Raw genomic sequence first — 55320 nt, forward strand, 5'->3', positions numbered from 1 at the left:
TGCCGTGGCTGCTGGCGACGGCGCGGCGGCACCGGCTCAAGCAGCGCGACGCCGGGCGGCGGCACGAGTCGATCGCCTCGCGGCTCGCCGAGTTGGGCGACGAGGGCGCGGCGCGGGTCCGCGACACCGGTGACGTGGTGGCGGAACGGGACGCGGGACTCGCCGCGTTCGCCACGCTGTCCGAACGCGACGCCGAACTACTGGTGCTGAGCGCCTGGTACGGGCTCACGGCGAACCAGGCCGCGACCGTTCTCGGCTGTTCGAGCGCCACCTATTTCGTACGGCTGCACCGGGCGCGCAAGCGCCTCGAACGTGCCCTGCGGGGCGGCGGTTCGGGCGGCTCGGCTCCCGCGTTCCACGCGGCCACTCTGGAAGGACAGCACGGATGAGCACCACCACCGACCGCGCGATGGCGGCGCTCAAGCCCGCCGCGCTGGACGACCTCGACCAGGCCCCGCCGGACGAGGCGATGGACGCGCAGATCAGCCGGATCGTCGCCACCCCGCGTACCGGCGGCCGATCCCGGCGGCGCGGCGTCCCGCGGATGCCGCTGCTGCTCACGGCAGGTCTGGCCACCGCCGCGGCCGCCGCCGTGGTGATCCCGCAGGTCGTCAACGGCAGCGGCGGCGCGACGCACCCCCGGCCGTCGAACCCCCCGGCCGCCGCGCCCATGGAGGCGCGCAAGGTCCTGCTCGCGGGCGCGCAGTCGGCCGAACGGGCTCAGGGCCCGGCCGACGGGAAGTACTGGCACCTGAAGACGCGCAGGTGCGCCCCCGGTGGTTACGGGCAGGTCCCGTACCACTACACGGTCTGCACCACGCAGGACTCCTGGACGTCCAAGACCGGCTTCGACCGCAACCTGCTCGGCATCGACCAGAAGATCGTCTTCGCGACGCCGGGCGACAAGGCGAAGTGGCAGTCCGCGGGCTCGCCCAAGCTCACCGAGTCCCGCGCCTACACCGAGCACCGGTTCCCGGTGTTCCACTACTGGGGCCTGGACGGCAACCGCAAGTCCCTCGACGAGCTGCGGCGCCTGCCGTCCGACCCGAGCGCGCTGCGGAAGATGGTCGCCAAGACCTACCGGGGCACCCCGAAGACCTCGGCCGACCTCGACGACCACATCTGGCTCATGGCGCCCGAGCTGTTCAACCAGCCGATCACGCCGGCGACGCGCGCCGGGCTGTACCGGATGCTCGCCCAGATCAAGGGCGTCCGGAACACCGGGATCACCAAGGACGTCGAAGGGCGGGACGCGATCGTGCTGCAGTACGGGGACACCCGGCTGGCGTTCCGGGCGGACACGCACGAGTTCCTGAGCGACGACTTCCAGGGTGGCGGCACGTTCAGCAACGCGCAGCTGCAGGCGGAGTGGACCAACGTCATGGGCGCCAGGCAAGGCGAGCGCGGCTACAGCTGATCGCGTGCACGAACGGCCCGCTTCCCGGTGACGGGACGCGGGCCGTTGGGCGTTGATGCTCGCCCGGCTAGGCGGCCAGCAGGACGCCGGTGAGGATGACGAACGCCACGGACGAGGCGACCGTGCGGACGTGGTTCCACGCCACCCACTTCGCCTCGTTGAAGTCCGCGCGCGCCTTGGCGACGTCGATCTGCGCGGGGTCGCCCGCCGCCTTGAGGGCATCGTTCATCGGAACGTTGACCGCGATCGTGAGGATGACGGTGAGCAGGTAGAGCACGAAGGCCGCGATCAGCCACCCGAGCCGGGCGCGCTCGTCGGATCCGAGGTGCATCACCCCGGCGACGCCGATCAGGAAGACGGGTCCGAGGAAGGTGACCATGAACCAGGGGTTGATGATGGCCCGGTCGAGCGCCTGGAACGCGCCGACGAACGTGCGGTCGTCGGTCTTCTTCAGGCCGGGCATGATCGTGTGCGCGTAGAGCGCGAAGACCCCCGAGACCAGCCCGGTCAGAACGGTGGCGGCGATCAGCACGATGTCGCTGAACACTGTGGTTTCCTCCCCTGCGCCAGGTATATATTCAATGCAGTACACCTGACTTCATGTCATGAGGATTCCACCGAATGTCTGAGAAGGTCAACCCCCCACGGCGGTACGACTCCAGCCGGCGGCGCGCCCAGGCGGCGCGGACCAGGCAGGACATCCTGGACGCGGCACGCGACTCCTTCGTCGAGCGAGGCTTCGGCGGCACCACACTGTCCGGCGTCGCCAAGGCGGCCGGGGTGGCGGTCGAGACGATCTACCGGTCCTTCGACGGGAAGGCGGGGCTGTTCTGCGAGGTGGTCGAGGACGCGTCGCTGACCCGGCTGCGGCCGGAGTACGAGGCGATCCTCGACGAGCCCGACCCGCGCCGCCGGCTGGCGATCTACGCGGCAGCCCAGCCCGCGGTCCAGGCCCGGATCGGCCCGCTGATCCGGGTCCTGAACGAGGCGTCGGCGGCCGACACGGAGATCCAGAAGATCTCCGACGACCTCCAGCAGCAGCGGCTGGCGGGCATGGAACGCCTCGCCCGGCTCCTCGACGAGGCGGGCGTGCTGCGTGCGGGCCTGACCGTCGAGGACGCCCGCGACGTCCTCTGGACGATCACCTCCAACGCCACCCACGACCTGCTGGTGACCCGCCGCGGCTGGACCGGCGAGCACTACGGCGCATGGCTCGGCGACACCCTCGCCCGCCTCCTCCTGACCGACTGACCGGCCCCGCGCCCCAAGGCCGGTCCGGGCTCGCGCGCTTAGAGGGGCGTGCCGTTCACGACGAGGGCGACGTCGATGTTGCCGCGCGTGGCGTTGGAGTACGGGCACACCTGGTGGGCGGCGCGGACCAGCTCGGCGGCACGGTCGCCGGCCTCGATCGAGGGCAGCGTGACGTCGAGCTCGGCGCTCAGCCGGAACGTCCCGTCGCCGTTCGGCACGAGGCCGACCCGCGCGTCGATCTCCGCGTCGTCGCTCTCCAGCCCCTTCGCCTTGCCGATCATCGACAGCACCGTTCCGAAACAGGCCGCGTAGCCGACGGCGAACAGCTGCTCGGGGTTGGTGCCGTCGCCGTTGCCGCCCATCTCTTTCGGCATGCGCAGCTTCAGGTCCAGGTGGCCGTCGGCGGTCGTGCCCCGCCCCTGCGCGCGCCCGCCCGTCACGCGCGCCTCGGCCGTGTACAGCGCCTTGGTGATGTCCGTCGCCATGTCCGTCTCCTCGGTCCAGTTTCTTGATTTGGAAGCTAGTACTTCAAAAACAGGAAGTAAAGATCTACGCTGACGGCATGACGGAACAACTTCAGGTCGGCTTCCTGCTGCCGACCCGGGACCGGATCGTCCTCGGCGACCACGACGTGGGCCCCCTGATCCGGCTGGCGCGGCGCGCCGAGGAGCTCGGGTTCGACTCGGTGTGGGCGGGCGACAGCCCGGTGACCAGGCAGCGCGCGGACGTGCTGACGCTCCTGCCCGCCATCGCCGCGGTCACCGAACGGGTCACGCTCGGCACGGCGGTGCTGCTGCCCGCGCTCCGCCACCCGATCCCCCTCGCGCACCAGCTCGCCACGATCGACCGGATCGCGGACGGGCGACTGATCGCGGGCATGGGCGGCGGCTTCCCCAACCCGGCCACCGCGGCCCAGTTCGAGGCGATCGGCGTCGACTTCAGGACGCGGGTGAGCCGCCTGGAGGAGTCGATCGAGGCGATGCGGCGGCTGTGGACCGAGGACGCGGTCACGTTCGAGGGCCGCCACTTCCGCTTCGAGGACATCACCGTCGCGCCCAAGCCCGTTCAGCAGGGCGGCCCGCCGGTCTGGCTCGCGGGCGGCGGCGAACGGGCGATGCGGAGGGTCGGCCGGATCGCCGACGGCTGGCTCCCCTACCCGCCGCGGTGGGAGACCTATGTCGAGGAGCGGGCCGTCCTGCCGCCGAACGTCACGCCCGCGTTGTACGCGACGGTCTGTCTCGACGACGATCCCGAACGCGGGCGGAAGCGGCTCCGGACCAGCATCGAGCGCTACTACAACAACCCGCTGGAGGTCATCGAGTCGATCCAGGCGATGTACGCGGGGCCGCCCGAGGGCGTGCGGGAGTGGCTTGGTCGCTATGTCGACTCGGGTGCGCGGCACGTGGTCATCCGGCTTGCGGTCGACGACCACGAGGCGGCCCTCGGCGAGTTCGCCGAACGGGTCCTGCCTCTCGTCCGGGAAGGTGTGCGCTCATGACGTTCGTACTGGTGCACGGCGCCTGGCATGGGGCGTGGACGTGGGACCGCGTCGTTCCGCTGCTCGGGTCCGAGGCGGTCACCCCGGAGCTGAGGCTGAGCGGCGGCCTGGAGGACGACGTCAAGGACGTCCTGGCCGCCCTGGACGAGGTGGACGGCGAGGTGATCCTGGTCGGCCACAGCTACGGCGGCATGGTCGTACGGCAGGCCGCCGATCAGCGCCCCGAGAAGGTCGGGCACATCGTCCTGGTCGAGGGCTGGGCCGGACCCGACGGCTCGGCGCTCTTCGACCTGGCTCCCGAGTGGTTCGTGGACGGACTGCGATCGCTGGCCGGGGAGGACGGGGTGATCCCGGCGCTGCCCCCGCAGATGGTCGGCGTCGAGGACCCCGGCGACGTCAGGTGGCTGGAGGGGCTCCTCTGCCCGCAGCCGCTCAGGTCGTTCACCGAACCGACGCGGCTCACCGGCGCCGTCGACCGCATCCCCGGAACGGCCATCTTCGGCCGGGCCCAGACCCTGCCGTTCGCCGACCTCGGCCGGGCACTCGGCTACGAGGCGATCGCGATGGACGGACCGCACGACATGATGATCACTCACCCCGAGGCCCTCGCCGCGCACCTGCGCGGGATCGGGGACCGGCGGGCCGCGACCCTAGAATGACGACGTGGAACAGCGGTCGTACAACCAGTTCTGCGCCACCGCGCGCACCCTCGACATCGTCGGGGAACGCTGGACGCTGCTCCTCATCCGCGAGCTGCTGACCGGCCCGAAGCGCTTCGGCGACCTGCAGAAGAGCCTGCGCGGCCTCGGCACCGGCCTGCTTTCCGCGCGGCTCAAGCAGCTCGAACGCGACGGCCTCGCCCGCAAGATCACGCTGCCGGCCCCGGCCCGTACCCCTGCCTACGCCCTCACCGAGGCGGGCGAGGAGCTCGGGCCGGCGGTCATGGCGCTCGCCGGCTGGGGCATGAAGTGGGCGATGGGGGAGCGCCGCGAGAGCGAGACGTTCAACCCCGGATGGTCGGTGCTCGGGCTGCGGGCCTGCTTCGTCCCCGAGGCGTCCGCCGGGCTGCGCGCGACGTACGAGTTCCGGGTCGGCGACGAGATCTTCCACGCCGACATCGACGACGGCACGGTCGAGACCCTGCACGGACCGGCCCAGCATCCCGACGTCGTCATCGAGACCACCGAGGACGTTCTGGTCGACATGGCGGCGGGCACGGCGGGCCTGGGAGAGGCGCTGAAGAACGGCGCCGCCACCGCCGAGGGCGATACCGAACTCATCAAGCAGCTGGGCAATCTGTTCGTCTGGCCCGCCACGAAAGAACGGCATTGAAAAAGTCCCAGAAAAGGGGTTGACGGATCCGGGGCGTCGGTAGGTATTATCTCCGGCATGGAGTCCTGATTCCTTCGGTTGAGCACAGTCGCCGCTCCGCGCGACCCGCTCCCATCTCGCAGCCCTAGGGCACACCCGTATCGCTTCGTGAGCACACCCATGCGCTGAGCTTGGGCTCGTGCCGCGTTTCGGGCCGCCTCGGGCCCTGTCACCCTTTTCTTCGGTTCGCCGCGAGCTCTACACGTTCTTCACTTGAGCTCTATTCGGCGACCATTCCTGCCTGACCGGAGGTGGTTTCTTCATGCGTGCCAATGACCACAACGACGCCCTCGCCAAACTGGTGCAGAAGAAGGGCAAGAAGCGCAATTTCGAGCAGAAGTCCGCGGCGTTCAACCGCGGGGCGGGCCGCCGCAACGCACGGCAGATGCCCACCCGCCAGCTGAACCGAGGCCGCTGACCGCAGGCCTCCCGCGGCGACCGAACGGGGCCCGGCTCACTCCCCGAGCCGGGCCCCGTCCCCATGCCGTCCTGACGCGGAGGTCAGGGCGACTCGGACGCGTGGGTGGTCTTGGTGCCCGTCAGGTTCGACAGCGGGCTTTCGGGCGCCGGGATCGCGGCCCCCGCCGCGACCATGCCGAGCAGGAGCGTCACCAGGACGAGCCGCCGCCGCGTTCGCCCCCGGCCGGCCTCACCTGCGCCGTGGGTGTGTGCGTCGTGCCCGTTCATCGCCGGCCTCCTGCCCGATCGTTCTTTCCGTGTAGGCCTTCAAACTACGGAACGGCGGGCCTCCCTCACTACCGGTTCAGCACCCCAAGTGAGGGTGGGGTTACCCCCACCCCGATTGAGCTGCGATGCTCTTGCGCGTGCCGATTCCCAGAGCCGTCGCCGTGGTCGTCGACGGCCCCCGAGTCTTGATCATGAAGCGCTTTCGCGTCCGGGAGTCCCCGGCGGACTGCGCCTTCTGCACCAGCACGGATGCGGTCTGTCCCGGCCACCACTACGCGATCCTGCCCGGCGGTCACGTCGAGGAGGGCGAGACCGCCGAGGAGGCGGCCGTACGCGAGCTGACCGAGGAGACCACCCTCGAAGGGCGGATCGACCGCCTCTGGTGGACGGGCCGCCACAACGAACGGCCCGCCTCGTACTTCCTCATGACCGAGGTGACCGGCACCCCGTCGCTGTCGGGTCCGGAAGCCGTCGCGAACGGCCCGGGGAACACCTTCGAGCTGATGTGGGCGGAGGCGGGCGACTTCGAGGCGGTCAACCTCTTCCCCGTCGACATCCGCGAACCGCTCGCCCGCCTGCTGGAGGTGTAGCGGGCTACACCATCGTTTGGGGAGCACGCCCCGATGAGGGCGAAGGCCTTGGTCGACCAGGCTGGAGCCATCGCTTCAACCCCGCTTCAACCCCCAACGATGGAGACAGCCATGAAGAACCTGCTCTGGGTCGTGCTCGCCGGATGCCTCGCCGTGAACGCGTTCGTCAGCACCACGTCCGGCGGGGCCACGCAGCTCGTCATCAGCATCATCACCGGCGTGGGCGTGATCCTGTCCGGCGTGGGCCTGTGGATGCTCCGCACCCGCCGCTCCTAACACCTGCCGCTCTTAACGTTCAACGCTCTTAAGAAGCTCTTACGGGGCCGCCCCAGAGTGCGGGGATGGTTCGTACGAGATTCCTCAAGAGCACGGCGGGGGCGGCGGCGCTCGCCGGCCTGGCGTCGGCGTGCAACGCCTCGACGATCGCGAACGCCGCCAACGAGAGCAAGGTCAAGGTGGCGGGCCGCCAGGTCGTGGTCCCGCTGGCGAACGGCGAGGCCCGGGTCGACGTCGGAACGCTCGGCGTGACCGCGCGCACCAAGGACGGCCGCGGCACGGTTCTGTCGGATCCGGCGAACGGCCTAGGCGCCCCGGGCACGGTGTCGGAGAAGGACGGGACCGCCAGCTGGTCGTACCCGCAGAAGGGCCTCACGGTCACCGCCCGGTCGGAGCGAGGACGGCTGCTGATGGACGTGCGGTCGTCCCAGAACGGCGATCTCACCTGGCCGACCACCGGGACGGACAAGGCCACCTCGCGCCTGGCCGTGCCGACCTCCGAGGGGCTCGGAATCCCGGTGAACGATCCGTTCTGGAACTCTTCCAAGGGCAAGCTCGCGGGCGAGGACATCGCCATGGCGGGCGGGCTGACGATGCCGTTCTGGGGCTACAACCTCGGCTCGTACGGGGTGAGCTACATCGTCCCGACCGACATCGGAACGAACCTGAAGTTCCTCTCCCAGGGCGGGCGGCTGCACGGCCAGACCACCCACACGTTCGCCAAGGGAAACTCCACGCAGGCCTACACCGTCGCCTTCTCCCTCACCGACGCCTCGCCCGTCGCGTCCGCCACCGACTACCGCCGCTGGATGTCCGAGCACGGCCAACTCGGGTCGTTGCAGCGCAAGATGAAGCAGAACCCCGAGGTGGGCAAGCTGGCAGGGGCGTTCCACGCCTACCTGTGGGGAGACGCGCTCACGGCCAAGGGCGTGCAGGAAATGAAGCGCCTGGGCCTGAATCGCATGTGGCTCGGCTACGACGCCAACGACAACCCCATGAAGGCCGACGCCGTCGCAGCGGCCAAGAAGGCGGGCTACCTGGTCGGTCCTTACGACTCGTTCGCCAATGCCCAGGATCCGAAGACCGCCGACAACCCGTCCTCCAAGTGGCCCGACAAGGTCTACCCGGACGGCTGCGTCATCGACTACACGGGCAAGCCCAAGCCCGGCTTCGGAGGGCGAGGCTGCTACCTCAGCTCCGAATACCTTGCTCAGCAGGAGTCCGAGCATCACTACATGGCCGACCGTACGAAGGCCTTCACCGGCAACGGCGCCAACAGCTACTTCCTGGACGTGGACGCCGCCGGGGAGCTGTGGCGGGACTTCAGCAAGACGCACCCCATGACCGAGGCGAAGGACCGCGCCAACCGCGTCGCGCGCATGAAGAAGCTGTCCGATCGCTTCGTTCTGGGTTCGGAGAACGCGGGTGCCTGGGCCAACCAGGACATCGCCTTCGACCACGGTGCCCTCACCGAGTCGACCAACTACCTCTGGCCGCTGCAGAAGGACAAGGAGTACTGGGGCGCCTACTACCCCGACAACGCACCCAAGTTCTTCTTCAAGCCGATCACTCTGCCTGCGGACGCGACCAAGGGCATGTACGACCCCGCCTACCGCCTGCCGCTGTACGAGACGGTCCTGCACGACTCGGTGGTCAACCTGGACCGCTGGGAGCTGTCGTACTACAAGCTCGCCAACGTGCAGAAGACGAGGGCCCTGCTCGGGATGCTCTACAACACCCCGCTCAACTTCAACCTGGACGGCCCGACGTTGAAGCAGCACGGCGCTGAGATCGCCAAGCTGCAGCACTTCTTCGAGCCCCTGCACAAGGCCGCCGCCACCAAGCCGATGACCGGCTTCCAGTGGCTGACTCCCGACCGCCTCGTGCAACGCACGACGTTCGGCGGCGACGCGCTCACCGTGACCGCCAACTTCGGCAAGACCGCCTACCAGGGCCTGCCCGGCGGCTGCGTACAAGCGAACCTGCCCGGCAAGGCCCCGCAGCGCCTCTGCCCCTAGGCGGTCTTGATGACCCCGCCGTCGATGATGTGATCGGAGCCGTTCGTGCTCGCCGCGAGCGGGGAGGCCAGGTAGGCGATGAGCGTGGCGACCTCGTCGGGCTCGATGAGCCGCCCCGTGGTCATCCCCATCGTGGCGGGCAGGGCGGCCACCAGCTGCTCCCGTTCCATGCCCATGGACGCGGCGAGCCCGGCGCCGTAACCGTCGGACGACTCCCACATCGCGGTCCGCACGGGGCCGGGCGACACGGTGTTGACCCGGACCCCCTGCGGCCCGAACTCCTCCGCCAGGGCCTTGCCCAGCGCCGTCAGCGCGGCCTTGGCGGTGGTGTAGGGAACGGGACCCGCCTTCGGGAGCCGCGCCCCGATCGACGACACGTTCACGACGGCGCCGCCGCTCTCCAGCAGGCTCGGCATCGCGGCACGCGTCATCCGGACGGCGGCGAAGAGGTTGAGCCCGTAGATCTCCTCCCACTGCTCATCCTCGAAGGCGAGGAAGCCGCCGGCCGCGGCCCCGTCACCGCCGCCCACGTTGTTGACCAGCACGTCGAGGCCGCCGAGCTCGGCCAGGGCCGTCTCGGTCAGCGTGCGGACTCCGTCCGGGGAGCCGAGATCGGCCGACACCGTGATCGCGCCGGTCTCCTTCAGCTCGGGCGGGGTGCTGCGCGCCGCGGCGACCACCCGTACGCCCTCCGCCGTGAGCGTCCGCACGGTGGCCAGGCCGATGCCCTTGCTCGCGCCGGTCACCACGGCGCGCTTGCCGTTCAGCTGCAGATCCATGCTTCCTCCTGCGTCACTCAAGATGCGGCAACGCTATTACTTGCAACACTAATGACGCAAGTACGACTGAACAGGTGACTCTGCTGTACTGTTTTGGGGTGACGAACCAGCAGGTGCGCAAGCCTCTCCGCGCGGACGCCGAACGGACGGTCCGCACGATCCTGGACGCCGCCGAACGGGTCCTCTCCCGCGATCCCGCCGCCACCATGGAGCAGATCGCCGAGGCCGCGGGGGTCGCCCGCACCACCGTTCACCGGCGGTTCGCCACCCGCGAGGCCCTCATGGAGGCGCTGAACGCCTGGGCGACCGAGCAGTTCGGCGCGGCCATCGACGACGCGTTCTCCGAGACCGCTCCGCCGCTGGTCGTCCTGCACCGGGCGACCGCCAACGTCCTGCGCGTCAAGCTCGACTGGGGCTTCGCCATGAACCGGGCCGCTGCCTCGTCCGACCCGGAGATCGCCCGCGTGCACGCCGACGTCCAGGACAAGTGCGGCCGGGTATTCATCCGTGCTCGCGAGGAGGGCCTGCTACGGCCGGACGTCGACGTGGAGTGGGCGCGCCGCTGCTATTACGCCCTCATCCACGAGGTCACCCAGACCGGCTCGCCGGGAGACGACGTCGACGCCCTCACCACGCTGATCGTCGACACCCTGCTGAACGGCCTGGGCAAGGCCGCCTAGCTCTCACGCCGCTCGCGCCGCTCAGCTCTCACACCGCTGGGCGCTGGACTTGGCGGACCATGGTCACGATCGCCGCGACGAAGCTGCTCGCCATGAGCGTTCCGACGCAGACCATGGTGGCGCCGACCGCCCACAGGCCGGTGTCGTCGTCCGACCAGTCGTACGAGACGGCGAGGGTCAGGCCCGCGGTCACGCCGATGACCACCATCGCCGGATACCAGCGCCAGGCGGCGTAGGCCCCGCCCACGAGCAACACGATGACGAGCCCGATGACCTGCCACGCCTCGTAGGGGCCGGTTTCGCTTCCGTCGGGATGGACGGTGCGCTTCTGGTCCCAGCCGAGCCAGGCGGCGTAGTTCGCGACGGCGGCGGCAAAGGTCAGCAGGAGCGTCACGAGTCGTTTCATGCTTCCGAGTCTCGGCCCCGCTCCTGGCAGCGAGCATGAGCGCGCGTACTCAACTCGAGCTGAGTAGGAAGATTCTGATTGAAGCTGCAACCACATCGTCGTGGCCGGGGTTCCTGTCGTCGAGAGCCCACCGAACGGGTGGGCGCTACTGGATGAGAGACACATGGACCTGCAGCTTTCCGGCCGCGTCGCCATCGTCACCGGTGCGTCCAAGGGGATGGGACTGGCCATCACCCGCACTCTCCTCGAGGAGGGCGCGCGCGTCGTGGCCGTCTCGCGCCGGGGCACCCCGGAGCTGGACGCGCTCGCCGGCCCGGCGCTGGTGCACGCGACCGAGGACCTGATGGACCCCGAGGCCCCGGCCCGGGTCGTGCGGCGCGCCGTGGAGGCGTTCGGCGGCCTGGACATCCTGGTGAACAACGCCGGCGGCCCGCCGCCCGGCGTGACACTGCCGCGCTTCGGGTTCCTGACGCCGAACGACGACGACTGGCGCACGATGTTCGAGTTCAACCTGTTCGCGGTCGTGCGCGCGGTCCGCGCGGCGATCCCGGCGATGCTGGAGCGGGGCGGCGGCTCGATCGTCAACATCTCCTCCGGCAACGCCCGTCACCCCGGCCCGATGAACTTCGACTACAACGCCGCCAAGGCGGGGCTGAACAACCTCACCAAGGGGCTGTCGGAGGAGTTCGGGCCGCAGGGGATCCGCTTCAACACCGTCTCGCCCGGCCCGGTCCGTACGGCCTGGTGGACCGAGGAGGGCGGCGCGGCCGACGTGCTCGCGCAGGCGACCGGCGCCGACCGCCAGGCCGTCATGGACAAGGTCGCGCCGGAGATGATGAACCTGACGACCGGCCGGCTCGTCGAGCCGCAGGAGGTCGCGGACGCGGTCGTGCTGCTCGCGTCGCCGCGTTCGGCCAGCACCACCGGCTCGGAGTACGCGGTCGACGGGGGCTTCCTCAAGCAGGTCTGACCCTAAGCACGCGGGGCCTTGATCGAGGCGAAGCCCTCGGTCAAGGCATCCAGCGCGAGGTCGAACCGGGCCTGATGGTCGGCCGGGGTCCCGAGGCCGTCCGCGATCGCGGCCGCGACGTTGGGAAACTCCTCGGAGTCCAGCTCGGGCGCGGCCCCCGGCTCGACTCCGGGCGGGTCGACTTCGGCGAGGCAGTGCCCGGTGGTGAACATGGCGACCGTGTTGAGGACGTGGAACGACTCGCGCAGCCCGAACCCCGCCTCCCTCAGGACCGCCACGGCCGCTTCCAGGGTCCTCAGCGCGCCGGGCGTCGCCACCGGCCTGGTCGCGACGAGCTGCAGAACGCCGGGATGGCGGCGCAGCTCGTTCCGGAACGAGGTGGCGAAGTCGCGCAGCAGCGCCCGCCAGCCCGCCTGCGGGTCGACCGTGAACGTGCCCGTCATGACCCGTTCGACCAGTCCGTCCAGCACGGCGTCCTTGTTGGGCACGTAGTAGTAGATCGTCATCGCCTCGACGCCGAGCGCGGCGCCCAGTTTGCGCATCGACAGGCCCGCGACGCCCACTTCGTCGGCCAGCACCAGCGCGGCGTCCAGCACCCGCTCTCGCGACATCTTCCCGCGCGCCAAGAATCTCCCCTCACGGCTTGACTTTCTTACGCCGTAAGATACACCATGAGATCGTTCTTACAGCGTAAGAGGAGAGGTCATGAAGCCCATCGTGCAGGAGTTCTTCACCGCGATCAACGAGCGCCGCCCGGACGACCTCGGCGCCTCCATGGCCGCCGGCGTGATCGACCACAACAAGATCATTCACGGCGAGCCGGACGAGCCCGGCGCGGCCTTCGAAGGCATAAGAGCCCAGCTCGCGGCGTTCGACCCGTTCCACATCGAGGCCGAGGAGCTGATCGCCGAGGGCGACCGCGTGGTGGCCCGCGTGACGATGTCGGGCACCCATTCCGGCACCCATGTCCGCATGCCCGAGCCCACGGGCCGCAGCTTCCAGAACGAAGCGATCTTCATCTTCACGCTGCGGGACGGCAAGATCTCCGAAATCCGCGGCGTCAGCGACCGTCTCGGGCTCTTCTTCCAGCTCCGCTGGGACTGGCCCACCGTGGACTGACCCATGGAGCGACCTTTGCCCGCTCCCACGATTGCCCGTCCCCTGACTCCGGGCACAATCTTGCCCGTGCCCCTCTCGAGGGGGCCGGAAGCGTCGGCTGCTGACCCGGCGGGCCGGCGGGGGTCCCGAAGACCGCCGCACGCCCCCGGGTCGGGGCCGACCAAAAGCTAACCTTCCAGCGCCCGCCGGACCGCGGCGCCGATCCGATCGACGTCCCCGCGTTCGGCCTCGGGAAGCGGAGCACCGACCGACTCCCTCAGAGCCGTTGCCTCATCGAGCAGCCGCGCCGCCTCCGCCGCCTCGCCCGCCACGACCCTCGCCCCCGCCATGCCCTCGTACGCGAGCGCCACGGCAGCGGATCGCCGATCTTGCGAGCCGACGCGAGTCCCGCCTCGTGCAGCGCGAGCGCCCGCACCGCGTCGCCCTGGTCGGTGCGATCAGCGGCTACAACGACACCGAGCCCGCGCCCGGCCCGCGCAACCTCTTCCGCGCCGCCGCCCAGCGCCTCACCATCCGGGGCACGCTCGTCAACGATCACCTGCACTTCTTCCCGGAGTACATCGGCAAGGCCTCCGCATGGCTCGCGGACGGAACCCTGCGCACCACCGAGACCGTGACCGAAGGCCTGGAGAACGCCCCCACCGCGTTCCTCGGCATGATGCGCGGCGCCAACACCGGCAAGATGCTCGTCCGCCTCTAAAAGAACAGCCGCCCCGTCGGCTCCCCATCGCCCTCGTGCCAGTAGTCGCGTACCTCCGCCACCAGCCCGTCAGTGCCGAACCGCACGAACGCGCACCCCGCCAGCGTCGAGCCCTCACCCACCACCCGGAACTCCACCACGGCCCGATCCCCGTCCACGATCGGCGTCCCGAACCGCACATCGACAGCGCGATCCTCGGCGAAGCTCTCCCGCAGATACTCGATCAGTGCGGCCCGCCCCACATGCAGCGGCCGGAAAGGCATCGACCGATGAACGCAGTCCTCCGCATAAAGCGCGGCGATCGACTCCACATCCCCCCGCACCCAACCCGCTTCCCAAACCCGAGCAAACCGTTCAGCAGCCTCACGCCCATCCACACCCCCGATGCTGCCACGAGGATCAACTCCCCGACCCACCACCGGCATGAGCGAGCAGGGCGAGCACGCCCACAGCGAGGACGCTGACGGCCGACCAGATCGCCCAGTTCTTGGCCCTGCGCGAGTAGTCGTAGGCGCCCTGCTGATCGCCTGCCTGCCATTTCGACTCGACCTGCGCGGCGTAGACGATCGAGACGACGCCGAACGGGAGGCAGCAGAAGAGGGTGGTGAGGATTCCCCAGACGAGATGAGTCGGCGGAGGACCGCCGTAGGAATAGGAACTCATGACGCGTGCACACCTCCGAGGTGCGGGGAGAACGTCGGGTGTATTGACGCACCCCCGCGCCGCACGGTTCACGCGTGACTGTCATCGGCGCTCGACAGGTCACGGGTGAGGGCGACCAGGGCGGCGTCGAGGTCGTGGGCCGGTGCGATCGTCTGGCCGTCATCTGCCCGGCAGAGCCACCACTCGCAGTCGATGAAGTCGCATCCGATGTGCGCCGACCGGCGTTCCTTCCCGAGGTCGACCCGCACGACGAACAGCAGCCTGGCCCCGCGCGACTCGACGAAGCCGCCCTCAAGGTGCCGGCACGCGCACACGGCCGCGAGGAGTGCGGCGAGGTGCTCGTTCCTGCGGTTGGGCAATTCCAACATTGCTGTGTGCCTGGCCCTGTCGAGGCTCACGCGCTCACCTCTCATCGTGCGCGTGACGTTCAAGCGCTGCGTGCAACTCGGCAGGGCTGTTGGCGTCGAGCGCGTCGACCTCGTGTATTTGGTCGGGCGGCAATGGGCCTCGCAGCGCCCACCAAACGAAGATCACGCCGATCGGCTTGATCGGCACTTCAATCTCAATGGGCATTTCGGCCGTCTTGTTTGATATGCCCGAACAGCGCACGATCCTGATTGGTTCGCCGAGTACGCCAAGCACGAGGCGAAGGCGCTAGAGATCCGGTTCTTCCGGCTCTCGCTGATTCCAGGTCTCATTCAGACCCCCGAGTACGCGCGTGCGCTCTTCACGGGGGCGCGAATGGTCGAAAGCCTCCTCTACCGGCCGGTCGGCGGGCCCGAGGTCATGCGAGGACAGCTCGAAATGCTCCTGAAGGCCGCCGACCTGCGGTCCGTGACGATGCAGGTCATCCCACAGTCCGCCGGCTTCTACCGTGGGCTCTACGGTTCTTTCAACGGGCTGACCATGGAGAGGGGAGACCTCGCGTTCGTCGAGGCACCCGGCGGCAGGCTGATCCAGGGCAGCACGGAGGTTCGCGACTTCGGAGTACTTTGGGCCCATATCGGAGCTAGCGCCCTACCCCGGAACTCCTCCCGGGATCTCCCAGAGAAAGCACTGCAGCGGTACGCATGATCAACTGGCGGAAGTCCAGCCACAGCGGCTGGACGACGGGCTGTCGGTGACGAAGATCGTCGGCCTGTCGGTCATGGAGCCGACCGTAGCGACGGGGTCTGACAGCCGTCGCGAGCGATGAGTTTGGGGCGGGGGCCTGGTCGTTCTCTCTGACTGCCGATGAGACGGAGGCTCAGGGATGCGGGATCTGGTCGTCACCGAGAACATCACGCTGGACGGGGTCATCGACGCTTCGGAGGGGTGGTTCGACGTTGCCGGGGAGGGCGTCGACCAGTCCGATGTGGTCGAGGCTCTTCGGGAGCAGAGCGCGGCCGCTGATGCGGTTGTCTTCGGGCGGCAGACGTTCGAGGACATGCGGAGCTACTGGCCCAAGCAGACCGATGACACCTCGGGCGTGACGGACTATCTCAACTCGGTGGCGAAGTACGTGGTGTCCAGCACCATGGACGATCCCGAGTGGGAGAACAGCACCGTGCTCAGGACGTTGGAGGACGTGGGGGCGCTCAAGGAGACGACGGGGACGGACATCGTCGTCACGGGCAGCGTGACGCTGGTGCGCGGGCTCGTGGCCTCGGGGATGGTCGATGAGTACCGGCTGTTCGTCTACCCGGTCGTGCTGGGGCAGGGTGCGCGGTTGTTCGAGGACGCGAGTATGCCTGTGTTGCGGTTGGTGGAGACTCGGCCGTTCAGGGCGGGGATCGTGCTGCTGCGGTATCGGGTCACCTGAGCCGGTAGGTGACGTAGGCGCCGATCAGGGCGCCTGTGACGTAGAGGAGCCAGACGAGGCCTAGGACGCTCTTTTGGGGTTCGTTGTTGGTCACACGGCTGAAGAGGGAGGCGAGGGTGCCGGTGACCACGGTGGTGGTCACGCCTGGGACGCCCAGCCTGACCGCGTGAACGCTCTGGATTCCCATGGCGATCGCGGCGAGGGCGATCTGTGCCATGCGGGGGCCGGGGAGGAGCAGGGCCGCTAGGAGGAGTGCCGCTTCAGTTATGAGGCGGGACTTCTCGTTGTTGAGCGGGCCTGCCGCCAGCGCTCCTAGGCAGAACGCCAGGAGTGAGACGAGAGGGCCTGTCACGGCGCCGGATGGGTCACCGGTGTCCAGCCAGTGGGCCAGGCCCACTGCGAGCAGCACGCAGTTGCCGGTTTGGTTGGCGACGAAGACCCCTCCCAGGCCGACGAAGACGGCTGCGTCGACCAGGCCCGCCAAGAGGGTGAGGGCCAGCGGCTGCTTCATGCGACAAGCCTCGGGGGTGGCGCGCTGAGGTGCGGGTTCGCCACACCGGTCAGTCGGCCATGCGCTCCATGAGAGCGGCGGCGAGCTTGAGGACTTCGCGTTCGGTGGGGGTGAACGCGGCCATGGCCTCGGCCAGCCAGGCGTCGCGGACCGCCATGTCCTCGGCGAGGGCGCGGAACCCCTCTTGGGTGATGGCCAGGAGGGACCTTCGGCGGTCGGTCTCGTCGGACGTGCGGGTGATCAGGCCGTCGCGTTCCAGCTCGGCGAAGACGCGGGTGAGGGTCTGAGGGCGGTGATGCTCGGTCTCGGCGATCTCGCCGGCCGGGCTGGGGCCGCGGCGGTGGAGATGGCCCAGTACGGCGATCTTGGTGGGGCTGAGGGCGTCGTCGGGGCGTTCGGCGCGGAGGCGGCGGGCAAGCCGAACCACGCCCCGGCGGACGCTCGCCACGTCCTCGTCCGGCCAATAATCGCTGGGCATATTACTACGCTATCACTTACTATTCTGGAGGGCGGACGGTAGCGATTGGGCTGATATGAACGCTGGATCGTACGCAATGAGGATTAAATCTCTGGATCCCAGGCTGGTCGAGCTGCGGGGGGCCGTGGTCGCCGCCGTGGCGATGCTGAGCAGCTTCGGCACGGCCGTGTGGCTCAGGGAGACCGCCCAGCTGAGCGTGAACGTGGTGGTGCTGTCGGTCGTGCTGTCGGTGAGCCTGGCGCGGACACAGCAGGGCGCGGACAGGCGGGCCCGGTGGACGGGACTGGTCGTGCTGCCCGTCGTGGCGGTCGGGGCCGGAGTCGTCGGCGCACTCCTGCACGACCGGCCGGGCGTGGGGGACGCGCTGTTCGTGGTGGGCGTCTCGGCGACCATCTGGGTTCGCCGGTTCGGGGCCCGCGCAGGCAAGGCCGGGACTGTGGCGGCCATGCCGTTCCTGGCGGTTCTGATGACGCCGCTCCCCAAGGTGCCGGGCCCCTCGATGCTCTGGTGGGGCGCGCTGGTGGCGGTCATAGCGTTCGGCTGGGCGTGGGCCTGGGAGGCGCTGGCGATCCGGGTCGGGTTCCTGCCCAGCAAGGAGTCGGCGCACGAAAAGCCCGATCCGCCTAAGCCAGGCGTGAGCACGCGCATGGCCCTGCAGATGGGGGTCGCCCTGGCAGGGGCCTTCGTGGTGGGGCGGCTGGTCTTCGCGCCCCACTGGTCGTGGACCGTGCTCACCGCGTTCATCGTGTGCAGCGGCAACCGGGGGCGCGGGGACGTGGTCTACAAGAGCGGGCTGCGGGTCGCGGGCGCCGTCGCGGGAACGGTCGCGGCCACGGTCCTGGCGGGGGCGTTCGCGCCAGGCGCGCCCGCGTCGGTGGCGGCGATCCTCGCGATCCTGGCCGTGGCGACCTGGCTGAGGGCCGTGCTCGGGTACGCCTACTGGGCCTGTTGCGTCACCGCCGTCCTCGCTCTGTTGTACGGGTATTTCGGTCAGTCCGGAACTGCGGTGCTCGTGCCGAGACTGGGCGGGATCCTGACCGGCGCGGCCCTCGGGATCGCCGCCTCGTGGTTCATCCTGCCGATCAAGACAGAGCACGTTCTGCGCGGACGGATCAATGAGGCGCGGAAGGCGCTCATCGACCTCGTCGCCGCCGTACGGGAGGAAGGGACCGAGCGGGGCGCGGAGGGATTCCACCGGGCACTGGAGCGGCTGGACCAGATCACCAAGCCGGTCGAGGCCCACCGGTTCGTCCACAGGCGGACGCGGGGCAAGGACGCCAAGCCGCATCCGGCCGACATGATCGACGCCGTGCGGCGCTGCCGCGAGCCCGTACGGGAGGCGCTGGACGGCTCGGCCGAGGCGCTCGCCGACCTGGAGGGGACCGCCCGGACCCTGGGGCGTTACCTGGTGAGCACACGCACCTCCGGGTGAACGTGAGTGGTCACACGGAGGCCGAACCATGGAAACCATGGACGTGGCCGCCCGCATTCCGCTAAGGATGCGGAGTATGACCGCTTTGGTTCTCGGCCCCCTGCTCAGATTTGTCGGCGAACGCACCGCGACGGTGTGGGTGGAGGTCGATCACCCCGGCGAGGTACGCGTCTTCGACGACGAGCACGGCCTCGACGCGGCCGCGCGGACGTTCACGGTGCACGGGCACCACTACGCGATCGTGGAGATCGACGGGCTCGAGCCGGGCTCGGAGACCCCCTACTCGGTGGCGGTCGGCGACGAGATCGTATGGCCCGACCCGAAGACCCGCTTCCCGGCGAGCCGTATCCGCACGCTGGACCCCGAGCACCGGGTGAAGCTCTCGTTCGGCTCCTGCCGCCGTTCCCCCGACTCGACCAACCAGCACGGCCTGGACGCGCTCGCCGCGTACGCCCACCGCCTGGCCGACGCCGCCGCGGCCGGGTCGGACGAGCACTGGCCGAACGTGCTGCTCATGGTCGGCGACCAGGTGTACGCCGACGAGCTCAGCGACGAGATGCGCGCGTTCATCAGGAGCCGCAGGGACCCGGACGAGCCGCCCGTCGGTGAGCTCGCCGACTTCGAGGACTACACCCACCTCTACCAGCTGGCCTGGCGCGAGGACCCGGCCGTGCGGTGGCTGCTGTCCACGGTCCCGACGCTCACGATCTTCGACGACCACGACATCCGCGACGACTGGAACACCTCGCACAGCTGGCGCCAGGAGATGTGGTCGCAGTCCTGGTGGCGGGCCCGGATCGTCGGCGGCATCGGGTCGTACTGGATCTACCAGCACCTGGGGAACCTGTCCGCGCGGGAACGCGCCGCCGACCCGATCTACAAGGCCGTGCGCGAGGCGTCCGACAGCGGCGGGGACGCCGGCAAGATCCTGGACGAGTTCGCCGAGCAGGCCGACAAGGAACCGGCCACCACGCGGTGGAGCTACGCGCACGACCTGAACGGCAGCCGCCTGGTCGTGGTCGACAGCCGCTGCTCGCGGCTGCTGACGCCCGAACGGCGCGGCATGCTGGACGACCTGGAGTTCCAGTGGCTGGACGAGCAGTGCCAGGGCGACGTCGACCACCTGCTGATCGCCAGCTCGCTGCCCTACCTGCTGCCGCGCGCCATCCACCACGCCGAGGCGTGGAACGAGGCGATGGCCGAGGGCGCCTGGGGGCCGCGCGCCGCCCGGCTGGGCGAGAAGATACGGCAGGCCGCCGACCTGGAGCACTGGGCGGCGTTCGAGAAGTCCTTCCGCGCCGTCGCCGAGGACGTGGTGGCCGTCGGGCGCGGTGAACGCGGCCGGCCGCCGGCGACGATCTCGTTCCTGTCCGGCGACATCCACTACTCCTACCTCGCCAGGGTCACCGAGCCGCGCACGCAGTCAGTGATCTCCCAGATCGTCTGCTCGCCCCTGCGCAACCCCCTCATCGGCAAGTTCCGCATGGCGAACGTCGTGGCGGGCAGCCACGCGACGGGCTGGCCGTTCCGGCTGCTGGCCAAGATGTCCAAGGTCCCCAAGCCGCCGCTGAAGTGGCACCGCACCAAGGGCCCGTGGTTCGACAACGCCATCTGCACGGTGGAGCTGTCCGGCCGCGACTGCCACGTCCGCTGGGAGTCCCCGTCCAGCGAGACCGCCCTCACCGAGCTGGGCCGCGCCGACATCCGCTGACGCCGCCCGAGTAGGCCCTTGCAGGCCGGGTGCCCGTTCCGCCCCCTCGCCGGAACGGGCACCCGCCTGTGCACCCAGCGCTGCCGCGCCCCGCTCGTCGCGGCGGCTGGGAGGGAACCATCGGCGCCGGACCCCCGCCCCCTCGCCGGGGGAGCGCGACGCCGATGGCGTTTTCGGGCATTCCGGCTACCGGCCGCGCCCCTGTTCAAGCGGCCGGTGTCCGGGCGGCCCGGGATGGGTCGTGTTTCACATGAGCTATTCGCTGTCCGGACGGTCTTGGATCGATCGCCGGACGCCGATTCGGCTCACGGGCGGCGACCCGTCAACGCGCTAACACCTCCAGCAGGGCTTGGGCCTCCTCGAGGTCGTCCGGCAGCCGTTCGACCCAGACCAGGACGCCGCCCGGACCTGACTCGCCGTGACCGTCCGGATGGTCGGGCGTGAGTGTCTGGGTGAGGAGCCGGCGCAGCGCGGCGATGTTGAACACCAGCCGCGGGCTCACCGGGACCAGGGCGGCGGCCCGGCCCGTGCCGACCAGCGTCAGCGTCTCGCCGCCGTCGAAGACCGCGCGCAGGTCGTGCGCGACGACGACGGCGCGCGCCAGCCGCCGCCAGGGCTCGGAACCGTCCGACAGATCCACCATGACCAGGCAGTGGGTGTCGCCGACCGCCGTCTCGGGCGCCCCGCCGAGCGCCGCCGCCGCGCGGTAGATCTCGCTGAGGCGGCTGCGCAGGTACGACAGGGTCATCAGGCCGGTGAGCGGGTCCTCGCAGGTCTTTCCCGCCAGGTCCATGAGCCCGGAGTCCACCCAGCCCTCGGCCGCGCACCGCACCAGCGACAGCGGCGGATCGGGCCAGCTCAGTACCGAGAACAGCGCGCCCAGGTCGTCCAGCGTCTCCCCGATCCCGACGCCGGCCCGGCCGCGCGCCTGGCCGAGGCGGGCGCACGCGACCGCCATCCCGTGTCCGGCGTGCACGGCGGTCACGACCGCCTCCACGGCCGGGCTCCACCAGTCCGAGGGCAGGGACCAGCCCTCCTCCATGCTGCGCGAACGCCAGCGATCCCGCAGCTCGTCGGTGCCGGGGCCGCTCGCCCGGTCCCCCGGGAGCGCGCCGCTCCAGAGGTATGCCATCCCGCCTCCGCTCGCCGAGTCGATCAAGCCGCGGGGTTCCCCCGCGGTTCGTCCTCTCAGACCTATGACGGCGAGTCGGTTTAGTCATGACGCGGTTTGCGGAATCATCTCCCGCGACGTTGTGTGGTCAAGAGATCACAATCAGTTGCCCAAGGGAGGGTCGCGTGAGCGAGACCGCGTCGAATCTGGCTCTGGCCGAGTCCAGTGACGCGGTGCTCATAGCCCGCATCCGGGGCGGCGACGTCGCGGCGTACGGGTTGCTCTACGAGCGGCACCTGGGCTCGGCGCGCAAGCTCGCCCGCAGCCTGGTGGACGGCGACCGCGCCGAGGACGCCGTCCAGGACACCTTCACCAAGATCCTGGACGTGCTGCGCCGTGGCGGCGGGCCGCAGGCCGGGTTCCGCCCGTACCTGCTGACCGCGGTCCGCCGTACGGTCTACGACCGCTACCGCAGCGAGAAGCGACTGCAGCCGACCGACCAGATCGAGCTGTACGACCCGGGCGAGCCGTTCGTCGACCCGGCGCTGGAAGGGCTCGAACGGTCGATGATCGTGCGGGCCTACCGGTCGCTGCCCGAACGCTGGCAGGCCGTCCTGTGGCACACCGAGATCGAGGGGGCCAAGCCCGCCGACGTCGCGCCGCTGCTCGGTCTGACCGCCAACGGCGTCGCCGCGCTCGCCTACCGTGCCCGCGAGGGACTGCGGCAGGCCTATCTCCAGATGCATCTCGCCGGAGCCACGACGGGCGAGATCCCCGAGGCCGCCACTGCCGCAGGTGCCGCCGCTGCCGTCGGCGCCGCTGCGGCGCCGATCACCGATGAACGTTGCCGTGCCGCTCTCGACAAGCTCGGCGCGTACGTGCGGGGCGGCCTGGCCAAGCGCGAGACCAAGGCGGTCGAGAAGCACCTCGACGACTGCGAACGCTGCAAGGCCATTTATCTGGAGCTGGCGGACGTCAACACCGCGCTGCGCGAGGCTCTGGGCCCGATCATCCTGGGCAGCGCGGTCGCCGCCTACCTCGCGGCCGCGAAGGGCGGTGCGGCGGCGGGCGGCATCATCACCTGGTTCCGTCACCTGCCGAAGCGCCAGCAACAGGTGCTCAGCGGAGGCATGGCCGCCGTCGCCGCAGCGGCCGTGCTCGGGCTGCTGCTGGTCTCCCACAAGGAGCCGATCAAGCGCGTTCACAAGCCGCCGACGGCCGCCGAGCCCGCCACACCACCCAAGCCGAAGCCCAGGCCCCGCGCGCCGAAGCCGCCTCCGCCGCCCGCGCCGAAGCCGAAGCCCAAGCCCGCACCCAAGAAGCCCAAGCCGAAGCCGCCTCCCCCGGCCGCGCCCGCGCCGCCGCCCCACCTCACGGCCCGCATCGGCACGGTCGGGACGCTGCTGCGCGACCAGCCGGGCATCGTCGCCATGTCCGTGAACAACGGTGGCGGCGGCCCGTCCCGCGATCTGACCGCCGACGTGGACCTCCCGCCGGGCGTGACGTACGCGGGCGGTCCCACAGGCCGCAACTCGGCGATCTTCAAGCCCGCGGTCGCGCCAGGCGACGACTGGAGCTGCCGCCCCATCACCGGCGGCGCCAAGCCTGCGGATCCCGGGCTGCGGCTGCGCTGCACGCACGAGCCCCTGAAGTCGGGTGCGGCGACGTCCGCTTATCTACATGTGAACGTCGGCACCACCGCTCCCTATGGAACGCCGCCCCAGGTCACCCTGCGTTCCGGCGACCAGCAGGCGGCGACGGCCAAGGCTCAGGACGGCGTCGCCCAGGCGGGTCTGCCCGCGCGGTTCGCGGTCGACGGCCACGTCCGTACGGTCGCGACCGGCAACGCGCTGCTCAGCTGCGACGCCAAGCAGGAGCACGGCTGCGCCAAGGCACAGAAGCGCCAGGGCGACCACCGCGACAACGACTTCTGGGACATGGCGCCGCTCGATCTGGACCACGACGCCTCCACGAAGAGCTCCAGCTCGGCGCGCCTTGATGTTCCTTCCGGCTCCAAGGTGCTGTGGGCGGGCCTCTACTGGTCCGGCGTGGCCGGCGACGGGTGCGGTCCGGTGACCGCGAAGATCCGTCCGCCCGGCGGCACGTACACCTCGATCCGTTCGTCGCGGGCGGAGTGCGGGCGGCTGCCTGACTTCTCGGCCTACCAGGCGTTCGCCGACGTCACCGACCTGGTGCGCAGCAACGGCGGCGGCGAGTGGTGGGGCGCGGACGTCCCGACGCGCGCCGGCACGTCGCACTACGCGGGCTGGAGCCTGGTGGTGGTCGTGAACGACCCGAAGGCGCCGTACCAGCAGGCCATGGTGCTCGACGGCGCGCGTGCGCTCGGGCCGGACGCCGCCGAACGCGTGGACGTTCCGGTGAACGGGCTGCTCGCGACGGCCCAGCAGGCCCGGATCGGGGTGGTCGCGTGGGAGGGCGACGCGGACCTGAAGGGCGACCGGGTGCTGCTGGACGGGCGTCCGCTGCAGCCCGCGGCGGGCGGTGGAATCCGTTCGGCGGACAACGCGCTGGACAGTTCGGCGGCCGGTGCGATCGGCCCGGCCCTTACCTTCGGGGTAGATGTCGGTTACTTTGCTGCCACGCTGGACAGCGGGAAGACCCTCAGCCTCACCAGCAAGCAAGACGCCTACCTCGCGGGGGTCGTGACCGTCACCGCACCCATGCGCAGTTGAAGCGCGGGTAGCGGGCTGGCTACGGCTTGACCCGGTAACCGATTCTTCCCGTAAAGATCATGAGGAAGCATTATGGACAGACCGGAACGGCTGGTAGCGTCCGCGCTGGCGATCGTGCCGACCTCCGCGCTCTGACATCGGGCCGCATGGCTCTGACTTCAGGGTTACGCGTAGCTAACGCTCGTGAAAGAGTGGCGAATCGCCGTATTGGCCTACGGGGCTTAGGGGCTTCACTACGCTATAGGGGCCCGGGGTCATTCGTCGGCCCACGTCCCCGAGAGCAGGAAGGGCAGGCCACCCGACTGATGGTCCCCCTGATCGTGGTGTGGGCAACCCAAAAGCTCCCGTGCATGAGGAAGGGCGGTGTCGCATGGATCGCTGCGCGCTGTTCGTAGACGCCGGCTACCTGCTGGCGGACGGCGCCATGGCGGTGCATGGCACGCGCCATAGAGAAACGGTCTCCTGGGATTTCGGCGGACTGCTGCAACTGCTGAGCAACCTGTCCCGCGAACGCACCGGACTGCCGCTGCTGCGCTGTTACTGGTACGAGGCGACCGTCGAGGGCCGCCGCTCCCCCGAGCACGACGCGCTCGCCGACCTGCCGGGGCTGAAGCTGCGCCTCGGCCGGATCCGCCCCGGGCGGCGCGAGGGCGTCGACACCGAGATCCACCGTGACCTGATGGCGCTGGCGCGCAACGGCGCGCTCGCCGACGCGGTCGTCGTGAGCGGCGACGAGGACCTCGCGCAGGTCGTCGCCGACGCCCAGGACCTCGGCGTCCGCGTGACGGTCGTGCACGTGGCCGTCGACGGCAACTGGACCATCTCTCGGGTGCTGCGCCAGGAGTGCGACGACCTGATCGAGATCGGCACCGGGCACCTGCGGCCGTTCGTCAACCTGCTGGCCGGCTACGACACCGGCACGTCGGCGCTGCCCGGCATCCCGAGCCCGCTGTCGAACGGGCACGGCACCTCGACCACCGGCTCGCTCGGCCAGTTGCAGTCCGGCCCGCACGCCGCCCCGCCGCCGTCCTCGCCGATCACCGGCCAGCCGCAGCTGCCCTCGGGCACGCCGGCCGGTTCGGGCATCGGCTCCGGGATGGGCGCCGGTACGGGCGTCACCGGCGCCTCGGGCCTCGGTGGCGCCTCCGGCATGACCGGCAACCCCGGGATGACCGGCTCGGGCATGACCGGCTCGGGTCTGACGGGCGCCTCGGGGATGAATTCCGGCTCAGGGATGACCGGCAACTCCGGCATGGGCACCGGATCGGGCATGGGCCAGGGCTTGGGCAGCGGTTCGGGCATGGGCGCGGGCTCCGGCCTCGGCGGCACCTCCGGGATCTCCGGCCTGACCGGGCTCGGCTCCAGCTCCGGCCTGGGCCAGTCGCCCGGCTCGAACGGGCCGTCGACGTCCTCGTCCAACTCGATCCACGCCGCGCCGACGCCGAGCGCCACCCCGCCGAGCACGCCGATCACCGGGCCGCAGTACTCGACGCCGTCCCCGACGCCCGCGCCGCCGCCGAGCCCGCCGCACGGCCCCTACACCGGGCCGCAGCAGATCGCGCCGCTCCCCGTTCAGCAGCAGAACGCGCCCACCCTGTCGGACGCGGTCAAGGCCGCCCACCAGGAGGGCCAGGACTTCGGCGAGTCCGTCGCCCGCGACGCCCCCGCGCTGTGGCTGGAGGCCGTTCTCGCGCGCAAGCCGCGGATGCCCTCCGATCTTGAGGCCCGGCTGCTCCAGGGCTCCTCGCTGCCGATCGACTTCCTGCTGCACGACGAGGTACGGCACGCGCTGCGCCGCGGTTTCTGGGACGCGCTCGAACGTTCTCGCCGGTGACAACGTTCCCTCACCCGAGTGACAGTCCTGTACCCGCAGGTGAGAGCGCTGATCCGCACGTTTACGTGTAGGTAATTCACGATCATCCTCGATTCGCCCGCTTCGGTCGGCGAGCGGCGGGTAGCGTTGAAGCGTGACGCATGTGACGGAAGACGATCTCGACGATCTGGAGTTCGACACCCTGCGCACCGGCGATCACATCTCGGCGGCCCGGCGGCTCTCCGAGCTCGCCGAGTCGGTGTCCGGAGGGGTGTCACGCGCCAACGTGCTGCTGCGCGCGGGTGAGCAGTGGCAGCACGCCGGCGATCACGATCGCGCGGCCGAGCTGTACCGCAAGGCCATCGAGGACGGCGGCGAGACCTACGGGGACCCGCGCGCCTACCTCGCCGACGCGCTCTTCGAGACCGGCGAGGGCGATGCCGCCCGCCGCCTGGTCGAGGAGATCCGCGCCGACGCCCCTCGCGACCCCGAGGTCTACCGCGCCGTTGCGGAGGTCCTCTACGCCCAGGGCGACGCCACCGGCGCGCACGAATGGGCCACTACCGGAGCCGACGTGATCCTCGCCCTGCGCGACCGTGCGGTGGGCACGGGCGCGGGTGTGGACGCGGGCGAACCCGGCGACGTACCCGAGTCCTTCTCGCCCGGCCCGGACGACGTGGCGCTGGCGGAGGACAGCCTGGAGGCGCTACTGCGGCTGCGCTACCGGGCCCGCATCGATCTGGGCCGCGACGAGGACGACTACGACGCCCTCCTCGACGACCTGCTCAAGAACGCATAGCCCATAACGCGCTCGCGGGCCCCCGCTAAAGCGTCGTGATCAGTTCGCTGAGGGACTGGGCGACGGCGATCGGGGGCTCGTGCTCGGCGACGGGCCAGCCGCGCAGGCGGGCCTGCCTGATCTCCTGGGCGCGTTCGTCCAGGTCGGTCGCCAGGTAGGCGCAGGGCGCGTCCGGCCAGTCGGCGGGCCCGGCGACCTCGCGCTCATCGGGGCCCGGGTCGCCGTCGTGGTCGTGGTCGTGCGAGTCCGGACGGGCCGGGCGGGGCAGCTCGGCGTCCACGAAGACATAGCCGCCGACCTTGCGGTGCGCGGCCTGCTGGGCGACGGCGATCCCCGGCAGGATCGGCCCGGCGGCGCCGTGGCCGACCAGCACGAGGGGCGCGGAGGGCGCCGTCGCGGCGATGATCAGGGAGGCCCGGGCCACGTAGCGGGGGCCCGCGGCGTCGGCCACGTCGGGCGCGATGACGTCCATGCCGTACGAGCGGAGCATCTCGGGAAGGTCGCCCCAGGAGGTGGCGGCGGCGTACGGGGCGTGCAGCAGGACGATGGTGCCGGGCGTCACCTCTGGGACCTTCCTGCCGTTCGAACGTCCACGCAACCGTACCCGGCAACGCCGGTCCGCTCGCCATGACTAGGGTTCTTGGTGTGAGCGATCGTGATGACCTGCTGAAAGAGATCAAGGACAAGGCCGTCGTGCACGGCGACTTCGTCCTGTCGTCGGGCAAGCGCGCGTCCTGGTACGTGGACCTGCGCCGGGTGACCCTGGACGGCGCGGTGGCGCCGCTGGTCGGGCGGGTGATGCTCGAGGCGACCGCCGACCTGGACTACGAGGCCGTCGGCGGGCTCACGCTGGGCGCCGACCCGGTCGCGACGGCGATGCTGCACGCGGCCGCGGCCCAGGGCCGCAAGCTGGACGCGTTCGTCGTACGGAAGGCCGACAAGCAGCACGGCCTCCAGCGCCGCATCGAGGGCCCGGACGTCGCCGGCCGTCGCGTGCTGGCCGTGGAGGACACCTCGACCACCGGCGGCTCGGTCATGACCGCCGTGGAGGCGCTGCGCGAGGCGGGCGCGGAGGTCGTCGCCGTGGCCACGATCCTGGAACGCGGCGCCGCCGAGCGGATCGCGGCCGAGGGCCTGGATTACCGGCACCCGTACGCCGTTCCCGACCTCGGCCTCGGCTGACACAACGGCTCGGCTGACGGGGCGCGGGCAGACCAAAGCGACGGGGGCGCCCGATCCGGCTTCTCGGCCGATCGGGCGCCCCCGCCCTGTTGTCACGCTCTCGTGCTCACTTCTTCGGCACGAGCCACTCCTGCCGCTGTCCCGCGGCGCCTCGCTGCTGCAGCTCGCCGTAGATGGTGACCTCGACCGAGCCGGCGTCGGACACGACCACGTTCAGCGGGGCCTTGTCGTACTGCTCGGCCTCGCCGGTGTTCAGCACCCCGCGGCGCAGCACCTCGCCGGTGCCGGGCACGGTCACGACGACGGTGGTCGGCGCACCGACCACGCGGATCACCAGGGGCATCGCAGCACTGGCGCTGGCGGACGCACCCTTGGACGGCGCCGTGGCGGAATGGGGGGTACCGCCCGAAGCCGTCGCGGTCCCCGTGGGACCTGGTTGATCGCCACCGTCGGAGGTCAGCGCGTTCACCAACGCCATCCCGCCCACGACGAGTAGCGCTAATGCCAGCACCACGGCAATGGCCGCGATCAGTATGCGCGCGAGACCCCGAGGGTCCGACCGATGACGTCCCACATGGGGAGGTTAGCGATAACTGTCACCGCTGAGCGACGGACGTGACTCTTCAGAGCCATTCTTATTCGGACCGTTGCCTTGACCCCCGCGTCCCTTCAGGATCTCCCGGACGATTGGGATGAGGGACAGGATGAGGATGACGGCGACGCCCGGCAGGATGTAGCGCTCGATGTTCGGGACGCTGGTGCCGAGGAAGTGGCCGAGCAGGAACAGCATGTCGGTCCAGATCACACCGCCCACGACGTTCCAGACGAAGAACTTGCGGGCGTCCATGCCGAGCATCCCGGCGAGCGGGTTCAGGAACGTCCGCACGATGGGGATGAAGCGCGCCAGCACCACCGCGCGGGCCGGGCCGAAGCGGTTGAAGTAGTGCTCGGCCTTCTCCACCCATTCCTGCCGGAAGATCTTGGAATCGGGGCGGTCGAAGAGCTTGCGCCCGTACCTGGCCCCGAGCCAGTGGCCCAGTTGGGCGCCGGCGATCGCGGCGATCGGCCCGCCGATCAGCAGCCACGGCAGCGACAGCGGCTGGAAGTCGTGGCCGTCGACGGTGGTGACCGCGGTGAGGATCCCCGCAGTGAAGAGCAGGGAGTCGCCGGGCAGGATGCATCCGATGAGCAGACCGGTCTCCGCGAAGATGATGGCGATCACGCCGATGGTCGCGAAGGTGCCGAACAGCTCCAGCCATGCGGTGGGGTGCAGCCACTCGGTGACGTTGAGGGAAATGAGCGTGAGATCCACACCGCGAGCGTACCTGCCGTAGCGTCCCGAATACCTGAGAAGCCGGTCCTGAGCGGCCCAGGAACCCCCATTCTGAACGGGTTTCCGACGCGGCCCGGCACCCCCTCCGCTGGCCTGGGCCCCGAAATTCGAGATACTGGCCGGGAAGCGACATCCATGGCCCCGGAGCACTGACCTGCGCGGCAGACGACGCGGCGGACATCCGGGGAAGCGCCCGGCCAGGCATGCACCCACGCGTACGAAAGGACAGTGCCAAATGCCCATCGCGACCCCTGAGGTCTACGCGGAGATGCTCGACCGTGCGAAGCAGGACGGTTTCGCCTACCCCGCCATCAACGTGACGTCCAGCCAGACGCTGAACGCCGCACTGCGCGGCTTCGCCGAGGCTGAGAGCGACGGGATCGTCCAGGTGTCCACCGGCGGCGCCGACTACCTGTCCGGGTCCACGGTGAAGGACATGGTGACCGGGTCGACCGCGCTCGCCGAGTACGCCCGCGTGGTGGCCGCCAAGTACCCGGTGAACATCGCGCTGCACACCGACCACTGCCCGAAGGACAAGCTGGACGGCTTCATGCGGCCGCTGGTCAAGATCTCCCAGGAGCGGGTGGCGCGCGGCGAGGAGCCGCTGTTCCAGTCGCACATGTGGGACGGCTCGGCCGTGCCGCTGGAGGAGAACCTGCAGATCGCCGCCGAGCTGATCGAGCAGTGCGCGCAGGCCCGCGTGATCATGGAGATGGAGATCGGCGTCGTCGGCGGCGAGGAGGACGGCGTCGTCGGCGAGATCAACGAGAAGCTCTACACCACCACCGATGACGCCCTGGCGACCGTCGAGGCCGTCGGGCTGGGCGAGAAGGGCCGCTACATCCTGGCGGCGACGTTCGGCAACGTGCACGGCGTCTACAAGCCGGGCCACGTGAAGCTGCGCCCCGAGGTGCTGAAGGAGATCCAGGACGCGGTCGGCGCCAAGTACAACAAGGTGAAGCCGTTCGACCTGGTCTTCCACGGCGGCTCCGGCTCCACGCTCGAGGAGATCCGCGAGGCGCTGTCGTACGGCGTCGTCAAGATGAACATCGACACCGACACCCAGTACGCCTTCACCCGGCCGGTGGCCGAGCACATGTTCCGCAACTACGACGGCGTGCTGAAGGTCGACGGCGAGGTCGGCAACAAGAAGCAGTACGACCCGCGTTCGTGGGGCAAGGCCGCCGAGACCAACATGGCCGCCCGCATCGTCGAGGCCTGCGAGAACCTCCTCTCCGCGGGCAAGAAGATCAAGTAGCGGCGAGCGCACGTCCAGGCGCCTGCCGCGGCCTTCCGGCCGCGGCGGGCGCCTGTTTTTCGCCAGTAGGTTCTTTGAGACAACTTAGGTAGTGTCGTAGCTGTGCTGCCCCGCACCTACGACAACCAGAACTGCTCGATCGCCCGTGCGCTCGAGATCGTCGGCGACCGGTGGACGATGCTGGTCATCCGCAGCGCCTTCGAGGGCGTACGGCGCTTCGACGACTTCCAGGACGAGCTCGGCGTCGCCCGCAACGTGCTGACCGACCGGCTGGCCCGCCTCTGCGAGGAGGGCCTGATGCGCAAGGTCCCCTACCAGGAACGGCCTGAGCGCTACGAGTACCGGCTGACGCGCAAGGGCGTCGAGCTGTGGCCGGCGATGATGACCCTGCTGATGTGGGGTGACCGCCACTACGCCCCCGAGGGGCCGCCGGTGCTGGTGGGGCACAAGGGGTGCTCCGGAGCGCTGACCGAGCAGCTCACGTGCGACGCGTGCGGGGTCCACCTCGGCCCCCGGGACGTCGAGCAGCGGCCCGGTCCGGGCGCCTAGGGCCCGTTCAGGGCCTAGAGGCCTGCGTACGCCCGACATAGGCCCGCCTATGCCTGATATCGGCCCGCGTACGCCTGATACGGGCCTGCGTCCGCCTGGTTTCGTTTCCTGAGATTCATCGCGTGACACGGCCTGAGGGTTGCTTCACGAAACTCGATGCGCTCCAATGGGTTTTATGAAGCAACTCGCCGCGGGCAGCGTCGCCCGCATGGACGACGTGCGCATCCGGCCGTACGGGATGACCGACGACGAGCGGATCCGCCGGATGTCGGACCGGCTGTCGACCGGCAGCCTCTACACGCGCTTCTTCTCCGGGACGCCGCGGCTCCCGGACGCCTACCTGCGCTCGCTGCTGATGCTCGACCACTGGGACCGGGAGGCCATGGTGGCGCTGCTCGACGGCGAGATCGTCGGGATCGCCGAGTACGTGCGCGACCGCAAGGAGCCCTGGCGGGCCGAGCTCGCCGTCCTGGTCGCCGACCCGTGGCAGCGTCGCGGCCTCGGCCGCCGCATGGTGGCGTTCCTGGCCGAGCTCGCCGAACGCCGCGGCATCAGCGAGTTCGACGCCGACGTGGTGCTGGAGAACCGGATCGCCATGTCCGCCATCCGCGGCACCTGGCCCTCCGTACGCCCGTGCAGCGACGACGGGTCAGTGCACTACCGGCTGCCGCTCCCGCTGCCCGCCGAGCCACTGAACGCGGCATGAAAGTGGCATAGCGGACGATCTGCGATCCCGGGGTGATGGTCGCCCCCGGTTGCCACTTACGATGACCGGCATGACCCAGAACCTGCTCGGCGGCGTGCCTCCGACCGAACTGCCGGACAACGTCGAGGCCCGCGAGGCCTTGGAGAAGGGCGTCGACCCGTTCGAGGTGGCCGCGCGCCACCCGGACTACCCCGGCGTGTGGGCCGAACTGGCCGACCGCGCGTTCGCCCGGGGCGGCGTCATCGACTCCTACGCCTTCGCGCGCACCGGCTACCACCGCGGGCTCGACCAGCTCCGCCGGGCAGGCTGGAAGGGCCAGGGGCCGGTCCCCTGGGAGCACGAGGCCAACCGCGGCTTCCTGCGGGCCCTGCACGCCCTGGGACGCGCCGCCGCGGCCATCGGCGAGGACGCCGAGGCCGAGCGCTGCAAGACGTTCCTGCGCGACAGCAGCCCCACCGCCGCCGACGCCCTGAACGCCTGAGCGAGCGTCGTGAACGCCTGAGCGGACGAGCTTTCGAGTGGGCCCGGCCGCCTGACGCGGCCGGGCCTCACTTGTCCCTCCAGGCGCAGTGATCACGGCCTGCGGTTTCTTCGGCCCCCCGGGACGGGTACGATTTGATCGCAAGAGGCCCCTTCGCGCTTGCGATCAGGGGCCTTCGTCGTGGGAAGGAAACAGCGGCATGCCGGCCATCGTTCTTGTCGGAGCCCAATGGGGAGATGAGGGCAAGGGCAAGGCCACCGACCTGCTCGGCGGAGACGTCGACTACGTCGTCCGCTACCAGGGTGGCAACAACGCGGGCCACACCGTGGTCATCGGCGACAAGAGCTACGCCCTGCACCTGCTCCCGTCCGGCGTGCTGTCGCCCGACGTGGTCCCGGTGATCGGCAACGGCGTGGTGATCGACCCGGGCGTGCTGCTGCAGGAGATCGACGGCCTGCGGGACCGCGGCATCAGCTGCGAACGCCTGCTGATCTCGGCCGACGCGCACCTGATCATGCCCCACCACCGTGCCCTCGACAAGGTCACCGAGCGCTACCTCGGCAAGGCCCGCATCGGCACCACCGGCCGCGGCATCGGCCCGGCGTACGCCGACAAGATCAACCGGATGGGGATCCGGGTCCAGGACCTGTTCGACCCGAACATCCTCACCCAGAAGCTGGACCTCTCGCTCCGCGAGAAGAACCAGGTGCTCACCAAGGTCTACAACCGGCGCCGGATCGAGACCGGCCCGATCGTGCAGGAGTACCTGGAGTACGGCGAGCGCCTGAAGCCGTTCGTCGCCGACACCACGCTGGTGATCAACAAGGCGCTGGACGAGGACAAGGTCGTGCTGCTGGAGGGCGCCCAGGGCACGCTCCTGGACATCGACCACGGCACCTACCCGTTCGTCACCTCCTCCAGCCCGACCGCGGGCGGCGCCTGCGCCGGCTCCGGCGTCGGCCCCACCAAGATCAACCGCGTGATCGGGATCCTGAAGGCCTACACCACCCGTGTGGGCTCGGGGCCGTTCCCCACCGAACTGCTGGACGAGCAGGGCGAGTACCTGCGCAAGACCGGCGGCGAGTACGGGGTCACCACCGGCCGCGACCGCCGCTGCGGCTGGTTCGACGCGGTGATCGCGCGCTACGCCGCGCGGGTGAACGGCATCACCGACTTCTTCCTCACCAAGCTCGACGTGCTGTCGGGCCTGGAGCGGGTCCCGGTCTGCGTCGCCTACGACATCGACGGCGTCCGGCACGACGAGATGCCCCCGTCGCAGACCGAGTTCCACCACGCCAAGCCGATCCTGGAGTACCTGGACGGCTGGCAGGAGGACATCTCCGGCGCCAAGACGTTCGACGACCTCCCGAAGAACGCGCAGGACTACGTGCACGCGCTCGAGGAGATGTCGGGCGCGCAGATCTCCGCGATCGGCGTCGGCCCGGGCCGCGACCAGACCCTGCAGCTCCGCTCCCTGGTCTGACCGCCCGTCACGACACGCTCATAGCACGCGGGGCGCGCACGCGCCCCGCGTCCCTCATCCGTTCAGCGGTTTATCACCGGTCGGCCACCCGTTGATCGGTCACTCCTTGTAGCGTTCCACCCGTGACTTCGTTCGGGGGTGCCGTCGAGCTCCACGGCCACCGCGGCGCCCGGGGACTGCGACCGGAGAACACGCTGCCGGGCCTGGCCTTCGCCCTCGAGCTCGGCGTCGACGCCATCGAGTTCGACGTGGGGCTGACCGCCGACGAGGTCGTGGTGCTGAACCACGACCAGGCGTTCTCGCCCGTCAACGTCGCCGACACCGGCCCCGCGAACCCCGGCGACCCCGGCTTCCCCTACGTCGGCAGGCCGATCAGGGAGCTCAGGCTCGACCAGGTGAAAACCCTGGACGCGGGCATCCGGCGCCGCTCCGACGACGACCCGTTCAAGCTCACGCACCAGCCGCTGCCCGGCACGCCCGTCCCCACGCTCGCCGAGGCGTGCGCGCTGCTGTCCCGCGCGCCCGGGGTCGACCTCGCCGTCGAGCTGAAGACCGACCCGTCCTGGCCCGACGCGGACGTGGCGCTGTTCACCGCGGCCGTCGCGCAGGTGCTGTCGGCGTTCGACCTGCTCGGCCGGAGCCGCCTGCTGGCGTTCGACTGGCGGGTGCTGCTGGAGGCGCGCCGGTACGCCCCGCGGGCCGCCCGGGTGGCGCTCATCGAGGCCAAGACGCTCGTTCCCGGCACCACGTGGCTGGCGGGCATGGAGCCCGACGATCCGGCCCGTGCGGCGCTGGACATCGGCGCGACCGTGCTGTCCCCCGAGCACGTGCTCGCCGACCTCGACCTGGTCGGCGCGGCGCACTCGCTCGCGCTCCCGGTGGTGGTCTGGACGGTGAACGAGCCGGACGAGATGGCCCGCTTCATCGGCTACGGCGTGGACGCGATCGTGACCGACTACCCCGACCGGCTGCGGAACGTGCTGAAGCAGCACGGCCTCCCGGTCCCGCGCCCCCTCCGCACCCAGCCGCTCGGCTGAGCCGGCCGAACCGCTATAGCCAGCCGTTACGGCGGAAGCCGCGGTAGAGGGACATGCAGATGGTCGCGATGACGCCGATGATCAGCGCGTAGCCGTACTTCCACTTGAGCTCGGGCATGTAGTCGAAGTTCATCCCGTAGACCCCCGCTATCGCGGTCGGCACCATCGCTATGGCGCCCCACGCGGAGATCTTGCGCATGTCCTGGTTGTCGGCGACCGTCACCTGGGTCATGTGCGCCTGCAGGATCGGGTTGAGGAGCTCGTCGTAGGACTCGACCTGCTCGCGGACGCGGGTGAGGTGGTCCTCGACGTCGCGCAGGTACTCCTTGATCTCGCTCGGTACGAACCGGCGGTTGGTCAGGTTGCGGAGCGGGCCGGCGAGCGGGCCGACGGCGCGCTTCAGCTGAATCACCTCGCGCTTGAGGCGATAGATGCGCCGCGACTCGTCGGTGCGCTCGGGCGAGAAGACGGCCTCCTCGACCTCGTCGATGTCCTCCATGACGGCGTCGGCGACGTTCACGTAGCCGTCCACCACCCGGTCGGCGACCGCGTGCAGCACGGCGCTCGGGCCGAGGCTGAGGCGCTCGGGGTCCTTCTCCAGCTCGTTGCGGACGCAGCCGAGCTCGCAGTGCGTGCCGTGCCGCACGGTGACGACGAAGTCGGGGCCACAGAAGATCATCACTTCGCCGGTCTCGACGACCTCGGGGCCTGCCGGGTCGCGGCTGACGTAGCCGACCGTCTTCATCACCAAGAACTGCACGTCGTCGTAGCGCTCGAGCTTGGGGCGCTGATGGGCGTTGATGGCGTCCTCGACGGCCAGCGGGTGGAGGCCGAAGACCTCGGCGAGCTCGGTCAGCTCCTCGGCGGACGGCTCATGCAGCCCGACCCAGACGAAGCCGGCGCTCTCCTCCGCCCCCATGGCTTCGCCCCGCCGCCCCCGATGTTCCGCCCCCATGGCTTCGCCGCGCGGCCCCCGATCGCCGGCCTTGTCGAGGCGGCCGTCGCGGATCATCCGTACGGCGTCGTCGATGGTGTCGGTCGAGATGCGGTTGCCGTCGATGTAGGCGGCCCAATCGATGACCGCCGAATCACGGTGCGCGGACTGCGCCGGGACGGCGTGGGGGCGGCCACGCGTCTTGAAGATCGACATGGTCGCGCGGCCAGGGCGGACTCGTGTCATGGCCATGGGGTGCTCCTAACCCTCCGGCCACACGCGCGAAGCGCGCTCAACCCGCTGTGTCAGAACGAGGAGCGCGCGGAGGCTGGGGCCGGACGCCTGGTAGAGGCGGACGGAAGATCAGTCCAGCTCGGACTGTGAGGGGACTCCGCGGTACTGCAAGGATCACCAGGACTCATCCCGACCACCTCCCTTCACTCCTAGGCGTCAAGGCCACAAGCTTTTGAAGCTTACCAGCCGACATATATGACGTTGCGGTCATCGTTCAAGTTGCCCTGGGGACGCCGTGGCGCTGGTCACACCGTCCGCGGGGCGGCGGGTCCCGGGGGCCACTAGGATCCGGACGTGCGAGTACTCCTCCTTGGATCCGGCGGCCGCGAGCATGCTCTCGCCCGCGCCCTGCATCGCGACCCCGCCGTAACGGCGCTTCACTGCGCGCCCGGAAATCCGGGGACCGCGGAGATCGCCGACAATCACGCGCTCGACCCGACCGACCCGCAGGCGGTGGTGGAGCTGGCGGGACGGCTCGGCGTCTCGCTGGTCGTGATCGGCCCCGAGGCCCCGCTGATGGCCGGGGTCGGCGACGCGCTGAGGCTCACCGGGATCCCGTGCTTCGGCCCGGACGAGGAGGCCGCCCGGATCGAGGGCTCCAAGGCGTTCGCCAAGGAGATCATGGCGGCGGCGAACGTGCCGACCGCGGCGGCGCGGGTCTGCGAGACGACCGCGCAGGCCGAGGACGCGCTGGACGAGTTCGGCCCGCCGTACGTGGTGAAGGACGACGGGCTGGCCGCCGGCAAGGGCGTCGTCGTCACCGAGGACCGCGCCGCGGCCCTGGAGCACGCGGCCGCCTGCGAGCGCGTGGTGATCGAGGAGTTCCTGGACGGGCCCGAGGTGTCGCTGTTCGCGCTGTGCGACGGCGAGAACGCGGTGCCGCTGCTGCCCGCGCAGGACTTCAAGCGGGCCTACGACGCCGACGCCGGGCCGAACACCGGCGGCATGGGCGCCTACACGCCGCTGCCCTGGGCGCCCGCCGGCCTGGTGAACGAGGTCATGGCCACGGTCGTCCAGCCCGCGATCGACGAGCTGCGCAGCCGCGAGACCCCCTACGTCGGCGTGCTGTACGCGGGGCTCGCGCTGACCGCCAAGGGCGTGCGGGTGGTGGAGTTCAACGCCCGCTTCGGCGACCCGGAGACCCAGGTCGTGCTGGACCGGCTGGCGACCCCGCTGGCGGGCCTGCTGCAAGCCTGCGCGATCGGCGGCCTGAACCCCGAGACCACCCGCCTGGAGTGGTACCAGGGCGCCGCCGTCACGGTCGTCGTCGCGGCGGAGAACTACCCGGCCGACCCGGTCAAGGGCGACGAGATCACCGGCCTGGACGCGGCGAACGCGGTCGAGGGCGCGTACGTGCTGCAGGCGGGCACCAAGCTCGACGAGAACGGCCGCCTGGTCGCCGGCGGCGGGCGGGTGCTCAGCGTGGTCGGCACCGGCGCGGACCTCGGCGCCGCCCGTGCGGCCGCGTACGAGGCCGTCACCAAGATCGGCCTGCGTGGGTCGCATCACCGCACCGACATCGCGCTCAAGGCCGCCGAGCCCGCGGGTGCCGAAACGGCCTGAGGCCCGGGCGCCGAAACGGCCTGAGGTCACCGTCGGGCTACATCTTGGGCCGATCCGCTAACACCACCATTCGTCACCGTCGATAGCCATCTGAGCACGCTCAGTGACATGACGGGATGAGGCGATGGTGCGGCGCAAACGACGGCTGGTACGGCGAACTCTGCGGGCGCCGAGGACCTGGGCCTACCGCAGGTTCGGGGCCTCGGGCGCCTGGCGCGCGTACGTGGAGGCGCGCGCCGTACAGCTGCTCGCGGACGCCAGGCGCGCCGTCGCCCACTCAGGCGCCCTGCACTTCACCCCTGCCGGCCGGGCCCGCCCCACGCGCGAGCACGCCACGAGACCCGCCACAGTGCCCGCCACGAGGCCCGCCGCGGGGCATGACGTACGCGGCGCGCTCGTCGGCGGTGCCGCCGCTCCGGCGGCGGAGAGCCGTCCGTGGGAGGGCGACGAGATCGCGGCGAGCTACGACGCGATCCTGCGCCACGTCGTCCTCGCGCGCTACTACGCGGCGAGCCGCCGGAAGCTGCGCGACTGGGTCTCGGGGCGCGCGGTGGACGGCGCCTGGTTCAACATCAACACCGGCTCCGTGCAGCTGCTGGCGCTCCAGCCGGTCGAGCAGGTCGCCGGGCGCGTCCCGGAGGTGCTGGCGCTCGTACGGGCTTACCTGTCGACCGAGGACCCGCGCCGGGTCGCGCTGGAGCGGCGCTTCGGCACGGCGCAGTCGCTGGACCCCGAGCACCTGACGCCCGCCGACCGGCACATGCTGGTCGCCTCGGCGCAGGGCGCCTACTTCCAGCAGGCCGTGGAGAACGGGCGGGTGCGCCGGTTCCGCAACGTGCTCATCGGAACGTTCGTGATGCTCCTGCTGCTCGTCGGCGGGTTCGTGGCCGCCGGGGCCTACTGGCCCGAGGCCGTGCCGCTCTGTTTCAACGACAAGGCCGCCGGAGCGCTGATGTGCCCGAGCGGTCCGCATCACGCCCCGCGCGGCGGCGACGTGCCGCTGGTCGCGCTCCTGGGCCTGCTGGGCGCGGCGCTGTCGGCGGCGCGCTCGCTCAGCACGAGCGACGAACTGCCCACCCGGCACTCGCTGGCCGTACCGCTCGCCCTGCTGAAGGCGCCGACCGGCGCGGCGACCGCGATCGTCGGGCTGTTCGGGCTCGCGTCGGGCTTCCTGCCGGGCCTGTCCGACATCACGTCCCAGCCGGCGCTGCTGTTCTGGGCGCTCGCCCTGGGGTACGGGCAGCAGTTGCTCACCGGCCTGCTGGACCAGCGCGCGGGAACGCTGCTGCGGTCAGCCTCGCCCGCGATCCCGGCCGGGCACGACCGGACCTGACGCCCGACCAGGGACGACGCCGGGGCCGGGGTATTGACAGCGGGCGAATTGATTACATAATTACGCTGCCGCCCCGGCGCCCGTTCCCCCTGCTTGTGAGGCAGTCATGTCGTCGTCCGCCCCTCCCTCCCCGTCCGCCCCTGCGACCCCGGCCGCTCCGGACGAGGGCGAGGAGGTCTACCGCGTCACCACGCTGGAGCTCTTCTTCGACCTGGTGTTCGTGTTCGCGATCACCCAGCTGACCGGGGTGTTCGTCAAGGAGCCCAACCCGCTGGGGCTGCTGCAGGTGGTGCTGATGTTCGGCGTCCTGTGGTGGATGTACGGCGGGTACGCCTGGCTGACCAACATGATGTCCCCGACCGCCAACGTCCGGCGCCTGCTGCTCCTGGTGGGCATGGTCGGCTTCTTCCTGACCGCGCTCGCGACCCCCACCGCGTTCAAGGGCGGCGGCGTGATGTGGGGGTTCGGCTACCTGGTGCTGGTGATCGCGCACGTCAGCCTCTTCGCCCAGGCCAACCCCAACATCCTGCGCGTGCTGCCCGCCAACCTGCTGGCCGCCGTGCTGATCATCTTCGCCGGGCTGCTGGACCACGGCCCGGCGGTGTACGCGCTGTGGATCGTCGCGCTGGTGGTGCCGATCATCCAGCCGTACATCGTCCCGGCGGGCGGCCGGTTCACCATCCAGGCCTCGCACATCGTGGAGCGGCACGGGCTGCTGGTCATCGTGACGCTGGGCGAGTCGGTCATCGCCGTCGGGATCGGCGCGGCCGACCAGAAGCTGGACGCGGGGCTCGTCGTCGCGGTGACCCTGGGCCTGGCCCTCGCCGCCGCGATCTGGTGGACCTACTTCGTCGGCGACGACGAGCGCGCCGAGGAGTCGCTGGCCGGGGCCGACGACGTCGCCCGGACCCAGATGACCATGTTCGGCTACTTCTACGCGCACATCCCGATCATCGTCGGCGTGATCGTGACCGCGGCGGGCCTGAAGAAGTCGGTCGGGCACGCCTGGGAGGGACTGCACGCGGCTCCGGCGATCTCGCTGGCGGGCGGCCTGGCGCTCTACCTGCTCGGGGACGCCGCGTACCGGCGGATCGTGGGCATCGGGCCGTCCCGGATCCGGCTGACCGCCGCGGTGGCGGCCCTCGCGGTGATCCCGCTGGGCCTGTGGATAGCCGCCGCCGAACTGGTCGCGCTGATCGTGATCGTGGCCGTCGCGCTGGCGCTGGAGCACCGTACGCGCACCGCCCGCGCCGCCACCGCACACGAGCCCGCACCGGCCGCCGTCGCTTCGTGAGGCGGCGGGCCGGCGCCCCGGAGCCCCCGAAATGCCCGGGCCGCCGGCCCGCCACCCTAGGGATCAACGCCCGCCACCTCGGGCGTCTTCCCAGCTCACGGCCGGTGCCGAACGAAGCATAGGGCACTGGCGGACCAACAGATAACAAACCTTTCTATTCGTTCCGTCACAGCCCCGGTGGTCACCCGGTGGTCAAGGGCACTCGGCCCGACCTGGGAGAATCGACCTTGTGATTGAGCGCTACACCCTTCCGGAGATGGGGCGCGTCTGGAGTGACGCGCACAAGTACGAGCTGTGGTGCCAGGTCGAGACCCTCGTGGTCGAGGCCCACGCCGAGGCCGGCACGATCCCGGCGGAGGTGGTGGAGCCCGTGCGGAACGCGGCGCCGCCGACGCCCGAGGCCGTGCACGAGATCGAGGCGGTCACCCAGCACGACGTGATCGCGTTCCTGTCGGCGTGGGCGGACAACACCACGCCGCGCGAGGCCGCGCGCTACGTCCACTTCGGCATGACCTCGTCGGACCTGCTCGACACCGCGCTCGCGCTGCAGCTGGTCGAGGCCACCGACATCCTGCTGGCCAAGGCGGACACGCTGGTCGCGACGCTGCGCGACCACGCCCTGGAGCACCGCGCCACGCTGCGCGTCGGCCGCACGCACGGCATCCACGGCGAGCCCGACGTCTGGGGCCACCGGGTCGCCGACTTCGCGTTCGCCATGGCCCGTTCGCGCGACCGGCTGAAGAGCGCGCGCGAGGCGGTCGGCGTGATGGCCATCTCGGGCGCCGTCGGCACGTACTCCAACATCGACCCGGAGATCGAGCGGCACGTCGCGCGCCGGCTCGGCCTGAAGTCCGCCGATGTGTCCACCCAGGTGGTCATCCGCGACGGCATCAGCGAGTGGGTCTCCAGCCTGGCGATCATGGCGACGGTGTGCGAGGCGATCGCGCTCGAGGTGCGGCACGGCCAGCGCACCGAGGTCCGCGAGCTCTGGGAGCCGTTCGGCAAGGGCCAGAAGGGCTCCTCGGCCATGCCGCACAAGAAGAACCCGATCATCTCCGAGCGGCTCGCCGGGATGGCCAGGATCGTGCGCGCCCAGATCGTTCCGGTGATGGAGGGCATCCCGCTCTGGCACGAGCGCGACATCTCGCACTCCTCCACCGAGCGCATCGCGCTGCCGGACGCCTCGATCGCGCTCGACTACATGCTGAACCTCAGCAACCGGCTGATGTCCGGCCTGGTCGTGGACGCCGAGCGGATGCGGGTCAACCTCGACTCGACCGGCGGCCTGATCTACACCTCGACCGTGCTGCTGGAGCTGGTCGAGGCGGGCATGTCGCGCGACGACGAGGCCTACCCGCTCGTGCAGAAGGCCGCCATGGAGACCTGGCAGACCGGCGTGCCGTTCAGGGAGACTCTGCGCAAGCACGCGGCCGAGGCCGGCCTCACGCTCGATGAGGAGCGGCTGGACGCGGTCTGCCGGCCTGAGCGGTTCGTGGAACGGCTCGGGCCGATGTTCGACCGGCTCGCGGCGCTCGTCTGACGATCCGTCTGGAAGGGGTCCCGATTGGGCGTCCTGACCGAACTCAACGTCTACCCACTGAAGAGCGGCGGCGGCACGCCGCTGCGCAGCGCCGAGCTCGGCGCGACGGGGCTCCCCTTCGACCGGGAGTTCATGCTGACCAACGCCGAGGGCCGGTTCCTGTCGCAGCGCGAGTACGCGCGCATGGCGCTGCTGCGGCCGGTGTACGACGGGGAGATCCTCACCGTCGACGTCGCCGACCCGGCCCTCGCGTTCAGCACACTTGTCCACAAGGCTGTGGACAACGGTCCGGTCCGCGACGTCACCGTCCACAGGTCCGAGTGCCAGGGCGTCGACCAGGGCGACGAGGCGGCGGACTGGTTCTCGGCCCTGCTGAACGCCGACGTTCGGCTGATGCGCTTCACCGGGCACCGGCCGACCTCGCGGGGCGGCGGCGAGGTCGCGTTCGCCGACGGCTACCCGCTGCTGGTGATCTCCGAGGAGTCGCTGGCCGACCTCAACGCGCGACTCGCCGAACGCGATGCGGACCCGCTGCCGATGAACCGGTTCCGGCCCAACCTGGTGCTCTCGGGGCTCGGCGCGTACGCCGAGGACGCGGTGCGGCGGCTGCGCATCGGCGGCGCCGAGATCGAGATGGTCAAGCCGTGCGCGCGCTGCGTCATCACCACGACCGACCAGGACACAGGCGAGCGCGGCCGCGAGCCGCTGCGCACCCTGGCGACCTACCGGATGATCGACCGCGGCCTGCGCTTCGGCCACAACGCCGTGCCCCGCGTTCTGGGAACCCTTATGGTCGGCGATACCGTTGAGATCTTGGAAGAGGCCTGACGCGTCCTGTTTCCGCACAGCCTTCGGCACCGCCGGATCAGGTCGCTTTGACATGTGGACTAAGGGTGAAGCGCGGCTCACACTCGGGTGACGCGCAAGGGAGCGAACCTTCTCGCGGTGCAAGCTGTCTAACCAGGCAGGCCAACGCCACGGACGTGTGTACCGGACGCCTCATCCCCACCGCGATGGTTTACTGGGGAACGTTTGGCGCACGGGACACCGTTCGACGCTCTCGGCCCCTGTGACCCGCCGTTCTCATAGTGAACGGGTGGGCGGGCAGTCCCATTTGTTTCGTTAGGCGCACCCCGCAACGAAGGAGTTAAGCGGCATGAGCTTGGGCCACGAGGTTCGTTACCGCGTGCGTGGAGGCCAGTCCCTGCAAGGCACGGTGTTCATCCAGGGCGCGAAGAACGCGGTCCTGCCGATGATCGGCGCCTCGCTGATGGCCTCCAAGGGCCGTACCGTCCTCCGCAACGTCCCGATCATCGAGGACGTTCGCCGCGCCGTGGAGCTCGCGCGGGCCGTCGGCGCCAAGGCCGAGCTGCACGAGGCCGAGCGCACCCTGGTCATCGACGCCTCCACGCTCACCAGCCCGGTGCTGCCGGCCGACATCGCGTCCCGCTTCCGCGGTTCGTTCCTGTTCGTCCCGGCCCTGCTGCACCGGCTCGGCGAGGCGGTCATCGAGGGCGTCGGCGGCTGCAACCTCGGCAGCCGGAACCTCGACTTCCACTACAACGGCTTCAAGCGGATGGGCGCCACGGTCACCGAGCAGGTGGCCGACAACGGCGACGGCATCATCCACATCAAGGCCGGCGACCTGCGCGGCGCGACGCTCTACTGCGACACGCCCTCGCACACCGGCACCGAGAACCTCATCATGGCCGCGGTCATGGCCAAGGGCACCACGCTGATCAAGAACGCGGCGCTGGAGCCCGAGGTGCTGGACAACATCCAGATCCTGCAGCGGATGGGCGCGCGGATCAGCGGCGGCGGCACCGGCTTCATCACCGTCGAGGGCGTCGGCGAGCTCACCGCGGTCGAGCACACCGTGATGCCGGACCGGATCGACGCCGGCGTGTTCGTGATGGCGGCGGCGATCACCGGCGGCGACCTGAACCTGGTGGGCGCCTCGCTGGAGCACCTGGGCGTCGCGGGCGACAAGCTCGAGCAGATGGGCGTGGAGTTCCACCAGCAGGGCGCGGTGCTACAGGTGCGGCGCGACCGCACGCTGCGGCCGATCAACGTCATCACCGACGAGTACCCGGGCTTCGCCACCGACCTGCAGTCGCCGATCATGGCGCTGTCGTGCCTGGCGGACGGCCCGTCCTACGTCTACGAGCGGATCTTCGACGGACGCTTCAAGCTGGCCGGCGAGCTGGCCAAGATGGGCGCCGACATCGAGGTGGACGGCAACCGCGCCAAGGTGAACGGGCCGCGGGGGCTGCGCGGCGCGACCGTCGAGGCGCACGACCTGCGCTGCGGCAGCGCGCTGGTGCTGGCCGGCCTGGCCGCCGAGGGCGAGACGACGATCACCTCGGCGTACTACCTCGACCGGGGTCACGCGCACACCGCGGAGCGGCTCTCGCAGCTCGGAGCGGAGATCGTGCGCGAGGCTGATTGATCTTCTTTCCGGTCTGCTCGTTCTTTTCCGGCCACGCTGTGCGGGGCGGTCGAATTTCGGGCACCACGTAAACCAAACGGACGCCGCAGGGGTCTCTTGAGTGCGCATCAGCGCCATGAGGGGCCCCTTGCGGCGTTTTCGGGTCTTGTTTTTCATCTTCGGACGACCGAAGATACGAGATCGAGACTGACCGAATGGTGACAAATTACTGACCAAGGGGTCGCGTAGGTTACTTTTTCGCCGCACTCTTGATTCGATTTCGCGTCTGGGCGTCACACATCGTCGCCCTGACCCGATCTGCCCACTGAGGAACGAATCGCACGGGAACTGCGGTGCAGGGTCAGAAGGCAGGGGCGACAAGCCATGAGTCAACCGTTGGGCGAAGCGTGCGCGAACGCATTTCCGGAGCCGCCGGGCCTCCGGCCTCGGGACTGGCGGGGCGTAGCCAAGGGGGCGGAACACTGGGCAGACCGGGAAGCGAGCGAGCGCTGATGACGGCCGCGAGGACGGGTTCGGTGACCCCCGACCTGACAATAGGCGTCGTGGGCCCGCATGACCTGGTGGAACGGGTCATGCTGATGGGCCACGGACCGACGCCGGTGCCGAGCCGCCTCGTCGCGGCCGCGTACCGCGACGAGCAAGAGGCGGCCGACAAGGTCGTGCGCCTCGGCTCGGGCGTGGACGTGTGCCTCTTCGCGAGCCCGGTGCCCTACGACTTCGCGCGGAAGGCCGGCGTCCTCACGATGCCGGCGACCTACGTGCCCCTGAACGGAGCGGCACTCCAAGGGGCGCTGCTGCGCGCCTCCCTCGACGACCGCTTCGATCCCTCGCGGGTGAGCATCGACGTGCTCGGCCGCGCCGAGGTCGAGGAGGCCTACGCCGAGATCAACCTGCCCACCGACCAGGTGCACCTGCGTGAGGAGGCGGCCGGTCCGGGAACGCTGGCGGCCTTCCACGAGCGCCTGTGGCGGCGGGGCGCGACCACGGTCGCGATGACGTGCGTGCACGCCACCGCCGAACGCATGGAGATGGCGGGCGTGCCCACCATCCGGGTGCGGCCGACGGGCGCGGCGATCCGCAGCTCGCTGCAGACCGCGGCGCTGCTCGGCGCGCACCACCGGCTGGAGGAGTCGCAGCTGGTCGTCGTGCTGGTGGACGTACCGACGCTGCGCGAGACGCCGCGCCGGGTCACGCCGCGTTACTGGCGGGACGAGCTGAAGCTGGCGCTCCACCGCGTCCTCCTGCAGGAGGCGCACCGGATGAACGCCTCGGTGTGGCCGCTCGACGATCACAGCTACCTGGTGATCGCCACGCGTGGCTCGGTCACCGCGTCGACCGAGGGGTTCCGGACGCCGCCGTTCGTCGAACGGGTCCGCGAGGAGCTCGGCCTGGCCATCGAGGTCGGCATCGGCATGGGCCGTACGGCGCACGAGGCCGAGACGCACGCACGGGCGGCCCTGGCGCGCTCTCAGAGCTCTCAGCGGGCGCAGGGCTTCGCGCTGGACCGCGACGGCCGGGCGCTGGTGCCCGCGCCGCGTACGCCGCCTCGGGCGCAGCCTCAGGCCAAGCCCAAGGGCCTGGAGATCCTGGCCCGCCTGGCCGACAAGCTCGGCGACCAGGACCAGCCGCTCATCGTGGACGCCGAGAACGCGGGCAAGATGCTGGGCGTCACCCCGCGTACCGCCCGGCGCCTGCTGCGGACCCTGGTCGAGGAGGGCCTGGCGTGGCCGCTGCCGCCCAACCGGACGCCGCAACCGGGCCGTCCGCGGCAGCTCTACCGGCTGATCGTCGAGAAGCTCGGCCCCAAGGCCGCTACTTGAGGCCCACAGCTGGCATCTGAGCATTCCGCACGGTATGAACGCGGCCCGGGCAACCCGGCCACATGATCCGGCGTCCCCCTTGCGAGGGACGGTGAAAGGACGCCGGATCGTGTGGTCGGAAGAGGCCGCAGCCGGTCAGACCGACCGCCGCTCCCTCGGCGTACATTCGAAATGAACCGGTCAATTCTGACCGGCTGGGCCCGGGGGACAGGCCATGAACGACGTGACGTCAAACGACCGTCCAAAGCTCGCTTTCAGGGACAGGCCGCCGCATGAACGGGCCCGGATAGCGATGGCGGCGGGGGCCGCGGTCGTCGTCCTGGGCAGCGGGGTGCTCGCCTCCGCAATGCTGGGCTACGAGCCCATCCGCAAGGGGATTCCGGCCGTTCTGGAGCTGTCGCCCTCGCCCGCGCCGGCCGAGAGCGCCACGCCCAAGGCCGACCGGACCGGCACCCCGGACGGTGGCGGCGGGGCCCCGGCGCCGGGGATCTCCCCCAACATGTCCCCGCACACCACGATCAAGCCGACCACGCCGGCGCCGTCGACGAGCAAGGCCAAGCCGTCGACCAGGCCGTCCACCAGTAAGCCGCCCGCGACCAAGCCGCCCGCGTCGAACCCGCCGGCGACCAAGCCACCGGCGACGCAGCCTCCGGACACCCCGCCCGCCACGCAACCGCCCGACACCCCGCCGCCGACCACCCCGTCCGGCGGCGACACCGGCTCTGGCGGTTCGGGCGGCTCTGACGGCGGTACGGGCGGCACGACGGGCGCGACGGACACCGGAGGCGGCTCAGGCGGCCTCCTGGGCTAGCCGGGCTAGCTCCTGCGCGGTTTCGGACCCGGATTCAGGGCCGGTTTCAGGGCCGGATTCAGAGCCGGATTCAGAGCCGGTGCGGGAAGTCGTGAGCGACCGCGAGGAAGGCGTCGTTCTCCTCGGGCGAGCCGATCGAGATGCGGGCGCCCTCACCGGCGAACGGCCGGACGCTGACGCCCTGGGCGTCGCAGGCGGCCGAGAAGTCCATGGTGTGGTCGCCCAGCCGCAGCCAGACGAAGTTGGCCTCGGTCTGCGGGACGGTCCAGCCGTCGGCGATCAGGGCGTTCCGGACCCGCTCGCGCTCCTTGACGGTGTTCTCCACGCGTTCGAGAAGCTCGTCGGTGGCGGCCAGCGAGGCGATCGCGGCGGCCTGCACCACGGCGTTCACGCTGAACGGCAGGAACGTCTTGCGCACCGACTCGGCGACCGCCGGGTGCCCGACCATGAAGCCGATGCGCAGGCCCGCCAGCCCGTAGGCCTTGGAGAAGGTCCGCAGCACGACCAGGTTGGGGCGGCTCGGGTAGAGGGTCAGCCCGTCGGGGACCTCGTCGTCGCGGATGTACTCGCGGTAGGCCTCGTCCAGCACCACCAGGCAGTCGGCCGGGACGCGGTCGAGGAAGGCCTCGAGTTCGGGGCCGCGCACGATCGTGCCGGTCGGGTTGTTGGGGTTGCAGACGAAGATCAGCCGCGTCTCGGGCGTGATGGCGTCGGCGATCGCGTCCAGGTCGTGGGTCTCGTCCTTGAGCTCGACCTGCACGGACGTGGCGCCCGACAGCGACACCAGGAGCGGGTAGGCCTCGAACGACCGCCAGGCGTAGATCACCTCGGCGCCGGGCTCGGCCACCGCCTCCAGCAGCATCTGAGTCACGCCGACCGAGCCGCAGCCGACCGCGATGTGCGAGGTGGGCACGCCGTACTTGGCGGAGATCGCCTCGATCAGGCCGGTGCAGTTGTTGTCGGGGTAGCGGTTGACCGTCAGCGCCGCCTCGGTGATCGCCTTGACCACCGAAGGGAGCGGTCCGTGCGGCGACTCGTTGGAGGAGAGCTTGAAGGACCGCCCGTCGGGCGACGTGACAACCTTGCCGGGCTTGTAGGCCACGAAGCGGTCGAGCACCGAGCGGAAGCGAGGGGTGGTTGGCTCGGACACCGTTGTCCTCCAGGTTGATGCAGGGGTCGTGCGCATAGCCTACGGATAGGCCGAATCGCCCTAGAAGGCGGTCTGCCGCATCATCCAGCAGACCGCGACGATCCGGACGAACTCCCAGTCGCGGGTGCTGTCGGGCCACCAGCCCCGCCGGAACGCGTCCTCGGCGAAGACGTGGAGGTAGTCCATCAGCACGTCCGGGTGGGGGTGGACCCCGATGTCGTCGCGCAGCGCCGCCACATGCTGGTCAACGGCCGCCGCGAGCCCCGGCGTGGTGGTCATTTCCGCGACTCCGGCGTCCCCGATGTCGCGGACGAGAAGGCCAAGCTCCTCGGACATATCGCCATCCATGGGACAAAAAGCTAGCAATGGCTTCGTCATGCCCGGTGCATCTCACGGAATTCTTTACCCGGCGGGACCACCGGAAACCTCTGCGGCCCCGCCGACCACCTCCGCCTAACGCACGTCCACGTAGTCGTCCTTACCGAACGACTTCAGGAAGTTCGCCTCCCCCGCGAAATACACCCGCCACGTCCCGTCCCGCTTGGCGACGAACTGCCGCTTGAACTCGCCCATGGAGTCGGTGACGTCGCTGCCGAGGTAGCTCCACTTCTTGGTCTTGGCATCGCGGAAGTAGAACCTCACTTTCCGCTTGCTCAGCCCGGGCATCAGCGGGTTTCCGGGCTTCACGTACGCCAGCGCCCCGGACAACGTGATCTTCCGCCCCTTCCGCACCGGCTCCGGAGCCGCGTTGAACCACACCATCCGCGTCGCATACCGGGCGTCCACGTAGTCGGTCCCGCTCGTGCTGGGCATGCTCTCGGCGGTGGACAGGACGCGTGCCTGCCAATCGCCGTCACCCGGCACGCGCACCCAGGCGTCGGCGTAGCCACGGCTGTCGGACGTCGCCCCGCTCTTCGTGCGGATCCAGGTCTTGGAACCCTTGGGCCGGAAGAACAGCACGGCCTGGTGGGACGGATAGCCCTGCCAGGTAGCGCCCTTGCGCAGGATCTGCATCCTGAAATGCGCGTAACCACCGAGCGGCGCGGGCTCGGTCGTGACGTCGAACCCCTTGATCGCGGTCGGGTAGCGGACGTCGATGTCCTGCCTGCCCGACGCGACCTGCTGGTAGAACTCGTGGAACGACGGGCCGCCGCTCAGCGCGGACCACGTTCCCCACGCGTACACCTTCGCGGAGATCGCGAACCGGCCGTCGGCGCCGGTGTAGCCGGACTCCTGGCGGACCGAGGTGCAGTTCGCGTCAAGGCACTGCTGAATCCACACACGGGTCTGCGCGGCAGGATGCCAGCCGTCCGAGCCCTGCCACTCCAGGCCGCCGGTGAACGTCTGCGCCGAGCCCGCGTCCACCCGGGCGGGCTTGCGGTCCAGGGAGATCCGCGCGGGCAGCTGGTGAACGCCGAGGTTCACGCCCGCCAGGCTGTTGGAAAACTGATCGTCGCCCGCGAACTGGGCGAGGTAAGGCCCGCCCGCCGTGACATCCGCGGCCACCTCGAAATGCCCGGTGGCGTCAGTCGTCGTGCGGGCGACCAGCGCGCTGCCGCGGGAGATCCTGACGGCGGCGTTCGGGACGGCCGCGCCACCGTCGGTGACCGCCAGGCGGCCGCTGAACGTCACGTGGCGGTGCTCGGCGTCGACCTCGGTGCGGTCGGTGGTGAACCCGGTGATCGAGGTCGCGATCTTGGCCGCGACGGCCGGTGAGGCGTCCGCCCAGGCGGCCGGGGTGGCGGTGGGGAGGGTCAGGGCGGCGGCCAGGAGGGTTGCGGGCACGCCGAAGAGGGTTCTGCGCAAGGGATCACGTTTTTCCGCGGGGGGAGTGGAAAAGTAGCGTGATCTTAGCCGGGTGACGGCCCGGAGTGCCAGGTCAGGCGGGCTGGTGGTCGGGGCGGGGGCGGAGCATGGGTGGCCGGAGTTGTTCGGCGTCGCCTCGGGAGTAGAGGCGGGCGGGGCGACCGCCGTCCCGGGTGGTGGTGCGGCCGGTGGGGACGAGGAAGCCGTCGGCGCCGGTGACCTTGCGGTGGAAGTTCCGGGGGTCGAGGGGGGTGCCCCAGACGATCTCGTAGACGCGGCGGAGCTCGGCGACGGTGAACTCGGGCGGGCAGAACGCGGCGGCGAGGGAGGTGTACTCCAGCTTGGCGCGGGCTCGTTCCATGCCGTCGCAGAGGATGCGGCGGTGGTCGAACGCGGCGCTGTCGTGGTGAACGAGGTCGTCGACGGGCTTCCAGAGGACCTGCGCGCGACTGGAGGCGGGCAGGTCGGGCGCGAGGCCGAGATAGGCCACGCTGACCACGCGCTGGCGCGGGTCACGGTCCGGGTAGCCGTAGGTCGCCAGCTGCTCCAGGTGCAGGCCCGCCACGTCCGCGAGCCCGGCCCGTTCGGCCATCAGGCGGGCGGCGGCGGCCGGGAGGTCCTCGTCGAGCTGGATGAAGCCGCCGGGCAGGGACCAGCACCCGTCATAAGGTGCCCGGTCGCGCCGCCACACCAGCGCCGAGAGCCGCTGCTCACGGACGGTGAGGACGACAAGGTCGACGGTGACGGCGAGCCGGGGCACGGACATGCCTTGAACGTTAGCCGTCCCGGGGCCCCGATAAGGCCACACCCGCCTGTCCGCCGGGCGAGCCGCGGCGGACAGGCGGGTGTTGGGTCAGGCCTTACTCGGAGGCCTCGGGGGCCGGCGGGGCCGGGGCCTCGACGGCGGGGGCGGGGGCAGGGGCGTGGCCGTTGGCCGTGTTGCCCGTGCCGTTCATGTTGCTGAGGAGGTTGCGCGCCAGGCCGAGCCCGGTGCCACCGAGCGTGAGGGCCTTGGCCAGCATCTCCTCCATGCCCTGGGCGCCGTTCAGCACGACCATGTTGTCGACGTTGCCGAACACGCCGGCGCCCGCCTCGACGATCTGCGGCCAGTTCTCGGCGAGCTGCTGGGCGATGACCGCCTCCTGGTTCTCGGCCAGGGCGGCGGCGCGCGCCTTGATCGCCTCGGCCTCGGCCAGACCCTTCTGGCGGATCGCGTCGGCGTTGGCCTCACCGATCAGGCGGGTCGCCTCGGCCTCGCGGGAGGCCCTCAGCTGAACCTCCTGCGCGGCGGCCTGGGCGTAGGCGATGCGCTCCTCGCGCTCGGCCTCGGCCAGCTTCACCTGCTCGTACGCGCGGGCGTCGGCGGGCTTGCGGATCTCGCTCTCCAGGCGCTTCTCGGTGCGCTCGGCCTCCAGCTCGGCGTTGCGGGTCTCCTTGAGGATGACCTCCTGCCGGGCCTGCGCGGCGGCCTGGTCGACGTGACCCTTGTACTCGGCCTGCTTGATCTGGGTGTCGCGCATGACCGCCGCGTTCTGCCGCGCGGCCTCCTGCTCGGCGACGGTGGCCTCCTGGTTGCGGGCGGCCTCGGCGATGCGCGCCTTGGCGGCGACCGCGGCGGCGTCCGGGCGGCCGAGCGCCTCGATGTAGCCGCTCTCGTCCTCGATCTCCTGGATCTGCAGCGAGTCCACGACGAGGCCGAGCTTGCTCATCTCGGTGGCCGAGGAGGTGCGGACCTGGTTGGTGAGTTCCTCACGGTTGTGGATCAGGTCCTCGATGGTGAGGTGACCGATGATCGATCGCAGATGACCGGCGAACAGCTGGTGGGTCTTGTCGTCCATCAGCTTCTGCTGGTCCAGGAAGCGCCGGGCGGCGTTGGCGATCGACACGAAGTCGTCGCCGACCTTGTAGATGGCGACGCCGCGCACATGCACCTTGATGCCCTGACGGGTGACGCAGGCGACCTCGAGGTCGGAAGCGCGCGTGTCGAGGGAGAGCCGCCGGCAGGTCTGGAAGCCCGGGAGCACCGAGACGCCCTTCCCCGTGACGATCTTGAAGCCGAGGCTCTCGGCGGTGTCCCGATTGTGCGCCTTGGCGCCCAGTCCGGAAATGATGAGGGCTTCGTTCGGCTCCGCGACCCGCCAGATCAACTTGAAGATGATGACCAGAACGATCACTGCGACGACGCCGCCCACCGCCAGCGCGATAATTGGCACCGCTCCTCCTTGGGGAGTGTCTTTGGTCCGGCGGCCGTATGGTCACCGGCATCCAATAGACGCAAAGCAGGCGCGTGCGGTTCGCACCGGGATCACCCTCGTTTCACGAGGGATTCGGGAAGGTCGGCCGAGCGCGTGAGCGCGACGTCAGGCGAGGGCTCGGGGGTGACGTCAGGCGAGGGCGTGCGCGACGTACACGGTGCGCGGCGGATGGTACTCGACGACCACGACGATGGCGCCGACCGGGATCTCCTCGCGCGGGTCGACCGGGTGGGCGTAGAACGCCTCCGCGCCGCCCCGGATCGCGATCATCACCTCGCCGACGAGTCCCGGTCCGATCTTGCCGGTGACCCGGCCCTCCTTGCCGATCAAGGGCTCTCCCGCTCGCTCAGGCGCGTGCGCGCGCACGCGTAGTCCGAACGGTATCCCGTCGTGGGCGCCGGTGGGGCCGGGGTGATCAGGGCAGGATCTTCTCGGCCTGGTCGTAGGCCTGGCGGGCCAGCTGCTCGGCCTCGTCGCGGGTCGCGTTCGGGCCGTACAGCGCGAGCGTGGCCAGGTAGCGCTGCCCGCGCAGGACCACATACCAGGCCTTGGTGTGCGAACTCCCGGCCACGGTCGTGACGCCGACGGTGCGCGAGCCCTGGCCGATGGTGCCCGGCGGCGCCTCGACGATCTCGTGCTCGGACCACTGCGCGCCGACTCTCGTACGGAACGTGCTGCAGCCGACCGGCACCTGCGTCTTCACCTGGCGTTCGGCGGCGTCGCCGGACAGCGACACCAGCGTCTCGGTCGCGGTCTGGCCGCTGCCGCGGGAGAACGTGGTGGTGGCCGCGGGCAGGCTCTTGTCCTGCAACCCGCCCGCGCGGGCCGCCGACGCGCAGCGCGGCTTGTCCAGCTTGACCTGCTGCTGCAGCTGGGCCGTGCTCTGGATCGGCTTCAGCGCGCCGTACTCGCCCGAGTCGGGCTCCCCCGCCTGCTGGTAGCCGGGAAGATCGTTCAGCAGCGCCTGTTCGAGCTGGTCGGAGGTGTAGCCGGTGCCGGCCGCCACCCCGCCGGTCGCCCGCACCGGTCGCGTGCGCTCGCCGCCCCCGCCGCACGCGGCGGCCGTGGCCGCCGCCGTGATGAGGACCGCGATCGGAAGGAGCCTGTGCGCCATGTCGGCTGACCCTAAGCGCACGCGGCGCGGGCGGCCGCGGATGACACGCGCTTCGGACAAGCCGACCGTAAGACGACACACCGCGATCATGCGGTGATCATGACTGAGGTCGCGGCAGTGGCCGCGGTCGTGGTCGCGGTCGCGGTCGTGGTCGCGGCAGTGGCCGCGGTCGTGGTTGTGGTTGTGGTTGTGGTTGTGGTTGTGGCCGTGGTTGTGATCATGTCGCGCGGGGCTGGGTAGATCTCCTGGGACGCCCGGTGCACACGGGGCGCCGCATGAATCGGGGGATTCAGGAAGATGTTCCGCAAACTCGTCGTGCTGCCCATGCTCCTGGTGGCGCTGGTCTTCGCCGGGGCCGCGGCCTGCGGCGACAAGGAGAAGAACGCGGTCTCGGCCGGGGGCTCGGCCACGCCGAACGCGACCACCTCGGACGGCTGCCCGGCCTCGGCCACCAAGAAGTTCGCCAAGACCCGCTTCGCCGCCGACGCCGCCATCGCCTTCGGCGCGTTCCACCGCTACATCTGGAAGCCGTACAAGGACCAGGCCTTCAAGACCGGCGACTCGATCAACAAGGGCGCCGTGGTGAAGGCGGGCGTCGCCGCGGCGGTCGCGGTGAACCGGCTGAACTCGGCGCGCAAGCTCGTCACCGCCGACCCGACCCTGTGCAAGGCGCTCAAGCAGCCCGTCGACAAGCTGAGCGCCTCACTGTCGGGCCTGGTCGGCAAGCTGAAGTCGGGCGACTTCAACCCGGGCGAGATCGACTCGGTCAAGTCGGCCATCGACTCGGTCAAATCGGAGGCGGCGGGCAAGGCCGGCACCACGATCAAGTGAGTGGAGATGCCGGTCAGGGTCAGGGGGCCTCGGAGGAGTTGGCGCGCTCGTTGTAGACGCCGGTGTACTCCTGGCCGGACAGCTTCTGGATCATCTGGACGATCTCGTCGGTGATGGCACGCCTGGCCTTGGCCGGCGGCAGGTCCTTGTAGTGCGAGAAGTCCATCGGCTCGCCGATCCGCACGGTCGGGCGCGGGCCGAAGACGCGCGGCCGGGAGGAGCCGATCGGCTGGATCTTCTCGGTGCCGGCCAGGCCGACCGGCAGCACGCGCGCGCCCGAGGCCAGCACGAGCCAGCCGGCGCCGGTCCGGCCGCGGTAGAGGCGGCCGTCGGGCGAACGGGTGCCCTCGGGGTAGATCGCGAACGCGCCGCTGTTGTCGAGGATGTCGACGGCCTGCTCCAGGGCGCCCATCGCGGCCCGCTGGGCGCCGCGCTTCACCGGCACGTGGCCGAGGTTGGTGAGGAACCAGCGGACGAACCGGCCCTTGAAGCCCTTGCCGGCGAAGTAGTCGGCCTTGGCGATGTAGGTGACCGGCCGCGGGACTGCCAGCGGGATGATGAAGCTGTCGATGAACGACAGGTGGTTGCTGGCCACGATGATCGGACCGTAGTCCGGGACGTTCTCGCCGCCCTCGACCCTCGGCCGGAAGACCAGCCAGAGGATCGGACGGACCACGCGGGTCATGAACGTGTAGAACACCCAGCCTCCTGAATTCGGCACCGATACTGTAACGCCAGCTTCGATCGGTGACGGTTCCAGATCGGCCGGTTTCTGTGGCCGCGGACCGCACTAATGGCTTCCCCGCAGGTCAGCAGGTCGTTCTGAGATATTTCCCACCACAACGACCCATCGTGAATTGCCGCCCAACATTGGATCACGCGTCCAATCCAGCCCGCCATTTCCTACCCATTAGTAAGTTTCTGGGCCGTAGGTTTCCGGAGCGTAGGTTTTCCGGCCGCGGGGTCGTGACGCGGCTCACACCTCAGCCGTATCCTGGGTCCCGCTGGATGCCCGGTCCAATAAGCGTTCCGCCCACCCCCGGAGGCGACGATGGCCCCTCGACGGCACCCGCGCCGCACGATCACGCTCACCGCCACGGCCGCGCTGCTCCTCGGCACGAGCGTCGCCGCTGCGTCATCGGCGTCGGCATCGGCCGCGGTTGCATCGGCGGCGGCATCGGCGGTATCGGCGGCATCGGCCGGAGGCGGGCCCGCGCCCGGGACGCCCGCGTACAAGGAACGCGACGCCCGCAACCAGCAGGACGCGTGGGGCCGGATCTTCGGGCCCGGCGGCCAGCTGCGCAGTCCGGCCTACCTGGCCGC

Annotated in this window: 64 protein-coding genes and 1 pseudogene (2 of these 65 only partly in view); 40 read left to right on the forward strand and 25 right to left on the reverse strand. The window is 70.3% G+C overall.

The genetic code is table 11. The features are described 5' to 3' along the window. A protein-coding gene (locus J4573_RS18950; RefSeq protein WP_208257050.1) for an RNA polymerase sigma factor crosses the window boundary here: on the forward strand, positions 1-389 show its 3' portion. Its footprint begins 187 nt before the window's first position; the window shows 389 of its 576 coding nt (coding positions 188-576); its start codon lies beyond the left edge, outside the window; the stop codon is at positions 387-389. Continuing rightward, positions 386-1417, forward strand: coding sequence for a CU044_5270 family protein (locus J4573_RS18955; RefSeq protein WP_208257052.1), 1032 nt, complete (start codon positions 386-388; stop codon positions 1415-1417). Before J4573_RS18950 ends, J4573_RS18955 begins: the two co-directional genes overlap by 4 nt. 67 nt (positions 1418-1484) lie before the next feature. Here J4573_RS18955 and J4573_RS18960 read toward each other — a convergent pair whose 3' ends face one another. Then, entirely contained in the window at positions 1485-1964 is a 480-nt protein-coding gene (locus J4573_RS18960) for an anthrone oxygenase family protein (RefSeq protein WP_208257053.1), read from the reverse strand. Between the two features lie 74 nt (positions 1965-2038). On the opposite strand from J4573_RS18960, the gene J4573_RS18965 reads away from it, so the two are divergent. Next, a complete protein-coding gene (locus J4573_RS18965) occupies positions 2039-2668 on the forward strand; it encodes a TetR/AcrR family transcriptional regulator (RefSeq protein ID WP_208257054.1) in 630 nt (209 codons plus the stop codon). A gap of 38 nt (positions 2669-2706) precedes the next feature. Here the strand turns inward: J4573_RS18965 and J4573_RS18970 are convergent, their stop codons facing one another. Next, complete coding sequence (locus J4573_RS18970) at positions 2707-3153, reverse strand: organic hydroperoxide resistance protein (RefSeq protein ID WP_208257055.1); 447 nt, start codon at positions 3151-3153, stop codon at positions 2707-2709. A gap of 77 nt (positions 3154-3230) precedes the next feature. Here J4573_RS18970 and J4573_RS18975 point away from each other — a divergent pair, with 77 nt between their 5' ends. From J4573_RS18975 to J4573_RS18990, 4 genes are all read left to right on the forward strand, one after another. Beyond that, the gene (locus J4573_RS18975) at positions 3231-4166 is read left to right on the forward strand and encodes an LLM class flavin-dependent oxidoreductase (protein WP_208257056.1); all 936 of its coding nucleotides are present in this window, start codon (positions 3231-3233) and stop codon (positions 4164-4166) included. Further along, positions 4163-4825, forward strand: coding sequence for an alpha/beta fold hydrolase (locus J4573_RS18980; RefSeq protein WP_208257057.1), 663 nt, complete (start codon positions 4163-4165; stop codon positions 4823-4825). Before J4573_RS18975 ends, J4573_RS18980 begins: the two co-directional genes overlap by 4 nt. Positions 4826-4829: 4 nt before the next feature. Then, positions 4830-5498, forward strand: a complete 669-nt coding sequence (locus J4573_RS56135) for a winged helix-turn-helix transcriptional regulator (RefSeq protein WP_208257059.1) — start codon at positions 4830-4832, stop codon at positions 5496-5498. Between the two features lie 301 nt (positions 5499-5799). Next, on the forward strand, positions 5800-5955 hold the full coding sequence (locus J4573_RS18990) for a hypothetical protein (protein ID WP_208257061.1): 156 nt from the start codon (positions 5800-5802) through the stop codon (positions 5953-5955). A gap of 83 nt (positions 5956-6038) precedes the next feature. Here J4573_RS18990 and J4573_RS18995 read toward each other — a convergent pair whose 3' ends face one another. Continuing rightward, on the reverse strand, positions 6039-6224 hold the full coding sequence (locus J4573_RS18995) for a hypothetical protein (RefSeq protein ID WP_208257063.1): 186 nt from the start codon (positions 6222-6224) through the stop codon (positions 6039-6041). 137 nt (positions 6225-6361) lie between these two features. Between J4573_RS18995 and J4573_RS19000 the strand changes: the two genes are divergently transcribed. The 3 genes from J4573_RS19000 to J4573_RS19010 all read left to right on the forward strand — a co-directional run bounded on the left by J4573_RS19000 (position 6362) and on the right by J4573_RS19010 (position 9108). Continuing rightward, positions 6362-6814, forward strand: coding sequence for an NUDIX domain-containing protein (locus J4573_RS19000; protein ID WP_307796702.1), 453 nt, complete (start codon positions 6362-6364; stop codon positions 6812-6814). Positions 6815-6925: 111 nt separating this feature from the next. Further along, the gene (locus tag J4573_RS19005) at positions 6926-7090 is read left to right on the forward strand and encodes a hypothetical protein (RefSeq protein ID WP_208257067.1); all 165 of its coding nucleotides are present in this window, start codon (positions 6926-6928) and stop codon (positions 7088-7090) included. Positions 7091-7155: 65 nt separating this feature from the next. Then, the gene (locus J4573_RS19010) at positions 7156-9108 is read left to right on the forward strand and encodes a glycoside hydrolase (RefSeq protein ID WP_208257069.1); all 1953 of its coding nucleotides are present in this window, start codon (positions 7156-7158) and stop codon (positions 9106-9108) included. On the opposite strand, the gene J4573_RS19015 is transcribed toward J4573_RS19010, so the two are convergent. Beyond that, a complete protein-coding gene (locus tag J4573_RS19015; RefSeq protein WP_208257071.1) occupies positions 9105-9887 on the reverse strand; it encodes an oxidoreductase in 783 nt (260 codons plus the stop codon). The genes J4573_RS19010 and J4573_RS19015 overlap by 4 nt on opposite strands. Positions 9888-9985: 98 nt before the next feature. Here J4573_RS19015 and J4573_RS19020 point away from each other — a divergent pair, with 98 nt between their 5' ends. Continuing rightward, positions 9986-10567: a TetR/AcrR family transcriptional regulator gene (locus J4573_RS19020; RefSeq protein WP_208257073.1), complete on the forward strand. Its 582-nt coding sequence runs from the start codon at positions 9986-9988 to the stop codon at positions 10565-10567. Between the two features lie 28 nt (positions 10568-10595). Here J4573_RS19020 and J4573_RS19025 read toward each other — a convergent pair whose 3' ends face one another. Further along, complete coding sequence (locus tag J4573_RS19025) at positions 10596-10973, reverse strand: hypothetical protein (RefSeq protein WP_208257075.1); 378 nt, start codon at positions 10971-10973, stop codon at positions 10596-10598. A gap of 163 nt (positions 10974-11136) precedes the next feature. Here J4573_RS19025 and J4573_RS19030 point away from each other — a divergent pair, with 163 nt between their 5' ends. Further along, entirely contained in the window at positions 11137-11943 is an 807-nt protein-coding gene (locus J4573_RS19030) for an SDR family NAD(P)-dependent oxidoreductase (protein ID WP_208257077.1), read from the forward strand. Between the two features lie 2 nt (positions 11944-11945). Here J4573_RS19030 and J4573_RS19035 read toward each other — a convergent pair whose 3' ends face one another. Next, complete coding sequence (locus tag J4573_RS19035) at positions 11946-12569, reverse strand: TetR/AcrR family transcriptional regulator C-terminal domain-containing protein (protein ID WP_208257078.1); 624 nt, start codon at positions 12567-12569, stop codon at positions 11946-11948. Between the two features lie 79 nt (positions 12570-12648). Here J4573_RS19035 and J4573_RS19040 point away from each other — a divergent pair, with 79 nt between their 5' ends. Continuing rightward, positions 12649-13062: an ester cyclase gene (locus J4573_RS19040; RefSeq protein ID WP_208257079.1), complete on the forward strand. Its 414-nt coding sequence runs from the start codon at positions 12649-12651 to the stop codon at positions 13060-13062. 167 nt (positions 13063-13229) lie between these two features. Here the strand turns inward: J4573_RS19040 and J4573_RS19045 are convergent, their stop codons facing one another. Then, positions 13230-13412: a hypothetical protein gene (locus J4573_RS19045; RefSeq protein ID WP_208257080.1), complete on the reverse strand. Its 183-nt coding sequence runs from the start codon at positions 13410-13412 to the stop codon at positions 13230-13232. A gap of 44 nt (positions 13413-13456) precedes the next feature. On the opposite strand from J4573_RS19045, the gene J4573_RS19050 reads away from it, so the two are divergent. Next, positions 13457-13762, forward strand: coding sequence for an MDR/zinc-dependent alcohol dehydrogenase-like family protein (locus J4573_RS19050; protein ID WP_208257081.1), 306 nt, complete (start codon positions 13457-13459; stop codon positions 13760-13762). Here J4573_RS19050 and J4573_RS19055 read toward each other — a convergent pair. The 3 genes from J4573_RS19055 to J4573_RS19065 form a co-directional block, all read right to left on the reverse strand. Continuing rightward, a complete protein-coding gene (locus tag J4573_RS19055; RefSeq protein ID WP_243773218.1) occupies positions 13759-14187 on the reverse strand; it encodes a nuclear transport factor 2 family protein in 429 nt (142 codons plus the stop codon). The two genes, J4573_RS19050 and J4573_RS19055, sit on opposite strands and share 4 nt — an antisense overlap. Beyond that, on the reverse strand, positions 14162-14425 hold the full coding sequence (locus J4573_RS19060) for a CD225/dispanin family protein (RefSeq protein ID WP_208257084.1): 264 nt from the start codon (positions 14423-14425) through the stop codon (positions 14162-14164). The genes J4573_RS19055 and J4573_RS19060 overlap by 26 nt, the downstream gene beginning before the upstream one ends. A gap of 68 nt (positions 14426-14493) precedes the next feature. Next, positions 14494-14823 carry a hypothetical protein gene (locus tag J4573_RS19065; protein WP_208257085.1) on the reverse strand — a complete coding sequence of 110 codons (330 nt, stop codon included), beginning with the start codon at positions 14821-14823 and terminating at the stop codon, positions 14494-14496. A gap of 22 nt (positions 14824-14845) precedes the next feature. On the opposite strand from J4573_RS19065, the gene J4573_RS19070 reads away from it, so the two are divergent. The 3 genes and pseudogenes from J4573_RS19070 (at position 14846) to J4573_RS19080 (ending at position 16226) form a co-directional block, all read left to right on the forward strand. Next, positions 14846-15016: a hypothetical protein gene (locus J4573_RS19070; RefSeq protein WP_208257086.1), complete on the forward strand. Its 171-nt coding sequence runs from the start codon at positions 14846-14848 to the stop codon at positions 15014-15016. A 42-nt stretch (positions 15017-15058) separates the two neighbouring features. Next, positions 15059-15499 (forward strand): annotated as a pseudogene (locus tag J4573_RS19075) (DUF5753 domain-containing protein); the annotation flags it as partial. A 178-nt stretch (positions 15500-15677) separates the two neighbouring features. Further along, on the forward strand, positions 15678-16226 hold the full coding sequence (locus J4573_RS19080) for a dihydrofolate reductase family protein (protein WP_208257088.1): 549 nt from the start codon (positions 15678-15680) through the stop codon (positions 16224-16226). Here the strand turns inward: J4573_RS19080 and J4573_RS19085 are convergent. Together J4573_RS19085 and J4573_RS55400 are read right to left on the reverse strand one after the other, a co-directional pair. Continuing rightward, the gene (locus J4573_RS19085) at positions 16219-16737 is read right to left on the reverse strand and encodes a YoaK family protein (protein WP_208257089.1); all 519 of its coding nucleotides are present in this window, start codon (positions 16735-16737) and stop codon (positions 16219-16221) included. The genes J4573_RS19080 and J4573_RS19085 overlap by 8 nt on opposite strands. Before the next feature lie 49 nt (positions 16738-16786). Continuing rightward, positions 16787-17215 carry a MarR family winged helix-turn-helix transcriptional regulator gene (locus tag J4573_RS55400; RefSeq protein ID WP_208257090.1) on the reverse strand — a complete coding sequence of 143 codons (429 nt, stop codon included), beginning with the start codon at positions 17213-17215 and terminating at the stop codon, positions 16787-16789. 76 nt (positions 17216-17291) lie between these two features. Here J4573_RS55400 and J4573_RS19095 point away from each other — a divergent pair, with 76 nt between their 5' ends. Together J4573_RS19095 and J4573_RS19100 are read left to right on the forward strand one after the other, a co-directional pair. Then, positions 17292-18647 carry an FUSC family protein gene (locus J4573_RS19095; RefSeq protein ID WP_208257091.1) on the forward strand — a complete coding sequence of 452 codons (1356 nt, stop codon included), beginning with the start codon at positions 17292-17294 and terminating at the stop codon, positions 18645-18647. 76 nt (positions 18648-18723) lie between these two features. Further along, a complete protein-coding gene (locus J4573_RS19100; RefSeq protein ID WP_208257092.1) occupies positions 18724-20358 on the forward strand; it encodes a DUF7800 domain-containing protein in 1635 nt (544 codons plus the stop codon). 322 nt (positions 20359-20680) lie between these two features. On the opposite strand, the gene J4573_RS19105 is transcribed toward J4573_RS19100, so the two are convergent. Further along, complete coding sequence (locus tag J4573_RS19105; RefSeq protein ID WP_208257093.1) at positions 20681-21490, reverse strand: hypothetical protein; 810 nt, start codon at positions 21488-21490, stop codon at positions 20681-20683. 164 nt (positions 21491-21654) lie between these two features. Here J4573_RS19105 and J4573_RS19110 point away from each other — a divergent pair, with 164 nt between their 5' ends. From J4573_RS19110 to J4573_RS19120, 3 genes are all read left to right on the forward strand, one after another. After that, positions 21655-24162, forward strand: coding sequence for a sigma-70 family RNA polymerase sigma factor (locus J4573_RS19110; protein ID WP_307796703.1), 2508 nt, complete (start codon positions 21655-21657; stop codon positions 24160-24162). A 370-nt stretch (positions 24163-24532) separates the two neighbouring features. Then, entirely contained in the window at positions 24533-25996 is a 1464-nt protein-coding gene (locus J4573_RS19115; RefSeq protein ID WP_208257095.1) for an NYN domain-containing protein, read from the forward strand. A 133-nt stretch (positions 25997-26129) separates the two neighbouring features. Beyond that, a complete protein-coding gene (locus tag J4573_RS19120) occupies positions 26130-26774 on the forward strand; it encodes a tetratricopeptide repeat protein (protein ID WP_307796705.1) in 645 nt (214 codons plus the stop codon). A gap of 25 nt (positions 26775-26799) precedes the next feature. Here J4573_RS19120 and J4573_RS19125 read toward each other — a convergent pair whose 3' ends face one another. After that, on the reverse strand, positions 26800-27336 hold the full coding sequence (locus J4573_RS19125; RefSeq protein ID WP_307796706.1) for a hypothetical protein: 537 nt from the start codon (positions 27334-27336) through the stop codon (positions 26800-26802). A gap of 83 nt (positions 27337-27419) precedes the next feature. Here J4573_RS19125 and pyrE point away from each other — a divergent pair, with 83 nt between their 5' ends. Further along, complete coding sequence (pyrE, locus tag J4573_RS19130; RefSeq protein ID WP_208257096.1) at positions 27420-27956, forward strand: orotate phosphoribosyltransferase; 537 nt, start codon at positions 27420-27422, stop codon at positions 27954-27956. Positions 27957-28062: 106 nt separating this feature from the next. Here pyrE and J4573_RS54100 read toward each other — a convergent pair whose 3' ends face one another. Then, positions 28063-28299, reverse strand: a complete 237-nt coding sequence (locus tag J4573_RS54100; protein ID WP_243773220.1) for a RodZ domain-containing protein — start codon at positions 28297-28299, stop codon at positions 28063-28065. 240 nt (positions 28300-28539) lie between these two features. Then, positions 28540-29268: a DedA family protein gene (locus tag J4573_RS19140; RefSeq protein WP_208257098.1), complete on the reverse strand. Its 729-nt coding sequence runs from the start codon at positions 29266-29268 to the stop codon at positions 28540-28542. A gap of 256 nt (positions 29269-29524) precedes the next feature. Between J4573_RS19140 and fbaA the strand changes: the two genes are divergently transcribed. From fbaA to J4573_RS19170, 6 genes are all read left to right on the forward strand, one after another. Further along, positions 29525-30547 (forward strand): class II fructose-bisphosphate aldolase, encoded by a 1023-nt coding sequence (gene fbaA, locus J4573_RS19145; RefSeq protein ID WP_208257099.1) that lies wholly within the window; start codon positions 29525-29527, stop codon positions 30545-30547. Positions 30548-30649: 102 nt separating this feature from the next. After that, positions 30650-31096 carry a winged helix-turn-helix transcriptional regulator gene (locus tag J4573_RS19150; protein ID WP_307796707.1) on the forward strand — a complete coding sequence of 149 codons (447 nt, stop codon included), beginning with the start codon at positions 30650-30652 and terminating at the stop codon, positions 31094-31096. 175 nt (positions 31097-31271) lie between these two features. After that, entirely contained in the window at positions 31272-31802 is a 531-nt protein-coding gene (locus J4573_RS19155; protein ID WP_243773221.1) for a GNAT family N-acetyltransferase, read from the forward strand. A gap of 61 nt (positions 31803-31863) precedes the next feature. After that, a complete protein-coding gene (locus J4573_RS19160) occupies positions 31864-32283 on the forward strand; it encodes a DUF3151 domain-containing protein (RefSeq protein ID WP_208257101.1) in 420 nt (139 codons plus the stop codon). A gap of 199 nt (positions 32284-32482) precedes the next feature. After that, entirely contained in the window at positions 32483-33766 is a 1284-nt protein-coding gene (locus J4573_RS19165) for an adenylosuccinate synthase (protein WP_208257102.1), read from the forward strand. A 122-nt stretch (positions 33767-33888) separates the two neighbouring features. Further along, positions 33889-34803, forward strand: coding sequence for a glycerophosphodiester phosphodiesterase family protein (locus J4573_RS19170; protein WP_208257103.1), 915 nt, complete (start codon positions 33889-33891; stop codon positions 34801-34803). A 13-nt stretch (positions 34804-34816) separates the two neighbouring features. On the opposite strand, the gene J4573_RS19175 is transcribed toward J4573_RS19170, so the two are convergent. Then, positions 34817-35989, reverse strand: a complete 1173-nt coding sequence (locus tag J4573_RS19175) for a magnesium and cobalt transport protein CorA (protein WP_208257104.1) — start codon at positions 35987-35989, stop codon at positions 34817-34819. 336 nt (positions 35990-36325) lie between these two features. Here J4573_RS19175 and purD point away from each other — a divergent pair, with 336 nt between their 5' ends. The 8 genes from purD (at position 36326) to J4573_RS19215 (ending at position 46841) form a co-directional block, all read left to right on the forward strand. Next, entirely contained in the window at positions 36326-37594 is a 1269-nt protein-coding gene (gene purD / locus J4573_RS19180) for a phosphoribosylamine--glycine ligase (RefSeq protein ID WP_208257105.1), read from the forward strand. Positions 37595-37721: 127 nt separating this feature from the next. Continuing rightward, a complete protein-coding gene (locus tag J4573_RS19185; protein ID WP_208257106.1) occupies positions 37722-38927 on the forward strand; it encodes a hypothetical protein in 1206 nt (401 codons plus the stop codon). A gap of 106 nt (positions 38928-39033) precedes the next feature. Then, a complete protein-coding gene (locus tag J4573_RS19190) occupies positions 39034-40221 on the forward strand; it encodes a low temperature requirement protein A (protein ID WP_208257107.1) in 1188 nt (395 codons plus the stop codon). Positions 40222-40450: 229 nt separating this feature from the next. Beyond that, the gene (gene purB / locus J4573_RS19195) at positions 40451-41761 is read left to right on the forward strand and encodes an adenylosuccinate lyase (protein WP_208257108.1); all 1311 of its coding nucleotides are present in this window, start codon (positions 40451-40453) and stop codon (positions 41759-41761) included. Positions 41762-41785: 24 nt separating this feature from the next. After that, complete coding sequence (locus J4573_RS19200; protein WP_208257109.1) at positions 41786-42589, forward strand: MOSC domain-containing protein; 804 nt, start codon at positions 41786-41788, stop codon at positions 42587-42589. 334 nt (positions 42590-42923) lie between these two features. Beyond that, the gene (murA, locus tag J4573_RS19205) at positions 42924-44210 is read left to right on the forward strand and encodes a UDP-N-acetylglucosamine 1-carboxyvinyltransferase (protein WP_208257254.1); all 1287 of its coding nucleotides are present in this window, start codon (positions 42924-42926) and stop codon (positions 44208-44210) included. A gap of 491 nt (positions 44211-44701) precedes the next feature. Next, the gene (locus J4573_RS19210; RefSeq protein WP_208257110.1) at positions 44702-46030 is read left to right on the forward strand and encodes a transcriptional regulator; all 1329 of its coding nucleotides are present in this window, start codon (positions 44702-44704) and stop codon (positions 46028-46030) included. A gap of 292 nt (positions 46031-46322) precedes the next feature. After that, positions 46323-46841: a hypothetical protein gene (locus tag J4573_RS19215; protein WP_208257111.1), complete on the forward strand. Its 519-nt coding sequence runs from the start codon at positions 46323-46325 to the stop codon at positions 46839-46841. 70 nt (positions 46842-46911) lie between these two features. Here the strand turns inward: J4573_RS19215 and hisC are convergent, their stop codons facing one another. The 7 genes from hisC to J4573_RS19250 all read right to left on the reverse strand — a co-directional run bounded on the left by hisC (position 46912) and on the right by J4573_RS19250 (position 53166). After that, positions 46912-48027 carry a histidinol-phosphate transaminase gene (gene hisC, locus J4573_RS19220; protein WP_208257112.1) on the reverse strand — a complete coding sequence of 372 codons (1116 nt, stop codon included), beginning with the start codon at positions 48025-48027 and terminating at the stop codon, positions 46912-46914. Between the two features lie 24 nt (positions 48028-48051). Further along, positions 48052-48327, reverse strand: a complete 276-nt coding sequence (locus tag J4573_RS19225; protein ID WP_208257113.1) for a DUF6401 family natural product biosynthesis protein — start codon at positions 48325-48327, stop codon at positions 48052-48054. A 117-nt stretch (positions 48328-48444) separates the two neighbouring features. Then, a complete protein-coding gene (locus J4573_RS19230) occupies positions 48445-49797 on the reverse strand; it encodes a carboxypeptidase-like regulatory domain-containing protein (protein ID WP_208257114.1) in 1353 nt (450 codons plus the stop codon). 73 nt (positions 49798-49870) lie between these two features. After that, entirely contained in the window at positions 49871-50563 is a 693-nt protein-coding gene (locus J4573_RS19235; RefSeq protein ID WP_208257115.1) for an NUDIX hydrolase, read from the reverse strand. A gap of 94 nt (positions 50564-50657) precedes the next feature. Next, positions 50658-52010 (reverse strand): SPFH domain-containing protein, encoded by a 1353-nt coding sequence (locus J4573_RS19240; protein ID WP_208257116.1) that lies wholly within the window; start codon positions 52008-52010, stop codon positions 50658-50660. Between the two features lie 171 nt (positions 52011-52181). Continuing rightward, positions 52182-52382 carry an NfeD C-terminal domain-containing protein gene (locus tag J4573_RS19245; RefSeq protein WP_208257117.1) on the reverse strand — a complete coding sequence of 67 codons (201 nt, stop codon included), beginning with the start codon at positions 52380-52382 and terminating at the stop codon, positions 52182-52184. A gap of 85 nt (positions 52383-52467) precedes the next feature. Next, on the reverse strand, positions 52468-53166 hold the full coding sequence (locus J4573_RS19250; protein WP_208257118.1) for a hypothetical protein: 699 nt from the start codon (positions 53164-53166) through the stop codon (positions 52468-52470). A gap of 99 nt (positions 53167-53265) precedes the next feature. On the opposite strand from J4573_RS19250, the gene J4573_RS19255 reads away from it, so the two are divergent. Both J4573_RS19255 and J4573_RS19260 read left to right on the forward strand, forming a co-directional pair. Further along, the gene (locus J4573_RS19255) at positions 53266-53406 is read left to right on the forward strand and encodes a hypothetical protein (RefSeq protein WP_208257119.1); all 141 of its coding nucleotides are present in this window, start codon (positions 53266-53268) and stop codon (positions 53404-53406) included. A 57-nt stretch (positions 53407-53463) separates the two neighbouring features. Further along, positions 53464-53997 carry a hypothetical protein gene (locus J4573_RS19260; protein WP_208257120.1) on the forward strand — a complete coding sequence of 178 codons (534 nt, stop codon included), beginning with the start codon at positions 53464-53466 and terminating at the stop codon, positions 53995-53997. A 19-nt stretch (positions 53998-54016) separates the two neighbouring features. Here the strand turns inward: J4573_RS19260 and J4573_RS19265 are convergent, their stop codons facing one another. Continuing rightward, positions 54017-54697: a lysophospholipid acyltransferase family protein gene (locus J4573_RS19265; protein WP_307796728.1), complete on the reverse strand. Its 681-nt coding sequence runs from the start codon at positions 54695-54697 to the stop codon at positions 54017-54019. A gap of 351 nt (positions 54698-55048) precedes the next feature. On the opposite strand from J4573_RS19265, the gene J4573_RS19270 reads away from it, so the two are divergent. Beyond that, positions 55049-55320 carry the 5' portion of an alpha/beta hydrolase family protein gene (locus J4573_RS19270; protein ID WP_208257121.1) on the forward strand. Its footprint extends 1291 nt past the window's final position, so the window shows 272 of its 1563 coding nt (coding positions 1-272); it begins with the start codon at positions 55049-55051; the stop codon falls past the right edge of the window.

Source organism: Actinomadura barringtoniae (genome assembly GCF_017573505.1).
In the GTDB taxonomy this organism is placed as follows: domain Bacteria; phylum Actinomycetota; class Actinomycetes; order Streptosporangiales; family Streptosporangiaceae; genus Spirillospora; species Spirillospora barringtoniae.

Coding starts and splice junctions, on each gene's coding strand:
- fbaA (WP_208257099.1), top strand. CDS start 29,525: ATGCCCATCGCGACCCCTGAGGTCTACGCGGAGATGCTCGACCGTGCG.
- J4573_RS19175 (WP_208257104.1), bottom strand. CDS start 35,989: ATGGCCATGACACGAGTCCGCCCTGGCCGCGCGACCATGTCGATCTTC.
- J4573_RS19210 (WP_208257110.1), top strand. CDS start 44,702: ATGACGGCCGCGAGGACGGGTTCGGTGACCCCCGACCTGACAATAGGC.
- J4573_RS19080 (WP_208257088.1), top strand. CDS start 15,678: ATGCGGGATCTGGTCGTCACCGAGAACATCACGCTGGACGGGGTCATC.
- J4573_RS19115 (WP_208257095.1), top strand. CDS start 24,533: ATGGATCGCTGCGCGCTGTTCGTAGACGCCGGCTACCTGCTGGCGGAC.
- J4573_RS19030 (WP_208257077.1), top strand. CDS start 11,137: ATGGACCTGCAGCTTTCCGGCCGCGTCGCCATCGTCACCGGTGCGTCC.
- J4573_RS18995 (WP_208257063.1), bottom strand. CDS start 6,224: ATGAACGGGCACGACGCACACACCCACGGCGCAGGTGAGGCCGGCCGG.
- J4573_RS19215 (WP_208257111.1), top strand. CDS start 46,323: ATGGCGGCGGGGGCCGCGGTCGTCGTCCTGGGCAGCGGGGTGCTCGCC.
- J4573_RS19235 (WP_208257115.1), bottom strand. CDS start 50,563: ATGTCCGTGCCCCGGCTCGCCGTCACCGTCGACCTTGTCGTCCTCACC.
- J4573_RS19260 (WP_208257120.1), top strand. CDS start 53,464: ATGTTCCGCAAACTCGTCGTGCTGCCCATGCTCCTGGTGGCGCTGGTC.
- J4573_RS19190 (WP_208257107.1), top strand. CDS start 39,034: ATGTCGTCGTCCGCCCCTCCCTCCCCGTCCGCCCCTGCGACCCCGGCC.
- J4573_RS19160 (WP_208257101.1), top strand. CDS start 31,864: ATGACCGGCATGACCCAGAACCTGCTCGGCGGCGTGCCTCCGACCGAA.
- J4573_RS18965 (WP_208257054.1), top strand. CDS start 2,039: ATGTCTGAGAAGGTCAACCCCCCACGGCGGTACGACTCCAGCCGGCGG.
- J4573_RS19155 (WP_243773221.1), top strand. CDS start 31,272: ATGAAGCAACTCGCCGCGGGCAGCGTCGCCCGCATGGACGACGTGCGC.
- J4573_RS19105 (WP_208257093.1), bottom strand. CDS start 21,490: ATGGCATACCTCTGGAGCGGCGCGCTCCCGGGGGACCGGGCGAGCGGC.
- J4573_RS18980 (WP_208257057.1), top strand. CDS start 4,163: ATGACGTTCGTACTGGTGCACGGCGCCTGGCATGGGGCGTGGACGTGG.
- J4573_RS55400 (WP_208257090.1), bottom strand. CDS start 17,215: ATGCCCAGCGATTATTGGCCGGACGAGGACGTGGCGAGCGTCCGCCGG.
- J4573_RS19165 (WP_208257102.1), top strand. CDS start 32,483: ATGCCGGCCATCGTTCTTGTCGGAGCCCAATGGGGAGATGAGGGCAAG.
- J4573_RS19255 (WP_208257119.1), top strand. CDS start 53,266: ATGACTGAGGTCGCGGCAGTGGCCGCGGTCGTGGTCGCGGTCGCGGTC.
- J4573_RS19250 (WP_208257118.1), bottom strand. CDS start 53,166: ATGGCGCACAGGCTCCTTCCGATCGCGGTCCTCATCACGGCGGCGGCC.
- J4573_RS18955 (WP_208257052.1), top strand. CDS start 386: ATGAGCACCACCACCGACCGCGCGATGGCGGCGCTCAAGCCCGCCGCG.
- J4573_RS18970 (WP_208257055.1), bottom strand. CDS start 3,153: ATGGCGACGGACATCACCAAGGCGCTGTACACGGCCGAGGCGCGCGTG.
- J4573_RS19040 (WP_208257079.1), top strand. CDS start 12,649: ATGAAGCCCATCGTGCAGGAGTTCTTCACCGCGATCAACGAGCGCCGC.
- J4573_RS19225 (WP_208257113.1), bottom strand. CDS start 48,327: ATGTCCGAGGAGCTTGGCCTTCTCGTCCGCGACATCGGGGACGCCGGA.
- J4573_RS19100 (WP_208257092.1), top strand. CDS start 18,724: ATGACCGCTTTGGTTCTCGGCCCCCTGCTCAGATTTGTCGGCGAACGC.
- hisC (WP_208257112.1), bottom strand. CDS start 48,027: ATGCGCACGACCCCTGCATCAACCTGGAGGACAACGGTGTCCGAGCCA.
- J4573_RS19095 (WP_208257091.1), top strand. CDS start 17,292: ATGAGGATTAAATCTCTGGATCCCAGGCTGGTCGAGCTGCGGGGGGCC.
- J4573_RS18990 (WP_208257061.1), top strand. CDS start 5,800: ATGCGTGCCAATGACCACAACGACGCCCTCGCCAAACTGGTGCAGAAG.
- J4573_RS19015 (WP_208257071.1), bottom strand. CDS start 9,887: ATGGATCTGCAGCTGAACGGCAAGCGCGCCGTGGTGACCGGCGCGAGC.
- J4573_RS19005 (WP_208257067.1), top strand. CDS start 6,926: ATGAAGAACCTGCTCTGGGTCGTGCTCGCCGGATGCCTCGCCGTGAAC.
- J4573_RS19055 (WP_243773218.1), bottom strand. CDS start 14,187: ATGCCGGTGGTGGGTCGGGGAGTTGATCCTCGTGGCAGCATCGGGGGT.
- J4573_RS19025 (WP_208257075.1), bottom strand. CDS start 10,973: ATGAAACGACTCGTGACGCTCCTGCTGACCTTTGCCGCCGCCGTCGCG.
- J4573_RS19060 (WP_208257084.1), bottom strand. CDS start 14,425: ATGAGTTCCTATTCCTACGGCGGTCCTCCGCCGACTCATCTCGTCTGG.
- J4573_RS19085 (WP_208257089.1), bottom strand. CDS start 16,737: ATGAAGCAGCCGCTGGCCCTCACCCTCTTGGCGGGCCTGGTCGACGCA.
- J4573_RS19010 (WP_208257069.1), top strand. CDS start 7,156: ATGGTTCGTACGAGATTCCTCAAGAGCACGGCGGGGGCGGCGGCGCTC.
- J4573_RS18975 (WP_208257056.1), top strand. CDS start 3,231: ATGACGGAACAACTTCAGGTCGGCTTCCTGCTGCCGACCCGGGACCGG.
- J4573_RS54100 (WP_243773220.1), bottom strand. CDS start 28,299: ATGCCCCTGGTGATCCGCGTGGTCGGTGCGCCGACCACCGTCGTCGTG.